Annotated in this window: 44 protein-coding genes; 27 read left to right on the plus strand and 17 right to left on the minus strand. The window is 37.6% G+C overall.

Annotated elements, in window-relative coordinates; translation table 11 throughout:
* Positions 1-178 precede the first annotated feature (178 nt).
* Positions 179-478, minus strand: a complete 300-nt coding sequence (locus tag OM074_RS16230; protein WP_301201346.1) for a hypothetical protein — start codon at positions 476-478, stop codon at positions 179-181.
* Positions 479-866: 388 nt separating this feature from the next.
* Between OM074_RS16230 and OM074_RS16235 the strand changes: the two genes are divergently transcribed.
* The 4 genes from OM074_RS16235 to OM074_RS16250 all read left to right on the plus strand — a co-directional run bounded on the left by OM074_RS16235 (position 867) and on the right by OM074_RS16250 (position 4,286).
* Positions 867-1,658 (plus strand): DUF6261 family protein, encoded by a 792-nt coding sequence (locus OM074_RS16235; protein ID WP_301201348.1) that lies wholly within the window; start codon positions 867-869, stop codon positions 1,656-1,658.
* A 95-nt stretch (positions 1,659-1,753) separates the two neighbouring features.
* Positions 1,754-2,284, plus strand: coding sequence for a hypothetical protein (locus OM074_RS16240; protein ID WP_301201350.1), 531 nt, complete (start codon positions 1,754-1,756; stop codon positions 2,282-2,284).
* Positions 2,285-2,595: 311 nt separating this feature from the next.
* Positions 2,596-3,429 carry a hypothetical protein gene (locus tag OM074_RS16245; protein ID WP_301201352.1) on the plus strand — a complete coding sequence of 278 codons (834 nt, stop codon included), beginning with the start codon at positions 2,596-2,598 and terminating at the stop codon, positions 3,427-3,429.
* 29 nt (positions 3,430-3,458) lie between these two features.
* Positions 3,459-4,286 (plus strand): hypothetical protein, encoded by an 828-nt coding sequence (locus OM074_RS16250; RefSeq protein WP_301201354.1) that lies wholly within the window; start codon positions 3,459-3,461, stop codon positions 4,284-4,286.
* 218 nt (positions 4,287-4,504) lie between these two features.
* Here the strand turns inward: OM074_RS16250 and OM074_RS16255 are convergent, their stop codons facing one another.
* The 6 genes from OM074_RS16255 to rsgA all read right to left on the minus strand — a co-directional run bounded on the left by OM074_RS16255 (position 4,505) and on the right by rsgA (position 10,374).
* Positions 4,505-5,173 (minus strand): thiamine phosphate synthase, encoded by a 669-nt coding sequence (locus OM074_RS16255; RefSeq protein WP_301201356.1) that lies wholly within the window; start codon positions 5,171-5,173, stop codon positions 4,505-4,507.
* Positions 5,174-5,205: 32 nt separating this feature from the next.
* Entirely contained in the window at positions 5,206-5,817 is a 612-nt protein-coding gene (locus tag OM074_RS16260; RefSeq protein WP_301201358.1) for a thiamine phosphate synthase, read from the minus strand.
* A 71-nt stretch (positions 5,818-5,888) separates the two neighbouring features.
* Positions 5,889-6,356 (minus strand): thioredoxin, encoded by a 468-nt coding sequence (trxA, locus tag OM074_RS16265; RefSeq protein ID WP_301201360.1) that lies wholly within the window; start codon positions 6,354-6,356, stop codon positions 5,889-5,891.
* An 11-nt stretch (positions 6,357-6,367) separates the two neighbouring features.
* Positions 6,368-6,730 (minus strand): thioredoxin, encoded by a 363-nt coding sequence (gene trxA / locus OM074_RS16270; protein ID WP_301201362.1) that lies wholly within the window; start codon positions 6,728-6,730, stop codon positions 6,368-6,370.
* A gap of 116 nt (positions 6,731-6,846) precedes the next feature.
* Entirely contained in the window at positions 6,847-8,163 is a 1,317-nt protein-coding gene (locus tag OM074_RS16275; RefSeq protein WP_301201364.1) for a sensor histidine kinase, read from the minus strand.
* 1,131 nt (positions 8,164-9,294) lie between these two features.
* Positions 9,295-10,374: a ribosome small subunit-dependent GTPase A gene (rsgA, locus tag OM074_RS16280; protein ID WP_301201365.1), complete on the minus strand. Its 1,080-nt coding sequence runs from the start codon at positions 10,372-10,374 to the stop codon at positions 9,295-9,297.
* A 595-nt stretch (positions 10,375-10,969) separates the two neighbouring features.
* On the opposite strand from rsgA, the gene OM074_RS16285 reads away from it, so the two are divergent.
* The 12 genes from OM074_RS16285 (at position 10,970) to OM074_RS16340 (ending at position 23,682) form a co-directional block, all read left to right on the plus strand.
* Entirely contained in the window at positions 10,970-12,109 is a 1,140-nt protein-coding gene (locus OM074_RS16285; RefSeq protein ID WP_301201367.1) for a WD40 repeat domain-containing protein, read from the plus strand.
* Between the two features lie 356 nt (positions 12,110-12,465).
* On the plus strand, positions 12,466-14,007 hold the full coding sequence (locus OM074_RS16290; protein ID WP_301201369.1) for an acyl-CoA carboxylase subunit beta: 1,542 nt from the start codon (positions 12,466-12,468) through the stop codon (positions 14,005-14,007).
* Positions 14,008-14,084: 77 nt separating this feature from the next.
* Complete coding sequence (locus OM074_RS16295) at positions 14,085-15,575, plus strand: acetyl-CoA carboxylase biotin carboxylase subunit (RefSeq protein WP_301201371.1); 1,491 nt, start codon at positions 14,085-14,087, stop codon at positions 15,573-15,575.
* 306 nt (positions 15,576-15,881) lie between these two features.
* Positions 15,882-16,403, plus strand: coding sequence for an acyl-CoA carboxylase biotin carboxyl carrier protein subunit (locus tag OM074_RS16300; protein WP_301201373.1), 522 nt, complete (start codon positions 15,882-15,884; stop codon positions 16,401-16,403).
* A 142-nt stretch (positions 16,404-16,545) separates the two neighbouring features.
* Positions 16,546-16,965 (plus strand): hypothetical protein, encoded by a 420-nt coding sequence (locus OM074_RS16305; RefSeq protein ID WP_301201375.1) that lies wholly within the window; start codon positions 16,546-16,548, stop codon positions 16,963-16,965.
* Between the two features lie 427 nt (positions 16,966-17,392).
* The gene (locus OM074_RS16310) at positions 17,393-17,824 is read left to right on the plus strand and encodes a thioredoxin family protein (RefSeq protein WP_301201377.1); all 432 of its coding nucleotides are present in this window, start codon (positions 17,393-17,395) and stop codon (positions 17,822-17,824) included.
* Between the two features lie 5 nt (positions 17,825-17,829).
* Positions 17,830-18,852 carry an FAD:protein FMN transferase gene (locus tag OM074_RS16315; protein WP_301201379.1) on the plus strand — a complete coding sequence of 341 codons (1,023 nt, stop codon included), beginning with the start codon at positions 17,830-17,832 and terminating at the stop codon, positions 18,850-18,852.
* Positions 18,830-19,042, plus strand: coding sequence for a DUF4266 domain-containing protein (locus tag OM074_RS16320; protein WP_301201381.1), 213 nt, complete (start codon positions 18,830-18,832; stop codon positions 19,040-19,042). The genes OM074_RS16315 and OM074_RS16320 overlap by 23 nt, the downstream gene beginning before the upstream one ends.
* Before the next feature lie 232 nt (positions 19,043-19,274).
* Positions 19,275-20,672: a DUF3570 domain-containing protein gene (locus OM074_RS16325; protein WP_301201383.1), complete on the plus strand. Its 1,398-nt coding sequence runs from the start codon at positions 19,275-19,277 to the stop codon at positions 20,670-20,672.
* Positions 20,673-20,988: 316 nt separating this feature from the next.
* Complete coding sequence (gene mdh / locus OM074_RS16330; protein ID WP_301201385.1) at positions 20,989-21,912, plus strand: malate dehydrogenase; 924 nt, start codon at positions 20,989-20,991, stop codon at positions 21,910-21,912.
* A 184-nt stretch (positions 21,913-22,096) separates the two neighbouring features.
* The gene (locus OM074_RS16335) at positions 22,097-22,708 is read left to right on the plus strand and encodes a tRNA (guanine-N1)-methyltransferase (protein WP_301201387.1); all 612 of its coding nucleotides are present in this window, start codon (positions 22,097-22,099) and stop codon (positions 22,706-22,708) included.
* 212 nt (positions 22,709-22,920) lie between these two features.
* A complete protein-coding gene (locus OM074_RS16340) occupies positions 22,921-23,682 on the plus strand; it encodes a hypothetical protein (protein WP_301201389.1) in 762 nt (253 codons plus the stop codon).
* A gap of 144 nt (positions 23,683-23,826) precedes the next feature.
* Here OM074_RS16340 and OM074_RS16345 read toward each other — a convergent pair whose 3' ends face one another.
* Positions 23,827-24,945: an AI-2E family transporter gene (locus tag OM074_RS16345; protein WP_301201391.1), complete on the minus strand. Its 1,119-nt coding sequence runs from the start codon at positions 24,943-24,945 to the stop codon at positions 23,827-23,829.
* A 278-nt stretch (positions 24,946-25,223) separates the two neighbouring features.
* Here OM074_RS16345 and OM074_RS16350 point away from each other — a divergent pair, with 278 nt between their 5' ends.
* Complete coding sequence (locus OM074_RS16350; protein ID WP_301201393.1) at positions 25,224-26,654, plus strand: hypothetical protein; 1,431 nt, start codon at positions 25,224-25,226, stop codon at positions 26,652-26,654.
* Complete coding sequence (locus OM074_RS16355) at positions 26,647-27,660, plus strand: endonuclease/exonuclease/phosphatase family protein (protein ID WP_301201395.1); 1,014 nt, start codon at positions 26,647-26,649, stop codon at positions 27,658-27,660. Before OM074_RS16350 ends, OM074_RS16355 begins: the two co-directional genes overlap by 8 nt.
* Position 27,661: 1 nt before the next feature.
* Here OM074_RS16355 and OM074_RS16360 read toward each other — a convergent pair whose 3' ends face one another.
* The 9 genes from OM074_RS16360 to OM074_RS16400 form a co-directional block, all read right to left on the minus strand.
* Positions 27,662-28,177 carry a TrmH family RNA methyltransferase gene (locus tag OM074_RS16360; protein ID WP_301201397.1) on the minus strand — a complete coding sequence of 172 codons (516 nt, stop codon included), beginning with the start codon at positions 28,175-28,177 and terminating at the stop codon, positions 27,662-27,664.
* A 1-nt stretch (position 28,178) separates the two neighbouring features.
* Positions 28,179-29,597 carry a CCA tRNA nucleotidyltransferase gene (locus OM074_RS16365; RefSeq protein ID WP_301201399.1) on the minus strand — a complete coding sequence of 473 codons (1,419 nt, stop codon included), beginning with the start codon at positions 29,595-29,597 and terminating at the stop codon, positions 28,179-28,181.
* A 129-nt stretch (positions 29,598-29,726) separates the two neighbouring features.
* Positions 29,727-33,257 carry a DEAD/DEAH box helicase gene (locus OM074_RS16370; RefSeq protein ID WP_301201401.1) on the minus strand — a complete coding sequence of 1,177 codons (3,531 nt, stop codon included), beginning with the start codon at positions 33,255-33,257 and terminating at the stop codon, positions 29,727-29,729.
* 103 nt (positions 33,258-33,360) lie between these two features.
* The gene (locus OM074_RS16375; protein WP_301201403.1) at positions 33,361-34,176 is read right to left on the minus strand and encodes a KilA-N domain-containing protein; all 816 of its coding nucleotides are present in this window, start codon (positions 34,174-34,176) and stop codon (positions 33,361-33,363) included.
* A 27-nt stretch (positions 34,177-34,203) separates the two neighbouring features.
* Positions 34,204-34,548 (minus strand): N-6 DNA methylase, encoded by a 345-nt coding sequence (locus OM074_RS16380; RefSeq protein WP_301201425.1) that lies wholly within the window; start codon positions 34,546-34,548, stop codon positions 34,204-34,206.
* Positions 34,517-34,630, minus strand: coding sequence for a type I restriction-modification system subunit M N-terminal domain-containing protein (locus OM074_RS16385; protein ID WP_301201404.1), 114 nt, complete (start codon positions 34,628-34,630; stop codon positions 34,517-34,519). The genes OM074_RS16380 and OM074_RS16385 overlap by 32 nt, the downstream gene beginning before the upstream one ends.
* Before the next feature lie 174 nt (positions 34,631-34,804).
* Complete coding sequence (locus OM074_RS16390; RefSeq protein WP_435873444.1) at positions 34,805-35,104, minus strand: HU family DNA-binding protein; 300 nt, start codon at positions 35,102-35,104, stop codon at positions 34,805-34,807.
* A 71-nt stretch (positions 35,105-35,175) separates the two neighbouring features.
* Positions 35,176-35,376: an exodeoxyribonuclease VII small subunit gene (xseB, locus tag OM074_RS16395; protein WP_301201405.1), complete on the minus strand. Its 201-nt coding sequence runs from the start codon at positions 35,374-35,376 to the stop codon at positions 35,176-35,178.
* A gap of 10 nt (positions 35,377-35,386) precedes the next feature.
* Entirely contained in the window at positions 35,387-37,567 is a 2,181-nt protein-coding gene (locus OM074_RS16400; protein ID WP_301201407.1) for a tetratricopeptide repeat-containing sensor histidine kinase, read from the minus strand.
* 484 nt (positions 37,568-38,051) lie between these two features.
* Here OM074_RS16400 and nifH point away from each other — a divergent pair, with 484 nt between their 5' ends.
* The 9 genes from nifH to OM074_RS16445 all read left to right on the plus strand — a co-directional run bounded on the left by nifH (position 38,052) and on the right by OM074_RS16445 (position 48,317).
* Positions 38,052-38,876, plus strand: a complete 825-nt coding sequence (gene nifH, locus OM074_RS16405; protein WP_301201408.1) for a nitrogenase iron protein — start codon at positions 38,052-38,054, stop codon at positions 38,874-38,876.
* Between the two features lie 129 nt (positions 38,877-39,005).
* Positions 39,006-39,326: a P-II family nitrogen regulator gene (locus tag OM074_RS16410; RefSeq protein WP_301201410.1), complete on the plus strand. Its 321-nt coding sequence runs from the start codon at positions 39,006-39,008 to the stop codon at positions 39,324-39,326.
* 105 nt (positions 39,327-39,431) lie between these two features.
* Positions 39,432-39,809, plus strand: coding sequence for a P-II family nitrogen regulator (locus tag OM074_RS16415; protein WP_301201412.1), 378 nt, complete (start codon positions 39,432-39,434; stop codon positions 39,807-39,809).
* Between the two features lie 37 nt (positions 39,810-39,846).
* Positions 39,847-41,487 (plus strand): nitrogenase molybdenum-iron protein alpha chain, encoded by a 1,641-nt coding sequence (nifD, locus tag OM074_RS16420; protein WP_301201414.1) that lies wholly within the window; start codon positions 39,847-39,849, stop codon positions 41,485-41,487.
* Between the two features lie 19 nt (positions 41,488-41,506).
* Positions 41,507-42,889 (plus strand): nitrogenase molybdenum-iron protein subunit beta, encoded by a 1,383-nt coding sequence (gene nifK, locus OM074_RS16425; RefSeq protein WP_301201416.1) that lies wholly within the window; start codon positions 41,507-41,509, stop codon positions 42,887-42,889.
* Positions 42,890-43,216: 327 nt separating this feature from the next.
* Positions 43,217-44,548: a nitrogenase iron-molybdenum cofactor biosynthesis protein NifE gene (gene nifE / locus OM074_RS16430; RefSeq protein WP_301201418.1), complete on the plus strand. Its 1,332-nt coding sequence runs from the start codon at positions 43,217-43,219 to the stop codon at positions 44,546-44,548.
* A 220-nt stretch (positions 44,549-44,768) separates the two neighbouring features.
* Positions 44,769-46,181, plus strand: coding sequence for a nitrogenase component 1 (locus OM074_RS16435; protein ID WP_301201420.1), 1,413 nt, complete (start codon positions 44,769-44,771; stop codon positions 46,179-46,181).
* Between the two features lie 256 nt (positions 46,182-46,437).
* Positions 46,438-47,703 (plus strand): radical SAM protein, encoded by a 1,266-nt coding sequence (locus OM074_RS16440; protein WP_301201422.1) that lies wholly within the window; start codon positions 46,438-46,440, stop codon positions 47,701-47,703.
* Positions 47,704-48,011: 308 nt separating this feature from the next.
* Positions 48,012-48,317, plus strand: a complete 306-nt coding sequence (locus OM074_RS16445; protein WP_301201424.1) for a (2Fe-2S) ferredoxin domain-containing protein — start codon at positions 48,012-48,014, stop codon at positions 48,315-48,317.
* The last annotated feature ends 192 nt before the right edge of the window (positions 48,318-48,509 follow it).

Raw genomic sequence — 48,509 nt, forward strand, 5'->3', positions numbered from 1 at the left:
ATGTGCTTAATCAGGTGCAGCTCTTTGATTCGGACAATTTCCTCAAACTTGGCTATGTCACTTGATTTAGGTTTACGGAATTTACTATTAAGGCAGATGCCTCCAATAATTCCAATGGTTAAGGCCAAGGTTGGCAACAATAATTTACTCTTCATAGTAAAAGTGGTTTTAATTTTTGTTATTTGATATATTCACTATCTGTTTTATTATAAATACAATATTTTACAAAAATACGTAACTCACTGATATAGGCATTGCTGCAACTTGCAGTAAGGTTTCCCCAACCAGGGAAAGTCTCCTGCAACTTGCAGCAAGGTTTCCCCAGCTGGGGAAAGTCTCCTGCAATCTGCAGCAAGGTTTCCCCAACCAGGGAAAGTCCCCTGCAATCTGCAGCAAGGTTTCCCCAACCGGGGAAAGTCCCCTGCAATCTGCAGCAAAGATTCCCCAACCTGAAAAACCAACTGCCAATCTGAAACAATTTTTCTGATAATTGTAATCAGCATTCGTTAACGCACTCTGTATATTTTGTATAAAAAAAACGACTATAATATTTCTACTCACAATTATACTAAAGTATTTTATTAAACAGAAAAATTACATCTTGCTCCCAATCCCCCAAAATACGTTGTTTAATTAATACAGAAATAACACACACACCTTATTGCACACAAAATCACCTCCCAAAACAACGCATTATCACCCAAAACACTCTTATCAAAACAATTAATCTTTTCGTCAGTGTTATTTTATCGTTAATCACAAGTAAAGAACCTTTCGTCATTCAAGTAAATTATTTACTTTTTTTGTTATTTGCAGCATCATATATTTGCAATGCATTTTAATTAAATCTACACAACATCATTTTTATGTTTACAAACATCAAACTGCGACATTTGCGAAACCATGAGTTTTACACTTTCAGTTACAACCTTTGCAAAGTCGTTGAAGACCATGACCCGGTAAAGCTACAAATCGAAGCACCTTACCAACAATTTAAACAAACTCAAACCGTCCTTTCAGCTATATACAAACCTGAAAAAGGAAGTGAAATAACTGCACTTCTACAGAAAAAAGATGAAAAAAGGGACAATTCAATTACAGGTATCACACATTACGTAACCGCATTCACCTATCATTATGATGAAGAAAAGCGTAGTGCTGCAAATACCTTGAAACATCACCTGGATTCATATGGTAGTGGCATTGCCCGTTTAAATTACAGTGCAGAAACCGGGGTGCTTACAGACATTATTGAAAAATGGAAACACACAGAGAAGTATGTCAATGCCGTTAATGTTTTAGGCATACAAAATTGGATTGACGTTTTAGAAAATGAAAACATTGATTTTGATAACACTTTCTTAAGCCGTGTTAAAGAATCTTCTGAAGCATCTGAGTTAAAAGTAAAAGAAATCAGGGATGAACTAGTAGTTAAACAACAAACTCTTCTTGATCACATCAGCGCTTTTGTTACAATCAAAGGCAAAGATGATTACGAGGCACTTATTAAGATGATTAACAAATTATTTGACCACTACAACAAATTACTTAGCTCTCGCAAACATACTTCTGACGACAATGAGAATACTGATACTGAAAACATCAACAACCAGGAATCTAACGTTATAGAAGATATTAAAATAGAAAATTTAAATTAACAAAGACTATTAACCCGTAGATTAAAAATAAAATGCACCGGCTGCCCTTGGGCAGCCAATTTCTTATAAAAAATTAAGATCTATAGAAAGGCAAAATGTACCGCACCTTAATGTCGCAGGTTACTGCTGGCAAAAAGCACGGTGGCATAAACGAAGTTCAGGGCGTTAGGTTTGACCTGAAAAAAAGCGAGATAGCAAACCTGGAAAAGATGGGTCTGATACCCATGGTGAACGAATACGGAAAAGTAATGGCTTTTTCGGCCAAAACGCTGTTTAATGGCGACAACATGGGACTTCAAACCTATTCGGTGGTGAGGGTTTTTGATTATGTTACAAAAGTTATGATGGACTTTTTAAACAGGCGGGCATTTGAAAACTTTAATGCCAAAACCAGAAAAGAACTATTAGGGCAGATCATCAGGTTTTTAGACACCATTTCAGGCCCCGAAAAACTAATAGAGAGCTTTACAATTAAACGGTTTGAGCAAGATCCGGTTCAAAAAGACAAAGTGCACCTTGATATTCATATGAGACCATTTTTTCCGGCCAAAAATTTTATGATAAAAATGGAAGGACAAAAAGGTGATGATGGAACAGACTGGGATAGCGAGTACCAACAAGCTTAAGCAATAAACATAAAGAAAATTTGGATTTAAGCACAAAGGGTAGCATTTAAAATTATTCAGGACAGCTTTGGAGGTCTGCATATTTTGTAGTTCGTTTTTCCTGCAGGCCTCCATTCTTCCTGTTTTTACAATACTTTTTGCTCACAAAAAACTTAAAACCTATTCAAAACAATTCTGAATTCTTTAAAAAACCCATCAATGCCTTTCATCGAAATTGCCTGATGGAACAACATCAATATTCATTAATTAAATGGATACCCGGCATTCCTTTGCCTGTATCCTTGTATTAACTAATAAAACATTTAAAAAAAATGAGATTTTTTAGATTGGCAACTTATGCCTCAGCCCTAACTATGTTTCTAATATTTTCATCGTGTGGCGATGATATAGAAAGCACAAAACTTGAAATGGAAGATTTTAATCGTGCAACCGTAAAGCTATATGCTTACGCAGACTTAAACCTGATTACAAGTGGATACGAAACAGCTCCTGAAAAAACGCCTATACTCATTAGTGCTCCTTATTCAGATTTCAACCCGGGTGCCCCGGGCGTTTGGACAGACACTGCATTTATTGATTCAAATGGCAGTATTGAAGTTAGCGTACCTGTTTCGAGCAGAGGCGCAACCTATACCATTACCCCTTTTGATTTTGAAGCAATTCAAACACAAGAAATAAACTCAAACAATGCTCAGATTCAGAAAATCTATTCATCAACAGCAACAACAATCAACCTTCTTCCTATGTCGTACGAAATTGTAGAACTCAATTACACCAGCAAATTCTACAACAACTACAGCGAAACCGTTAGTATTAATTTATTTATAAATGGAGAATTTAACCAACTGACTACAGGATATGAATATTTACCCAGCGGAATAGCCTTAACCATCCAAGGTTCTTCACTATGGAGTTTAACCGTTTCAAACTTTGAATCCACTATGATTGGTACCGAATCTTACAGCAAAACATCAATCATTGTAAAAAAAGGGGAAGATTTAAAAATTCTGGGTTTTGATTACAAAAAACTATTAAGCAACGGCACCTCTGATAGTTATACATATTTCAAAAACTACATAGGATCATTCAGCACCCAAGATCAGGATATCATTATCCACCTGGATGACAGGAAAAATTTTGAATAACATCAGAAACTGTATAAAACGAAAAAACAATGCATAAAAGTACAATTGTTGCAGCTTTGGCACTGCTATTCACGTGCAGCATTATGGCACAAAACAATACCATACAAAACAAACACGGCATTGCATACCTCCCCCAGGCCTACGACTGGGCAATAGGTGCCGATGCCAGCCCATATTTAGAATATCTTGGAAACTTATTTAATGGCACAGAGAATAACGAACTCGATTTAGGTAATCAAAACCTGTATTTCAGGTATTACATCACCAACAAATCGGCCATTAGGATAAACCTTAGTATTGGAAATAGTACTAACAAGGAATTCTATTACATAAATAATGAGGCCAATATTGACCCGTTAAATATGTACAATATGGTAGAAGATATGAAAAAGACCCAAAAAAACAGCTACAGCGTGTTAATAGGTCTTCAAAAATCAAGAGGGTATGGAAGACTAAAGGGATTTTACGGTTTACAAGTGGGCTACCAATATAGCAAAGAGAGTATTTTTTACGAATATGGAAATGCTTTTAGTGCAGCAAATCAAACACCCGGTAACTACTGGGATTTTGAAACAAGCAGACCAACAGAAATAAACAAGGGAAAATCAAATGGAATTACTGGCGGAGGCTTTGTTGGTGTTGAGTTCTATATACTCCCCAAAATATGTATTGGAGGGGAATGTAGTTTAATGTATACCAAAACCTGGCAATCGCAAAGTTATAGCACCTTTGAACAATGGAGCAACGACCGTGTAATTTCGGTTGACATACCTGAAACACCCGGCAATAAAACCTCTAACCTTGAAACAGCCCGTCCGGCAACTTATAGTGGCCTGTACCTGATGTTTCATTTTTAAAAACTTGTGTAGTGTTGTTTAGCATCGCCACTGCCAGGCAGGGCGGTGCTTTTTTTATATTAATCATGAACAAATGAGCCCCACAAATAAGTAATGATAAATCGTTCGGCGTATGCCTCTGGCTACGTCGCAGTACATAAGGCCTCTGGCCTGTATAATAAAACAACAAAGCCTCTAGTAGGCGCAGATCTGCGATCCGCGCTAGCAGAACTAAAAGGTTATTTTTTCTTTTTTGTAAAGTTTACGGACTGACCCTTACCTATTTCGCTGAGTATATCTATAGTTGTCAGCCCTATGTTTTTGCTTTTGGCAATATACGAAGATAGCGCTATCCCATAAATTCCGGTATTATATAAAGGCATTATATCTTCAGTAGTAATACCTCCAATGGCAATAATTGGGATGTCAGTTTTGTTAGTATAACATTTTGAAACAATGTCCATATAACCTTTAAAATCCAATACAGGACTTAAGTTTTCTTTGGTTTGCGTAAAACGAAATGGTCCAAGCCCAATATAATCAACCCCTTCAGAAACGTGTTGCTGAATATGTTCAAATGTATTGGCCGTGGCACCAATTATTTTATGTTCGCCAAGTTGTTTCCTGGCTTCAGAAACTGAACAATCATTTAATCCCAGGTGAACACCGTCTGCATCAATTTTTTTTGCAATATCCACATAATCGTTAATTATAAAGGTGGCATTGTGCTCCATACAAATGCGCTGGCATTTTAGGGCAATGGATATTATTTCTTCCTCCGTTTTATTTTTCAACCTTAGCTGTACCCAGTTGCCTCCTCCGGCACAATACTCCTGAACCTGTTGTTCAATAGGGATTTCAGTATTTTGGAAAGTAACAAAGTGTAAGCGGCCTATATATTTGTTCATTGATATATTTTTTATGCAATAATATTAAATCCTTATAAAAGAACAGAATTCATCTGATGAAAAAAAACACTGACATCATCCATTTTTTCTGAAATGCTACAAAAATCCCAAAAGCCCCCCAGGATAGCAGCTCCATAAAACCCGGCCTGTTTCACTTTATAAATGTTTTTATGGGTTATACCGCTAAGGGCAACCAGTTTCCTGTCTGGATTTTGCTTTGCGAATTTCAATATATCCTTCATTAAAAAAGAATTGCCTCCATAGCCAGGCTTTGAGGTGCTTGCAAATATCGGACTCAGAAAATAATAATCAAACACAGATGGTAAATCTGTTATTTCATTTAACCCATGTGTGGAGATACTCTTTGATCCGGGAAAGGATTCATAGTTTTTAATTAAATGTTGGGTGTGCCTGTTAAAATGCAATCCTTTAATATCAAACTCGTTGCTTAGTTCTAAATGATTGTGCACAACTATCTTGTTGTGAAGCGAGGCGGGAATGGCTTTAAGTAATTTCCTCACATTATCTACTGAAGAATCCGGTTTTCGTAAATGTACAGTTGCCAGCTCATTGCTTAATAAATAACTGATAATATCAGCCTCATTGGGTACCGTAGCGGGATGTGTTATGATATAAAACTGCATAATAAAAAAAAGCTGCCCAAAGATAATTCTTTTCGGACAGCCCTATAATTTATCAAATAATATTTCAAGTGTTATTTAGTAACCTGCAGCACTTCGGATATCATCTTTTCCATATCCTCTTTTGGCCTAAAACCCATTACAGCCTTGGGCTCCCCGTTTACCGGGATAAACACAATGGTAGGTAAACTTCTGATCCCAAACATTGCAGCCAATTCTTTCTCATTGTCAGTATTTATTTTAAACACCTGGAGTTTGCCCTTATATTCCTTTTGAAGATCATCCAGAACCGGAGCCAACATCCTGCATGGCCCACACCAATCAGCATAAAAATCTAAAATAGCAGGAATTTTACCTTCGTATTTCCATTCCTTGTTTGCATCAAAATCGTAAATATGGTGTTTAAACGATTGTTTGCTAAGGTATATCACGCCACTGTCATTATTGCCAGTTCCTGTTTCCTTTGCCTTTACTTCGCCAGAGCAAGAAAAACCCGTTAAAAGAAAAAGGGCAGTTAATGTTGAAATCAGAAAATTATTCATAATTGCAAGTATTAGTCCATATTTACTTTCAATACATCTTTAAAGGCCTTTTTCAATGTGTCTTTTGGCAATGCGCCCTGTGCCATTTGCGGCTGACCTTCACTAGGAATAAAAAGCAATGACGGGATGCTTTGTATCCCAAACATTCCCGACAATTCTCTTTCCGCTTCTGTATCTACCTTGTAAATATCAATTTTGCCATCGTATTCTTTCGAAAGCTCTTCTAAAACCGGGGCTATTGCCTTACATGGCCCACACCAATCAGCATAAAAGTCAATTAAGCAAGGTTTGTTGCCTTCAAATTTCCAGTCTTTGTTGGTTTCAAAATCAAACACTTTTGTTTTGAACGTTTCTTTAGTTAAGTGCTCTAACATGATTATAATATTTTTAATTAATACTCAAATATCGACTTTACAAATATATGTATAAATGTCGATATATCCATATCAAAGTGTGTGCCAATAATTATTTACTGACAAAATTGGAGTATTTATTGATTTACCGGAAGTCCAAAACTAAAAACAGAGCCCCTACCCGATTGGCTTTCCACATCAAAGCTTCCCTGGTTGTGCTTAATCATTTCCATTACAATTTTAACACCCAATCCCTGGCCTTTTTCTTTTTGGGTTCCTTTGGAAGTGTAGTAGTCAAACGGATTTTTAAGGCGTTTTATCTGTTCACTGCTCATACCCATACCCGTATCCGTAACCCGGGTTACCACAAAGCCGTTTTCTTTTTTTAGCGAAATATTAATCTCATCTTCCGGGTATGAGTATTTAACGGCATTAACCAACAGGTTTCTGAAAATGATTTCCACCATCAACGGATCAGCCCAAACACTTGCACTATCGCAGCCTTTTAGCACACACTTAATCTTTTTTTCATCGAGCACATGGGTTAGTTCTGTTACTACATTGGCATATACATGGCACAAATCAGTTATTTCGGGGTTATAGGTTATGGAGCCCAACTGAGCCTTCGACCAGGTTAGCAACCTGTTCATCATATTCGACAGGTTCATGGCCGAATCGAATATTTTATTATTATACATCTGGCGGGTTTGGCAATCAATATCCTCACATTGCAACTTCATCAACTCCGAAAAACCCAGTATGGTATTCATTGGCTCCTTTAAGTCGTGGGCCACTATCGAAAACAGCTTATCTTTAGTAGCATTTAGCTGCTCAACCTTTTCTTTTTGCTCACTAATTTTTGCATTGGCACCCAACAAGTGCTGTGTTTGCTGGTTTAAGCGTTCATTTTTTTCCCTTATCTGAAAAACCATTGATTTTTGGCTGGCGAGCGAATGGTCAAAAACCTTTTTTATTTTATAAATGGCGATACAATATATTGATATAACAACTGCATTTACCACAAAATGATCGGACAAAAACGAGTTATTGGAAAGCATTGTTACGTAGAACAGGTGCAGATTGATCAACAGCCCAAAAATTAAAACATGGATTTTCCCACCTAAAATACCTATCAGGGGCAAAAGCATAAACATATATATTATATCGAGGATAAGCGTTTCGAGCATTGAGTCGTGAAGATATCCCATGCCCAACACCATATTAAGGAAAGCCGTGTATGCCACAATAACAAAACCCGTTTCAATGGACATTTTTTTACGGTATACCAAAACTGACAATATGGCAAGAATCAATATACTTGCCACTTGCAAAAGCTGTATCTGCCAAATATCGTATGCTACCAGATAATATAATTCAACAAATAAAACCGCAGTGGTAACAACAAGTGTTGCTGCCACCTTTATCCTGGCAAAGGTGTCTTCTACATTAACCATCACATATCACATTTTCCAATATAATGTTAGCAAGAAAAATCCAACGTCTTCCCTCCACACACCCTCTGACTCTCCCGAATAAAAGTTCGGAACAGGCTCTAAAGGGAGAACCATCAACTCGCATAGAGCGAGGGATTTCCCATTTAGGGGTTAGGGGTGAGCGGTTGGAGCTTTAACTATTTCAGGAGTTTTCTTGCTGATACTAAATAACAATACAGTGTAAAAACGAAATTGTTTCAGAAAAAATGTATTAAAACAAAAAAAAGGAGCAATTGAATATTGTATTCACATACTCAAATATTCGCAATAAAAAGTTCGTGGATTTATATAGTTTATAAAGTTCGTAAAGTTTTTAAAGTTTATAAAGTCACAAGGTTCTTAAAGTTATAAGATTGAATAGCTGGAAATATTTTACTATACAGAGAAACTTACAGATTACAAGTGATAGGACTAACTAATCCCCATCCCACCACCTTTGGCGGTGTACTTCCCCTTAACTTCAATGTTAAAGGGAAGAGTGATTCCCGCCAAGCTTACTATTTGTAAGTTGAGAAAAAACAGATAAGCTAAAGCGAAGCGTCCTATCAGCTAAAGGCGCAGCCGTCCTACTAGCAATTTACCACCAGCTATATTCCATTTCGCTCATTAACCTTTACTCGTTTTAATAAATTTAAAACATATTTCACTCAGTAATTATAGTTTATAAAGTTCGTAAAGTTTATAAAGTTACAAGGTTCTTAAAGTTATAAGATTGAATAGCTGGAAATATTTTACTATACAGAGAAACTTACAGATTACAAGTGATGGGACTAACTAATCCCCATCCCACCACCTTTGGCGGCGTACTTCCCCTTAACTTCAATGTTAAGGGGAAGAGTGATTCCCGCCAAGCTTACTATTTGTAAGTTGAGCAAAACAGATAAGCTAAAGCGAAGCGTCCTATCAGCTAAAGGCGCAGCCGTCCTACTAGCTATTTACCACCAACTATATTCCATTTCGCTCATTAACCCTTACTCGTTTAAATAAATTTAAAACATATTTCACTCTGCAATAAATGCTTTGAGTAAAACAGATAAGCTAAAGCGAAGCGTCCTATCAGCTAAAGGCGCAGCCGTCCTACTAGCTATTTCCCTAATACTTCCAAGGCTTACGCTTTTTTACTTGTTTCACCATTTTTGCAAAATCCTTCCCTTTTTGCCGTTTCTCAGCTTCGGTATAACTGTAATGTTGCGCTTCGCGCTGCATTTTCAGAAAGTTGTTATAGCTGTCACGATCAATTTCACCATTTTCGAGTGCCTCTAACACGGCGCAACCATCTTCGTGCTGATGGGTACAATCAGTATACTTACATTGTTTGGCAAGGGAAGTGATGTCTACAAAAGTGGTTCCTAATCCGGATTCGGCATTAGTAATGCCCACTTCACGCATACCAGGGTTGTCGATTAAAACACCACCCCTGAGCAATATAATTAACTCGCGATGCGAAGTAACATGCTTCCCTCTTTGCGTTCCAGAACCAATAACACCTGTTTCCATTACTTCGCTACCCGACAAGAGGTTGATTAAACTCGACTTGCCTACTCCGGAAGAACCCAGGAAACAATATGTTTTGCCTGATAGTATCAATTCCTGCAAATCGGATATACCACTTTGGCTTAAACAGGAAGTTGTGATAACAGGAACATCGGGAATCCTATTGTTTACTTCTTCAACTAATTCACGCAAGATGTCTGTATCAATCAAATCCGCCTTGTTTAAAACCAATATGGGAGATATCCGGGCTTCGAAACACAGAGTAATATAACGTTGGAAACGGTTGATGCTGAAATCACGGTTAACTGATTCTACAACAAAAGCATAATCCACATTGGCTGCAATGGGCTGTGCTGTTGCAGCTTTACCCACAGCTTGACGCTTTAAAATATTTGTCCGCTTTAAAATATGATGGATAAATACTTTGGCATCGTCATATTTTGTAATGGTAACCCAATCGCCTACAACGGGAAAATCCTCCCTGTTTTGAGCAGTAAACCTGAGGGTTCCGATTACTTCGCCCTCAAACTCGCCATTGTGGTTTACCAAACGGTAACGCTCTTTATGTTCTGATGTTATACGGGCAATTTCCCAATCGTGTAGTTGCTTTTCTTTTAGGTAATTTTCGAATGATGAACTAAAACCCAACTGGATTAAGATATTATTATGAGTTGTCATGATATTTTTGTTTGATATAAAAAATGAGCTAATTGTTTTATAGCGATATACAATCTCACTGACAGGTGCTTTTAAGCACTTCAAAATAAATATGATGAAGGAATATAGGGTAAAAACACCTGTCGCTTATACCAGCTCCGGATACCCGATTATAGGAATATGTAATGAAGTTTTAATCATCCGTTACAAAGATAAGGAATATTAGTGAATTGCCAATAGTGGAGGGTGAAGGGCTGAGGGCGGAGAGCTGAGAGCGAAGGGCGAAGGGCAGAGAGTGAAGCGAAGTGCGGAGAGCGAAGGGCAAAGGGTGGAGAGTTTGTTGCTTAGAGCGGATACCAATAGCAAAGGGCTCATTATTGACGGCTTTGTTTGCGTTAAGGATTGAAGCGGATACCCCACAGCGTTATTTTGCAAAGTAGTTTTTTTAGATAAAGTTGAAATCGGGCATAAACAGGATTTGCAGATAGCACAGGGAGCGAGGAGTATGAGCGGAAAGCCTGACCCGAGCAATGGTTTTTGTGCTTAAGAAAATGTTTATACCGAGGGGAACGCCCAACTAATTTTTATATGTTTACGGTTGAAAAAATATTTTGCCATGAGAAAATATACTGTTGTTTGCTTGTTGTTTATATGTTCTGCTCTATTTGCCCAAAAGCATGAATACCTTAAAAATGAAATTACAAGGGTTGCGTTTCAGCCTAATTGTATTGATGTGAATAAGGATAACACCAAATTGCTGATTGGCGGGGAGAATAAAATGGTGGCGGTATTTGATCTGGAAAAGATGAAAATGGAACAGGAATTTGAGGCACACTACCAGGCCGTAATGGATGTGAGGTTTTCGGATGTTTATGATGGGTTTTATTCGTTGGGAGATAAGAGTTTTAAGTTGTGGCTTTGGGGTGCCGGGGAGCCTGAAAAACTTTATAAAGGGAGCCATACCTTTATTACTGATATGGGCATGACTGCCAAAGAGGATTTTTTTGTGGGTGGATCATACGAAAAGCGTTTCAGATGCTGGAACAATACCCAACCGGAGGAACCTGTGGTTATTGATACAGACCAGAAAAAGAGTGTGGTTTCGGTTGCAGTAAGCAACAACCACTTGATTGCTGCCGGATCGCTGGATTCGACCATTGAACTATGGGATGGGAATTCGGCTACAAGGACAGGTAAAATCCTGGCGCATTCAGGCCCCGTGTGTTGCTTGCAATTTATTGATGAGGGTAAAAAACTATTGTCGGCCTCGCACGATGGCTATGCCAAATTATGGGATATTGAAACCACCGAAGCACTGAAGGTTTACGGGGGACACACCCAGCCCATTAGCAATATTGACATAAGGAATGATGAAAAATTTTTGCTTACAGCAGCCTATGATAATACTATTGGCTTATATAATATAGCTAGCGGTGATTGCATCTACAGATATCGTTTTCATAAAACACATGTGCTGGATGTGAAATGGAATGCCAGTGGAACAGGCTTTTACTCGTGCGACAAGGATGGAAACATTGTGGAATGGGAAGTTCCGAAAAAGGTGTTTGTAGATTTTTATTTTGCCAAAGAGCTTCAAAAGGAAATGACAGATAGTAAACTGTTTTTACCCAAGCAAAAGGGTGAGTCGAAAGATGATTATAAAATACGGGAACAAAAGGCTGAGGAATTTAAGCAGGGCCTGATTGACAAGTATTATCAGTTAACAGTGAGCAATATCAATGACAATGAACAATGAACAATGAACAATGACCAATGAACAATGACCAATGAACAATGACCAATGAACAATGACCAATGACTCTAATAACTAAACCAGAAACCAGAAACCAGAAACTAAGCCTGCACTTACCTCCCCCCCTTTCGTCAAACATTTTCTTTGCTTAACTGTTTGGATATTTGTTATGAGTTATAAAATGCATGACGGCATAAATGCCAGATAAAAAGGGCTATGTAGAGATTTTGTTTAAGTATTTAAAATGTGGAATTAATTATTCGAAACGTTGTTTTTATGCTTTACAACATATTTTCTGCTCTTTGGAAACAAATAATTTCCTTTTTTTGTCGTGCTCTTATTTCTGAAAAACGACAAGTATGAAAGATAATAGAATACCGTTTAAAAGGTTTCATGAAAGAAACGAAAGCCTGATTTCGCAATACGACGAAAACTATTATAACAGGCAGCATTCAAAGGGAAAGTTGACTGCCCGTGAGCGCATTGACTTTTTAATGGACAATGGCAGTTTTCGTGAAATTGATGCTTTTGTAAAGCCTCTTGGCAAAGAAGATGAAAAGCAATACGGGGATGGTGTGATTGTAGGATATGGTACAGTTAATGGCAGAAAGGTTTTTGTGTTTGCACAAGACTTTAACTACATGGGTGGATCATTAGGCGTTGTACATGCCCAAAAAATTATAAAAGTACAGGAGATGGCTCTAAAAATGGGACATCCGATTATAGGTTTGATAGATTCCGGCGGCGCAAGAATTCAGGAAGGTGTGGCCAGCTTAGCCGGGTACGCAGGGATTTTTTCGCAAAACGTAAAGAGTTCTGGTGTTATACCTCAAATTTCTGTAATCCTTGGGCCTGCGGCAGGTGGGGCTGTATATTCCCCTGCCCTTACCGATTTCAGGTTTATGACCAGGGACACTTCGTATATGTTTGTTACCGGTCCTGAAGTGGTTAAGGAAGTACTGAACGAAGACACTACTTTTGAAGAATTGGGTGGTGCTGAGGTACATGCAACGCAAAGCGGTGTGGCCGATATGATTTTTAGCGATGAGGAACACACCTTGATGGGAGTTAAAAAGCTGTTGAGCTACCTGCCTTCAAATAATGTAGAACACCCCCCGGTGCTGTCGGTTGAAGATGTGGCTCCAGGGAAAAATGAAAAGTTATCGCTACTTCTTCCTGACGATCCCAACAAACCCTATGATGTGGTGGATGTGATCAAACTGATTGTGGATACAAATTCATTTTTTGAGATAGCCGAAAACCACGCCCAGAATATTGTGATAGGTTTGGCCAGGTTAAACAACCAGGTAATTGGTGTAGTGGCCAACCAGCCTAAAGTAATGGCAGGTTGTTTAGATATTGATGCTTCTAAAAAAGCTGCCCGCTTTGTGCGTTTCTGCGATTCGTTTAACATTCCGCTTTTGGTACTCGAAGACGTACCTGGTTTTATGCCTGGAATCAGCCAGGAACACAATGCCATTATCATGCATGGAGCTAAGTTGCTGTATGCTTTTGCCGAGGCTACTGTTCCAAAAATTACGGTAATACTACGCAAGGCATATGGAGGAGCCTATATTGTTATGAATAGTAAAAATATGGGAGGCGATTTTAATTTTGCATGGCCAACTGCGGAAGTGGCCGTAATGGGACCCGAAGGGGCCATTAAAATACTGAACCGCAAGGAGCTGCTTAACGCCGATGATCCTGAGGAATTGAAACGGAGGCTGATTGCCGATTATAAAGAGAATGTGGCCAACCCATACGTAGCCGATGAAAAAGGTTATATCGATGAGGTGATAGATCCTTCGGAAACACGTGAAGTGATTATCAATGCCTTTGCTTTGCTCGAAAATAAAGTGGAGCACAATCCAACAAAGAAACACGGGAATATTCCATTGTAAAAAACTTTAGTATCAGGTATTAAGTCGCAAGTTTTAAAATATTGTGCCTTTATACTTGAATTTTGATACTGTTACTTATGAAAATAAATTCGATTTTAATAGCGAACCGTGGTGAAATTGCCATCCGAATTGCACGAACTGCAAAAAGGATGGGTATTAAAACTTATATGTTCCTTTCGCACCACGAACCCAATGCATTGCACCTTGCCCATGCCGATGAGGTGATTGATGTATCTGAAAACACCTATATAAATATATATACCAATATCGATAAGCTTATCGAGACTGCTTTAGAATATAAAATAGATGCCATTCACCCTGGATATGGATTCTTGTCCGAAAACCCTTTTTTACCGCGCGAATGCGAGCATAACAATATTGTGTTTATCGGACCTTCTTCTAAAGCTATAGACCAGATGGGCAACAAGGGCATGGCCCGCGACATGGCTCTTAAAAACGACATCCCCGTGCTACAAGGAAGCAAGGGTGTGATCACAACTCTTGAAAAGGCAGAAGAAACAGCCAACGAAATTGGATATCCTATTATTTTAAAAGCGGTTGCCGGCGGGGGTGGAAAAGGGATGCGCGTGGTACGCAAAAAGAGTGAGCTGGCATTGATGTTTAAGCTGGCCACCAACGAGGCAAAATCCCTGTTTGACAACGACTCCATGCTGATTGAAAAGTATGTTGAGAACCCAAGGCATGTAGAGTTTCAGGTGTTGGCAGACAAGCACGGAAACATAATACACCTGTACGAAAGGGAGTGCAGCATTCAGCGTAAGCACCAAAAGTTACTTGAAGAGGCTCCTTCGGCTGCGCTTAACGATGAGCTACGGGCAAAAATTGGAGCTGATGCGGTTAAAATATGTAAAGCAACAAAATATTATAGTGCCGGAACTGTTGAGTTTTTGCTGGATGATGATTTGAACCATTACTTTATGGAAATGAACACCAGGGTTCAGGTTGAACACCCCATTACAGAAGAAATTACCGGGGTAGATATTATTGAACAGCAAATCAGGGTAGCCCAGGATGAAGAGCTGACCCTGAAACAGGAGGATATAACCAAGAGTGGATGGGCCATTGAACTGCGTGTAAATGCCGAGGATGTTCAATCGGGTTTTGCTCCGTCGACCGGATTGATAGAGCAAATGGATATTCCCAATAAAAAATATCTGCGCTGCGATTCGGGATACCAGGCTGGTAAAGTAGTGGTTTCAAGTTTCGACTCGCTGGTGGCAAAACTAATTGTTACAGGAAAAACAAGGGGCGAGGCCATAAAAAATTGTCGTAAGGTTTTAAACGACACCACTATTAAGGGTGTAAAAACCACTCTCCCGTTTTTTAAGCAGGTGATGCAAACGCCTTCTTTTGTAAAGGGAAAATATACTACATCTTTTATTGAAAAAGACCTGGAGCAAAGTTATTATCAGGAGGATAATGAATTATTTGCAGCCGCTGCGCTTGCCATGGAAGCTTATTTAAAGGAACAGGATAAGATCAATTCCGGAGAGTTGAGTTCTAAACCTGTTTCGGCCTGGGCCATGAGCAAGAAGATTAAGGGGTAGGTAGCGGATAGCAAATAGCGGATAGCGGATAGCGGATAGCGGATAGCACGGCTGCGCCTTTAGCAGTTAGGACGCTTCGCTTTAGCTCATCGGTTTTCAATTAATGCTTTCAGGAAAACTCGATGTTATCCCCCACACAGAGCCAGTAGCCGCCCCTTTAAGGGGTGAGCGATGGGATCCGCAACAAAACTGAAGTTTTAATGCAGAGACTACTTAAACGTTGTTTTGCTTAGCATTTAAGCTTGAAATTCAGTAGAACCCGGAGTATAGCAAATAGCTAACAACCATTACAAAAACAAACAAAAGATGAAACTTTTACATCATACCAAAAATTACACACTAACAGGAGAAAAGAAGGTGAATGTGACTGTTAGGGACAATAAGATTTATAAGATTAACAACCGTAAAACACCCATTGACGTTGAGCCTTTGGATAATGGGGAGTTTGTGATTAAATGTGCCGAAAATTCGCATATTGGCGAAGTGGTTGACCTGAAGCAGAATGAGGTTACGGTGATGATTAATGGAAATACCTATCATTTTACTATTGACACCGAGCTAGCAAGCAAACGCAAAGAAAAACTCTCGAAGTCTGACAAAAAGAAAGTGGAAAAAACAAAGGCTCCGCTACCCGGCGAAATTGTGGCGGTACTGATGTCGGAAGGGCAAGAAGTACACAAGGGAGAACCGGTTATGATTCTGGAGGCCATGAAAATGCAAAATGAAATCGTGAGTCCGGTAAGTGGCAAGATCAAGAGTATACATGTAAAAGCTGAAGAATCCGTGATGAAAGATCAGTTGTTGTTTGAAATTGATCCGGGGAAATAGAGTAATGTTTATGAGTATTTTTTATCATTTGCATGATTATAATATTATTGAGGTAAACTTTTTTGCCACATAATGGTTTAGTTATTAATCTGAATTCTAAAATATTAATTAAATACAGGTTAGAAATTTAAACCTCATATCTATGCGAGAATTAATGCTTATCATCCATATCATATCTGTAGCCCTGTTTTTAGGGGCTGCATTTTCAGGGTATATCATCAATCTGGTGGCCAAAAAAAAGGAAGATGAAGGGCTGTTGAACATTTATACGGCCTTACTTTCGCTCAATTATCTTGGTAAAACAGGCTTGACCCTGTTAATTATTACAGGGGGATATTTAATGACTCCCTACTGGCAGGCATTGGGCGCCATGCCAATGCTTATTGCCAAGCTGGCACTGGTAATTGTACTTTTAATTTTACTGGTGGTAATTAGTATAAAAGCCAAACAGGCACGCCATAACCCATCTGTAACAAACTTTATGAAATTGAAACCATTTCAAAACATCAGTCTGGTTGTTAGCATTGTAGTGGTAATATTGGCAGTTATGGTATTTGGATAGATGAATAGTCCTGGTGCAACAATTGCAATAAAGATGCTGTCCGTTGTAATGCTCGCTATTCTGGGCTGTTAAACTCTTGAATACATCAGACTGGTGCTCAAAAGAGAGGTTTCAACCAAATATTTTACCAATTCACAAGCCAAAATCTCAAACTAACACATCTACACTTCTAGATATTTGCAGAAAATATTAACTTTAACCTTGCATTGCTGCAACCTTTATTAATTTTTTTTGTTTTTGAAACAACCAACATAAAACAAAAACAACAAAAGCAAAAAAATCAGTGTTCCATAATTAATAATAATACACTACATATGAAACGACCCATGATAAATTCTACTCACACAGGAGAGGCATTATTAGGGAGTTCCCCGTCTGTACAAACGGACAGGCATCGAATACCTTTGGAAATATAAATTATAATGAGATGAAAACAATAGCACTTCTTCTGTCAGTACTTGCCATTAGCATGGCATCCCATGCCCAAAGCAATGAATTAAATTTTACGGAAGCACAGTCTCTGGCTCAAAAAGAAGGGAAACATATCATAGTAATCTTTAAAGGATCAGACTGGTGTGCCCCTTGCATAAAACTGGAAAAGGAAATTCTGAATACTGAAGAATTCAAACAACTCACAAAAAAACATTTCATAACTGTAACTGCTGATTTTCCTCGAAAAAAGAGCAATCAACTCCCCGAAGAAAGACAAAAACACAACGCTGCCCTGGCAGAGAAATATAACAGTAATGGATATTTCCCATTAGTAGCAGTGGTTGATGCAAAAGGAAAACTATTGGGTGCACTAGGGTATGAAAAAAAGAGTGTTTCACAGTATGTTGAAAAACTAAAAGCATTTTAAACTCTATGAAATCGTTAATTACACTTGTCTTTTTATTGCAGCTAGGTTTAGTGCCTGCCCTGTCGCAAAGCACCTATAAAAAAGTAACAAAATTAATGGGGTGTAAATTTGAAATTAGCGTTGTAGCCAATTCTCAAACGGAGGCAGACTCATATATTACTGCGGCAACTGAGGAAATCAAGCGCATTGAAAAAATGATTTCATCATGGAATAATGATTCCGAGACCTCCCTGATTAATAAAAATGCGGGGATACAACCTGTTAGGGTAAGTAAAGAGTTGCTCCTGCTTATTGAACGGGCTCTGAAAATATCGAAATTAACCGATGGAGCATTTGATATAACTTATGCATCTGTCGACAAAATATGGAAATTTGATGGGAGCATGACTCAAATGCCCAATCCTGAAACCATTAAACATTCGGTAAGGAATATTGACTACAAAAACATTGTTATCGACCATGAAAAAAGCACCGTTTATTTAAAAAACAAAGGCATGAAGATTGGTTTTGGAGCCATTGGTAAAGGGTACGCCGCCGACAAAGCCAAAGCACTATTGATTTCAATAGGGGCTAAAGCGGGAATTATAAACGCCTCAGGAGACCTATGTACCTGGGGAACCCAACCCAATGGCAAAAATTGGATGGTAGCTATTGTCAATCCCCTGAACAAGCAAAAAGTATTTTCATGGATGCCCGTTGTAAACAGCGCTGTGGTAACATCCGGGAATTACGAGAACTTTGTAACCTTTAATGATGAAACCTATTCTCATATCATCGACCCCAGAACAGGCTATCCGGCAAAAGGAATTCTGAGCGTTAGCATATTTACCCCCAATGCTGAAATTGCTGATGCTTTGGCCACATCGGTTTTTGTTATGGGCACGGAGGCTGGCCTTAATTTGATTAATCAACTAAATGGTATTGAATGCATCATTATTGATTCTGACAACAACATATTAAAATCAAATCATATTCAATTCGACACGGTAAAAAATGAAAAAACAAATGAAGAAAATATTTCCAATTAGCGCCCTGATCCTGGTTCTGTCTACTTCATGTTCTGTTTTAAAAGAATATGAAAAAGTAAACATCAACGATCCGGATATGGCTTTAAGTGATAAGAAGTTTAAAAAATTTGAAACCAGCTATCAAGTATACCGCGAAGGGGCATCCGGCGCCAATGGAGGTAAATCTGGCGGTGGGTGCGGCTGTAACTAACTGCAATATTTTATTCTGATTTCAGTAGATAGGCTCTGCAAGGAAACCCCGGTTTTATAGTGAACCCCACCCCTCCACCTCTCGAACTACGTACCTATTAAGCAGTTGAAGGATACAAGTAGGGATAAAATCGAGTTTTCCAACAAGCTCTAATTAATACAAATTGATCATCGTTAATTATTTATTGATCATTGTTAATTGAAATAATCTTATGTGTAAAACAACAATATTAATGATACTGATGTTCCTTATGGGCTCCTTAGCTTATGCCCAAAAGGATTCAACAACCATATACAAAAAAAGGGTTTTAGAAAGCACCGAAATAGACATACTATCCAGTTACTACAAACAAACAGGCGACAATGCATCGGTTACCGGAGGGATTGGGAATGAAGAACTAACCGATTTTACTCCAACCATCATTGTAAGTATGCCTTTAAATGCAGATGATGTTTTAACTATTGATGCGGGTTTTTCTACTTACACCTCAGCTTCATCCAGTAACGTAAATCCCTTTGATAAATCAGGAGCTTCTTCTAACACCAATAACACTATGGAGGGAAGTCCCTGGGTAGCCTCATCCGGAGCCTCACAAAAAGACACCTGGACCAATTTGTCGGTGAGTTATGCCCACAGCTCTGATGACCGCAACAAGAAGTGGAGTACGAACATATCATTCTCAAACGAATACGACTATAGCTCAATTGGTATTGGAGGAGCATATACGCTGCAATTCAACCAAAAAAACACGGAAATGGGTTTAAGCTCCAATTTATTTTTCGACACCTGGAAAGCGGTCTACCCTACTGAGTTAAAAGCTTATATTGATGAAGAAGGCGATCTTGATGATGGATTTTTTTCAAATGCTGATATCCTCGATATTAATGGCAATATTACGCCCAAATCAGGAAACACCTGGAATCCGGATGCATTTGAAAAAATTAAGGACAAAGGCAGAAACACTTATGCGGTATCCCTGTCTTTTTCACAAATCTTAGGAAAAAATGCACAATTCTCGCTGTTTGCAGATATTGTGATGCAAAAAGGATATTTGGCTAATCCGATGCAAAGGGTATATTTTGCCGACAAGGCCAACTATTTTATAGGTAATGCCAGTAGCATCCCAATATATACAAGCAGTGAAAACCGCGATGTATTCATGCTTGCCGACGACATTGAAAGGCTGCCCGACACAAGGTTTAAAATCCCGGTGGGCGCACGGTTTAACTACTATTTCAACGAGTTTTTAACCCTCAGAACATATTACCGCTATTATAAGGACGACTGGGGTATCCAATCAAATACCATTTCTGTTGAATTACCCATAAAAATATTAGGTAAACTGACTTTATATCCCGGCTACCGGTTTTATAATCAATCGACAGCAGATTATTTTGCTCCTTTTGACGCACACCTGTCTACTGACGAATATTATACTTCTGATTATGACTTGTCGAAGTTTGATGCTAACCAATGGAGCATTGGGTTAACTTATACCGATATATTTACCTCTTTTCACATTGGCAAATTTGGATTAAAAAGTATTGACTTAAAATACAACAACTATGAACGTAACAGCGGTTTAAAAGCCAACTACTTTGCCTTTGGGTTAAAGTTTGTTATGGATTAAAGAGCACTTATGGAGATTTACTTACAGCTTGTATTACCCCAAACCCCAAAGGGGCTTCTGATTTACAGCTGTGTTATCATGTAGTATTTGCCGGCTTTATTATGACTCCCCATTGGTAGCAAAAACAAAAGTCTAAAAACACCCGGCAAGTCAACAAAAAAGCTCTTTAGTTTGTTAAAATATTTTGATGTTGTTAAACATTGTTTATAATTGAAGAAAAATATCTTTAATTTAAATCAACTTAATATATTTGTCATTCATTATTATACAAGAATAATCACGAAACAAAATATAGCAAAATTAAAAGTTTACAATTATGAAAGTAACCGTAGTGGGAGCAGGAAATGTTGGAGCTACCTGTGCAGATGTGTTAGCTTACAGAGAAATTGCTAACGAAGTTGTATTACTTGATATTAAAGAAGGAGTAGCCGAAGGAAAAGCACTTGATATTTGGCAAAAATCTCCAATCAATTTATATGATACTCGTACTATTGGGTCAACAAATGACTATGAAAAAACTGCGGGATCAGATGTGGTTGTAATCACATCCGGATTGCCTCGTAAACCAGGAATGTCAAGAGATGACTTGATTGAAACCAATGCCGGAATTGTAAAAATTGTTACTGAAAATATCGTAAAGCATTCTCCTGATGCCATTATCATTATCGTTTCAAATCCATTGGACGTAATGACATATCAGGCGCACCTTTCTTCTAAATTCCCCAGAAACAAAGTTATGGGTATGGCAGGAATCCTTGATACAGCACGTTACCGCGCTTTCCTTGCTGAAGAATTAAATGTTTCTCCAAAAGATATCCAGGCAGTGTTAATGGGTGGACATGGCGACACAATGGTTCCACTTCCACGTTATACAACAGTTGGTGGAATTCCTGTTACGGAATTAATTGATGAAGAAAAATTAAACGCTATTATTGAAAGAACCAAGTTTGGTGGCGGCGAGTTAGTAAAACTAATGGGAACTTCGGCATGGTATGCTCCAGGTTCAGCTGCAGCACAAATGGTTGAAGCAATTGTGAAAGACCAAAAAAGGGTATTCCCTGTTTGTATTAAACTTGAAGGGGAGTACGGAATTGATGATTGCTACCTGGGAGTACCTGTTGTTCTTGGTAAAAACGGTGTTGAAAAAGTTATTGAGCTTAAATTGAATGACGACGAAAAAGCTTTATTGGAAACCAGCCGCGAACACGTTCTTGAAGTAATGAATGTATTGAACAAATAATATTTCACTTATTATACATCAAGCCTGCTAAGTTTTTAGCAGGCTTTTTTTATGCCCCACAACAAATTCCCTGAAAATATAATAGCTTAATTGAAGTTTTATTGCAGACTGCTCTTACTTTTTTCCGAATTTTTGCGTTATTTTGATATTACAATTCACAACACAACATTAAAAAATCAATATCGTGAAAACATTTCTTTTTAAACCGCTATTATTAAGCACATTCCTACTTCTACAGATTTCCTGGGGTTTTGCTCAAGACGAAGATCAAAATCAAGACCTGGATAATGGTCCTTTAGTTGGGCAGTTCGACTATATTATGAAAAAGTCGGAAACTTACGAAGCTTATAAAGTTGTTAAGATTACATCTTTAAGAAAAATAAAATCAAACGTTCTTGATTCTGTAAAGAATCTTAAAAGCACAATTTCAGAACTCGAAACACAAAGCGAAACACAAAAGAATGAAATCAACAGCTTAAAATCAGATCTGAAAGACACGAATGACAAACTCAACCAAATAACAAAAGAAAAGGAAAGTTTCTCCTTCCTGGGATTTTTAATGAAGAAAAGTTCATATAATTTAATGGTATGGACTATCGTTTTGGTTTTAACAGTTGCATTTGTAGTCATGTTCTTTTTATTTAAGCAACGCCATTCAGTTACAGCAAAAACAAAACAAGCACTAATTGAAAAGCAGGAAGAGTTTGATGCCCATAGAAAGTGGGCTCTGGAAAGAGAGCAAACACTTGCAAGGGATTTAAATAAATTAAAACAAAAATACAAGGGGCTTGATTAAAGTCCCTTTTTCTTTAACCGGAAAACCGATCTTTACTATCTGCTTCTGCCTACGTCCGCAATCGTACACCTTTCCGTGCCATAACGTTCATTTTTCCCAACCCTCTTTCACCAAAAAATCCACCCATTTACCTACATATCATTAACTTACAGTTTTCGGCACAAAATATGAAATTCAGTTAGCACAACAATTAATAACTGGAGGATAAAGCAATGAAAACACAAGTAAATCACCACAATCATCACTTGACAGCAGTTGGAGTATTAATTAGTTTATCAGTTGTTCTTTTAGCGTTTGGAATTTATAAAACAGTTGTTTTTCAACAAAATGAAATGTTCAATTCATACACATATACTTCAGAATCGGTAGCAGCCTCATATGATGTTAACAATTTAAATGCAGCAAATGAATTTGAATTTACTGCAAGCGAAGCTCCTATAGAAATGGAAGAATGGATGACAGATTATTCATCATGGCTTGTTGAGCCAGAACAATCAGCCACAACTTTTGGTCTTTCTGACTATGTTGAAGAAACATTACCTATTGAAAACTGGATGACAAACACATCGGAATGGCTCAATACAGTAGCAACAGACCAAGTATTTGAAGAAGAACTTGTTGTTGAAGACTGGATGCTTTCCACCTCTGAATGGGTTACACCAATAACGGCTATAGATTTTACTCACGATGAAAAAGAATTAGAAATTGAAAGCTGGATGGTTTCAATTGACCAATGGAATGTACCTTTGCTAACAACACAACAATGGAACGAAATCAACAACAATCAGGAAGAAACACTAGCGGTTGAAAACTGGATGATTCAATGTTGTACCTGGTTACTTCCTCATCAAATGAACTCCGAAGAGCTTTATGATTTTAGTCAGAATATTATGGAAGAAGCCCTTGTGCTTGAACCATGGATGACAAATGTTGAAAGTTGGTTAATTGAAGAAACTGAAACAGAAAGAGTTTAACTGACATATTCATTGCTTTTCATCCACGGAAATGATTTCTTATTAAACCATAAAATAACAAGTCCCAATCCTAAACAACAAAAAAGGATGTCTCTTTAGTACCAGACATCCTTTTTTATTTTTCATAAATCTGTTTTGTATATACTATTCACTTTGAGCTGAATTTTCCATTTTATTGTTTCCCTCTGCTTTATTTAAAACAAACCTGTTGTAATAAGAAAACAAAAGTGTAGTAATTGGTAATGCAATCAGCATACCAAGCAATCCCAGCAAGCTTCCCCAAATTGATAAGGAAAGTAAAATAATAGCCGGGTGCAATCCATATACTCTCCCCATTATCTTTGGAACCAAAATAGTTTCCTGAATTAACTGAACTACAGCAATTACAATTAATGAGAGCCCTATCACATGCCAAAAACTTTGATTTGTTTCCATAGCCTTGAGCAAGGACAATAAGGCAACCGGTATTAGTCCCACAACCTGCAAATATGGTACAATGTTCATCGCTCCAATAAACAATCCTATAATAATTGCCATTGGCAAACCAACTATTTTAAATCCTATTGCCAATAGTACACCTACAATCAATGCAATAAGTCCCTGGGCTCTAAAATATATCTGCATTCCGGATGTAAGATCCTCAAAAACATGCAAAACCGGTTCCCGATATTGAGGAGGCACCAGAGTAATCCAGCCATCAGAAATTCGTTTAAAATCGATAAGCAAGAATACCAAATACACAATAACGATTAGCAGGCTAATCAATCCAATTAAAAAATTCACTGATCCGGAAAATACAACCCAGGCCTGCCCTAAAACTTTCCTTAATGTATCCGCTACACTCTGCGGATTAAGAATTTCAGTCAAGTCAGTTTGCTGAACATACTCATTGATCCACGTAATGGTCTCTTGGGGCAATATTTCTGCAAACGAAGAACTTTCAATATGTTTGCGTAACAGCTGAACCATCTTAGTCATTTCACCAACAAACTGCGGAATCAGCCATATTGACAACAGATATAAACTCCCAAAAACTACTATCAAACCAGTAAAAACAGCCAAAGCCCTGTATTTGAAACGAAGTCTAAATTGAATAAAATCGATTAGAGGATTAATTAAATAGGCAAATAGAACTGCTATTAAAAAGGGTATTAACGCCCCGCTTAACCTACGCAGTAAAAAATATACCCCAAGTAAGAATCCTATAGATAATAACATCCGGACAACCCTGTCAAAAGTATAGGGTTTCGACTGATAATTCATAACATTATAATTTTGAGCCAAGATAGAAAAATAATTTAAGCACCATAAATAATTTAAATTATCGCCTGATATTATGAATTATTATAAGAAATTATTTTCTTCGTGTTCAATTATCGACTATTCCGTGTGAATTTTTGTTAATTTATGTATTTATTTATAAATAATCTAAGCCACAAATTGTTGGAGTATGGATATTTATTTAGTATTTTACAACCATTATTTAATATGATGCACGCAACAGCACTTTATTAAAAACAAGCTAACACACAACATCTTAAATGAAACAAAACATTTTATATCTACTACTGTTTCTTTTATCTTTTGGCATATTTTCTTGCGAAAGGGAATTTGAGTATGCCAATGGACTAAATGGATTAAGTTTTTCGGTAGATACATTGATGTTTGATACCATTTTTTCATCGGTTGGTTCTGTTACCCGGAACTTTAGAATATACAATCCTTACGATGAAGATCTCATTATAAATTCCATTGAACTTGCCAATGCGGATGCCAGTAACTTTAGACTGAATATTAATGGCTATGCCGAGAATTACATGGAGGATGTTAAAATAAATTCTCACGATAGTCTGTATGTATTTGTTGACATTACAATAACCCCGGGAGATGAAAATTCGCCTTTTGTTGTAAGCGATTCGGTACTTGTATATACTGGCGACAAAACTCAGAGCGTAACCCTTGTTGCCTATGGCCAGGATGTGGTATTGCTAAAAGAGGAAAAGGTTAAAACCACCACTTTTACTGCCGACAAGCCTTATTTGATATATGATTATTTAATTGTTGACAGCCTTGAAACGCTGACCATTGAACCCGGAGCCCGATTGCATTTTTATAACGACGCTGAGTTAATTGTTTTTGGGAGCATGCAGGTTGACGGGACTTACGAAGAACCTGTTCAGTTTTTAGGTCACCGTTTGGAAGAGTGGTACGAAGATAAACCCGGACAATGGGGACAGATCCATTTTATGCCCGGAAGCTCAGATAGCTACATCAAACATGCAGAAATAAAAAATAGTCTCACCGGATTATTTGTTGATTCTGTTGGTTTGGGAAAAGATTCCCCATTACTTATTGAAAACTCTATTATTAACCATATAACTGATTTTGGTATTATTGCCCAAAATTCCAATATAAAAATAAGCAACTCCGTAATTGGAGATTGTGGTTATCATTCAGTAGCCCTTACCCTGGGAGGAATATATAATTTTTATCACTGCACTATAGCCAACTACTTTAATTGGACATACAGAAGTACTCCAGCTTTATTTTTAAACAATTATTACATTGATGAAGATGGGAACGAAGTTATAAATCCTCTTATTGAGGCCAACTTTTACAATAGCATCATCTATGGAAGAAACCATACCGAGCTAGGTTTTGATTTTATCGAAACTGAAGAAACAGAAGATTTGCCCGATAATGGTTTTAATTATTTGTTTAAAAACTGTTTGATCAAATCAGGAGAGATAGATATTAGCGATCCAAACAAATTTAAGTTTATTACGGCTAATGAAGACCCCAACTTTATAGATCCTTACGGCTTTGAATATCAACTAGACACCCTATCCCCCTGCAAAGACATTGGAAACTTTGACATTGCCAGCGATTTTCCTTTTGACTTGTTAAATACCAACCGAACAAAAGATTCTGGTCCTGACCTGGGGGCTTACGAACGAATTGAAGATGAATAAAAAAAACTTTACATCAAACCTTCTTATTTTCTTTCTATCCATACTCTCTCAAAACATTTATGGTCAACACAAAGATGAAATAGGAGTCCTGTTCTATAATGTAGAAAACCTATTTGACACTTATGATGATACCATAAAAACAGATGAAGAGTTTTTACCTGAAGGCGCCAGGAAATGGAATTATAAAAAATACAACCAAAAGATAAATCACATTGGACGTGTTATATTTGAATCAGGCCAATGGAACCTCCCGGTTATTATTGGGCTTTGTGAAATTGAGAACTCCGGGGTTCTAAAAGATTTAATCTTTTCCACAGGATTATCTAAACTATCGTACAACTATATCCATTATGAATCAAGCGACAAAAGAGGCATCGATGTAGCCTTACTCTATAAATCAAAGCAGTTTACACCTCTGGAATCCAGACCTGTTAAAATAAACTTTAGTTCAGACAGCAGGCCAACCCGGGATATCCTGTATACATACGGACTTTATAATGAATCCATTCCCTTGCATATTTTTGTTTGTCATTTTCCTTCGAGGTACGGTGGCGTAATGGAAAGCCAGCACAAAAGGGTATTAGCAGCACAGACTTTGTGCGACACGATCAATCAGATCAATAAACTTGACAAATTGGCTAATATTATAGTAATGGGTGATTTTAACGACAATCCCAACGATATAAGCATATGTCAAATTATTAAAGAAACAAACCTTGTTAACCTGTCGACAAATATGAAGTCGCTCAACAATTCGCAGGGAACCTTGAAGCATAAATTTGAATGGAATATATTTGACCAAATGCTGGTATCTGAGAATTTAAACGACAGTACCAACGATATGTCAATTTCAGATAACCTTATGTTACAGGATTTCGAATTCCTGCTTGAAGACGATCTCAGTTACACCGGAAAGAAACCCTACAGAACCTATATCGGATACAAGTACAATAACGGATATAGTGATCACCTACCTATTTTACTAAAATTAAATCCCAATCGATAACTTATATTAAGTTTTGCCTTACCCACTCATACATAGCAACGCCACAGGCATGAGAAACATTCATGGATTTAATGGCTCCCACCATTGGTATATGAACCGCCTGCGAACACTTTTGCACCAATTCATCCGCAAGCCCATAAATTTCATTCCCCAGCAAAAACGCCACCTTTCCTTTCAAGTTTGACAGGAAGATGTTATTGGAATTATCAGCTGTTTCTATTGCTACCAGTTCATATCCGGCATCAATACTATCCATCCAGCAATCTTCAGAAACAAAGGACCACTCCACCTGACCTTGAGCTGCGCCTGCCACTTTTTTAATCTTGCTTGCCCTAACAGATAGTTCATCCCCAACGAAAATTACTTTTCTGCATCCGAAGTTTGATGCCAGTCGAATAATATGCCCCATATTTTCAGGAGATTTTAATTGATAGGCAACAATAATTGGGCCTTCGTTGCCTAAGGAGTATTCTCTGGTTTCAAATAATAAGGAAGACTTTGTTGATTTATTTTTCATCTTACTTTAATACTAACCCCTTTTCTTTTCCCAGTTTTAGCATAAGCCCGTAGGCTTGTTCTCTTTCGTTTTCAATATCCCCATCCAAAATGGCATCCTTAATGGCAGTTTTAATATCTCCAATTTCTCTGCAAGGCCCAATTCCAAATGCCTCCATAATATCTTCACCAGAAACCGGGGGTTGAAAATTTCTGACCCGATCTTTTTCCTCAATCTCTTTAAGTTTCCTTCTAACAATTTTGAAGTTTTTCATAAAGCGTTTTACTTTATCTTCATTTTTAGAAGTAATATCAGCTTCGCACAAGGTCATTAACGAATCAATATCATCTCCTGCATCAAAAAGCAAACGTCTTACCGCAGAATCCGTAACTATATCCTCCGACAAAACGATAGGGCGCATGTGCAGATATACCATTTTCTGTACAAACTTCATCTTTTCGTTCAAAGGAAACTTCATGCGCTTAAAAATCCTGGGAATCATTTTTTGTCCCAAATGATTGTGCCCATGAAAAGTCCAACCCAGTTTTTCGTCATATCTCTTTGTTGCCGGTTTTGCAATATCATGAAAAATAGCAGCCCACCTTAACCAAACATCATCAGTATTAGGCACTATCCTATCCAAAACTGCTAAAGTATGGTAAAAATTATCTTTATGTTTCCTGCCCCCTTTTTCCTCAACTCCTTTGAGTTGCTGCAACTCGGGCATAATAATATTCAACAATCCGGTTATCTCCAGTAGCTTAAATCCAACGGAAGGGCGTTCGGCCATCATCATTTTGTTTAACTCGTCAACAATGCGTTCGCCTGAAACAATGCCAATACGCTCTTTATTATTCTTTATTCCCTCAAGGGTTTGATCCTCAATCCTAAAGTTAAACCTGGTTGCAAAACGAATGGCCCTCATCATACGCAATGGGTCATCCGAGAATGTAATATCCGGATCCAATGGTGTACGTATAACCCCATTATCCAAATCTTCTTCCCCGTTAAAGGGGTCAACCAACTGACCAAAAGTGTTTTTATTCAAACTTATTGCCAGGGCATTAATGGTAAAATCCCTTCTATTCTGATCATCCTCAATAGTGCCATCCTCAACAATTGGCTTTCTTGAATTTCTTTGATAGGATTCTTTTCTGGCTCCAACAAACTCAACTTCTTCATCCCGGAACTTGAACATCGCTGTGCCAAAATTTCTAAATACAGACACCTTTAGTTTTCCCAGTTTTGCTGCAACTTTCTCAGCCATATCAATACCACTCCCTCTGACTACAATGTCAATATCCTTTGAAGGCTTGCCCAAAAGAATATCCCTAACATATCCTCCAATAACATATGTTTCAACACCCTCCTGATCTGCAACAGCCCTAACTGCCTTAAAAACTGTACTATCAAGGTGTTTATTTACGTTTATCTCTGCCATATTCTGTATTTAGGATGACAAAATTACAATATATTTATTGGATAATAACATAAAATGATCGTTCATAGTTTAATAACAGTAGTGAACTTTTTCAATTCTATTACAAAGGCCCTCAATAGACATATTACCTTAGCCTTTCATTCTGACTAGGTCTTTAAGCTCTGCATTAGATAAATCTCCAATCCACTTTTCTCCAGTTGATACAGCTAAATCAGCCAAATGCTTTTTATCAAGAAGCATTTCGTTAATCTTTTCTTCAAAAGTTCCCTTGGAAATCATGCGGTGAACCAATACATTTTTTTGCTGACCGATACGAAAAGCCCGGTCGGTCGCCTGTGCTTCAACAGCCGGATTCCACCATAAATCGTAATGAACAACATGATTGGCTGCGGTTAAGTTTAATCCTGTACCTCCTGCTTTTATGGAAAGGATGAAGATTTTTTTATGCTTTTTAGTCTGGAAGGCTTCAACCATTTCATCCCTTTTTTGACGAGAGACACCACCATGTAAGAACAATGGCTTATTGTCAAAAACATTTTCTAATATACGTACAAGAATTTGTCCCATTTCTTTATATTGAGTGAATATCAGTACTTTTTCATCACTTTCGCATATAGAGCGAAGTAACTGAATAAGCATCTCGGTTTTTCCTGATAATTCTACACGGTCATCTTCTTTTTTTAGAAACTGTGACGGGTGGTTACATACTTGCTTTAATGCAGTCATCATTTTTAGTACCAGTCCTTTTCTTTCGATAGAGTCTTCTTCCGTATTTTCAAGCGTTTCCATCATTGAATCAACTACATTCTGGTACAGTGCGGTTTGTTCTTTGGCTAGTTCAATAAAACAATCATGTTCAATTTTTTCCGGCAAATCAGATATGATTGATTTATCGGTTTTTAACCTTCTGAGGATAAACGGTTCGGTTATCTTCCTGAACCTTTCAAGTTGTTCCCCATTATTGTCATTCTCGATAGGAGAGGCAAAAGCTTTCTTGAAAAATTTTGCAGAACCCAAGTAGCCTTTATTAACAAAATCGAATAAACTCCAATATTCACTAAGCCTGTTTTCAACCGGAGTTCCACTCATAGCGATTTTAACATCAGCTTTTAATTTTTTAACTGCTTTTGTCTGTTCTGTTCCCGGATTTTTTATGTTCTGAGCTTCGTCAATGGCAACGAGTTCCCATTTTACCTTTTGAAATTTTGATGCATCGCTACGTAACATTCCATAGGACGTAATTACCAAATCACATCCATCGGTTTTAAACTCCCGTTTTGCTCCATGATATATATGAGGTAACAATTGTGGTGCAAATCTTTCAATCTCCTTCTGCCAGTTAGTAATCAACGTTGTAGGAACAACAATCAATGCTTTTTTCTTTTCAAAACGACCTTCATTTTTGAATTGTAGTAATAAACTGATGACTTGCAATGTTTTTCCAAGTCCCATATCATCAGCAATAATGCTTCCAAAGCCTACTTTACTATTGTTGTATAACCATTGATATCCACGTTCCTGATATGGACGCAATGTTGCATTCAATTCGGCAGGAGATGCAATTCGGTCACTTTGTAGTAATTCATTAATGAGCTCCTTTGCTGTATCTGAAATGGATATTTTTGCTTCCTGATATTCTTCTGTTAAGGCTGATTGAAGCAATTCTGCATGGGAGAGCTGTTTTTCTGCATCCAGGTTAGCAAGCATGGTTGATACTTCTTTTTGGTCAACCAGCACATATTCTCCCTTAATATTTACAACTCCTGATGTACCGTCAACCATTTTTTTAAATTCACCTACTGGAATGGTTTTGTCACCAATGGCTATTTGCCATTCAAATTGCAGCATTTCATTAAGGTTAAAGTAGCTTTTGCCTGTAGAACCTGAGCTATTGCTTTCTAGTTTTAGAGAAGCTTTTGGTCGTGCCAGGCTTTTAAGTGAATTAGGCAATAAAATACGAATGCCTAATAATTTAACTATTGGCAAAATATTTAACAGAACTTCGGCAAAGGTATCTGAATCAAAGAAAAGTTGTTCTTTACCTGAGGATGAAATTAATGGTTTTATTGCCGAAAAATCATGCGATAAACTTGCCAGTGATTGAAATAATGATGTTTTAAATTTATTGTATGCCTTGTTGTTAATAAAATCATTAAGCGATATCGGTTTCTGCAAGGAATCCTTACGATCTTCGACCCATATCTGAAACTCAAAGCTGTTTTCTTCCGGTTTATCATCAATTTTAATCAACGGAACGTAAGGTTTTTCACCTATAAAAAACCGTTGCAAGTATTGATGAATGGCTTCCGGCATTTGTTTTTCGCCAAGTTGATTAAATGAATAACATTTGTTCCTGAAAAATAACTGTTCAATTTTTGTTTCTAAATACTGAGTTGTCCTAGCCTGAACTGAGTTATTCTCCTTTATATAATGGGTTAAAAAAAGAGACACAAGTGTTATGCACTGTTCCCGTATCGACAGATATTTATGTTTTTTTGCATTAATATATACTTTAACCAATTCAAGAGAGATGCCTTGTTCAAGCATATTAAGTAGTGCATTAACTTCTTCGTTTATGATAGCCGGAATCCATCGAATGACATTCTCATTTTTCTTTAATGCCAGTATTTGCGGCAAGAAGGCTCCATTTTCGGCAAGTTTAACGCTTAAATGCCAGGCCCTGTACAAAGCTTTTAAATCAGATGATAATCGTTGCTCATATTTTTTGGGCAATCTTGCCAGGAAATTAATCATAGAATCAATTCCATAATCATCGACTGTATCAAAAACCAAATCCCCATTATCTGAATGGAAAATTGCTTTTTGAAAAGAAGAATCATCATTTATGAATAATTCAACCGTTTCAATGGATTCAAAAGCCTTAAGTTCCAATCCTTCCTCTTCTTTACCCAATAATGTTTTCGAATAACGCGATACGGCTTTAAAGTTTTTGCGCAACAACGGAACAAAAGGTTTATCGTAAAAGATGCTCCTGGGTTCGAGCAATGATAACAGCTTGTCAGTTTGAGGCGTTATTTTCGACAAATCAAAGTGTGCACTATCTTCTTTTATTTCGTTAACATGCTCGGGTGCACCATCCAATAGTTGTTGCTGAAAATCCGGGATATCCATCTCTTTTTCAAGAGTCATACCAGTTTTTGTCAGTTCCTTAAGAATATCCAAACCATGTAACTGAAAAATCAAAAAGGGGTTTCTGTCAATTTCAGCCGAAATCATATAAATAACCGATGCCAGATGTTTACACGGGACTGCCCAATCCGGACACGAACATTGCATGTCAAAATCAGACCACTTATTGGGGAATACTGCAATATGATGCTCTTTTGCTATTTCGTTTAACTCGTGGGGCAACTCCCTGTTAAGCAAATGAGAGAGCAACAAAGGGTCTTGGCTAATGGCTTGTAATAACTTCTTTTTCTCTGCATCGGTAAACAATGGCACTGTAACCAAAACCTTGTATGGTGTGCGACGGCTTCCTTTAACCTTGGCTTCTATTCTGTTATTAATAATATTAATGGACGCCACATAACCATTCCGGGCATAACTTCTACCTCTGGGTAATCGGTTTGAATAGTCAATATCAGTTAGGGCTTTTAGAAAGTGTTCACCCCACCAGGTTTTTCCAAATTGTTGTGCCATTGTTTAAATAAGATGTGCGATTTATTTTGTTGTTTTTTTTTAACTCCGTGCTATTCCACTAATAAATGTATCAACAAAGTCAATATTTTATTTTCTTTCTTCATTATTCTTCGAGTTTGTTAGGTAGGTTATCGGAGAGCAAAATTTTCATTTGCTGAATAGCAATCTGGTTTAGTTTTCCTAAGCGTTCAGATTGCGAGATGCCTTCGTTAATAAAAACAGCGTTTAAATTTTCAAGGTTAGCCAAACACACCAACTGACTAACATTAGCAAAATCTCTTATATTTCCTTTTTCGTCAGGGTTTTCGTCACGCCATTGTTTTGCAGTTTTTCCAAACAATGCCATATTTAACACATCGGCTTCGTTGGCATAAATATGACTTATTTGTACAGGAGTTAAATCTTTTGGAATCAAATTCTCTTTTATGGCATCGGTATGTATGCGGTAATTTATTTTGGTTAGGTTGCGCCTAATATCCCATCCAAGTTGTTTTAATTCCTCATCTTTAAGTCTTTGAAACTCTTTGATTAGGTAAATTTTAAATTGTGGAGAAACCCATGATGCAAATTCAAAAGCAATATCCTTATGTGCATATGTTCCTCCATATCTGCCAGCTTTTGCAATAATTCCAATGGAATTGGTTTTTGTTACCCATTGTTTTACTGAGAGTACAAAACGGTTTAAGCCTGCTTGGTTTTTAATTCCCTCGAATTCGGGGGAATTAAAATCGGGGTTATAAATCTCTTCCCAGATACCTAAAAATTCAATGGTATTTTTGTTACGTAACCATTTTTCAATCAAAGCCAAACCATTTTCGATATCTCTTACCATATCAGTTAAAGAAATATAATCCTGTTCCTTGTTGTGCAGCACGGCTATTTCACTACCTTGAACAACTATCTTTTTGTTTTTCTTCATTTTAAAATGCTTTGAGATAAAGTAAGATTAACTAAATACAAGTCCCAATTCCTGAAAATAGCCGTTGATTTCAGTGTCCAGTTCTGAGCGTTTGGCTTCCAGTGTTTTTATTTCTTGCATTACAGCATTAATATCCACAGATTCTTCTTCTTCAAAAGTATCTACATAACGAGGGATATTCAGGTTATAATCGTTTTCAGCAATTTCTTTTAACGAAGCGAGATATGAGTACTTCTCTTTTTCTTCCCTGTTTCGGTAGGTGTTTATTATTTCCTCTACATCACTATCTCTTAATTCGTTTTGATTACCAACTTTAATAAAGTGGTCGTCTCCACTTGCATCAATAAAAACCGAGAATGTAATCCCGGTAATCGTCTGCGCTAATCTTTCCTCGTAACAAATTTGCAATCCCCCAAAGTTGGGCTTCGAGTTGTTTCTTCTGGTCTTCTGACATATATTTTGTGATTTAAAATCCTAAATGAAAAGCGCTAAAGATATTGCTTTTAGATAAGAAAACCACAAACAAAGCACAATGAACTATCTCACAAAGCTATACAAAAGGACAAAAAAACTCCCGATTAAAATAACCGGGAGTTTTTATATGTTTTATAGCCTTGTAGGCTGTACCTTAATTAATAGTTTCGTCTAAAGCCTTACCTGGTTTAAACTTAGCTACTTTTTTAGCTGCAATTTGAATTTCTTTTCCTGTTTGAGGGTTTCTGCCGGTACGTGCTGCACGTTCGCTGATAGAGAATGTTCCAAATCCAATTAACTGAACGCTTTCTCCTTTAGCTAATGCATTTTTGATTGCTTCTGTTGTTGCGTTTAAAGCTTTTTCTGAATCTGCTTTTGATAATCCACTTTCTGATGCTATTGCATTTACAAATTCTTGTTTATTCATCTCTTTATAGTATTTGATTGAGTTAATTAATCAGTGCAATATAGCTGTTAATTTGGTTTTTTTCATTGAAATATTCTAAAAATTATAAAAAAGGAAAATCAATCCTCTATTTCTTTTAAAATATTTTCAACCTCCGTTTCTGTTTTATGGAGTTTTTCTTTACAAAGCTTTAATAAAACAGAAACTCGCTTTACTTTTTCCGAAAGTTCATCAACATCTAATTCATCTGCTTCTATTTTAGCCAGAATATCTTCAATTTCATCAATAGCTTCTACGTACCCAATTTTTTTCTTCGTCATACTCCAAGTCTTAAGATTTCACCAAAGGTAAGGTAAATTTAAATGTACTCCCCTTTTCCAGTTTACTTTCTGCCCAAATTTGCCCCCGGTTAATTTCCACAAATTCCTTACACAGCACAAGCCCCAACCCGGTCCCTTTTTCGTTGAAGGTTCCCTGGGTAGACACATTGCTATCCACACTGAAAATTTTCTTAAGGTTCTCTTTTGTAATCCCGACACCTGTATCCGTAACAGCTACTTCAACAAACTGCCTGTATATTTTAGCCGAAACCGTTATCACACTCCCTACTCTTGAAAACTTAATTGCATTCCCAATCAGGTTTCTTAATACTGCACTATACAAATCCTTATCTGCCCAGGCAATTGTATTTTCAGGAATATCAATTGAAATAACAATATCCTTTTCTTCTGCATTGATTTTTAAAATAGAAACTATATTGCTGGTTACAATCCCTACTTCAAGCCGTTCGGGTTTATAGTCTGTGGTTCCCAACTGGGTTCTTGACCATTGTAGCAAGGTATCTACTAACGAAAAAAGTTTCCTTGTGGAATTATGTATAATCTTGCTATACTCCATAATATCTTTATGGCTCTTGGATTCTGCATGTAACGACAGCATTTCGGAGAATCCCATCAGGGAGTTAAACGGACTTTTTAAGTCGTGGGCAATTATAGAAAAGAACTTATCCTTTGTTGCATTCAGTTTTTCGAGCTCTGTGTTTTTTGTTTTCAACTTTTTTTCAACTTTAGCCTTTGCCTTAAACAGGCCAAACAACACAATAGTAAATACAAACAATAAAATTGTGGCTCCCCAAAGCAGGTACGATTTATTCTTTTCTTTAAGCCAATAATTATTCAATGATATATTCTCCTGCTCAAGTTCTTCTATCACTCGTTTATCCTTGGTACTCGTACTTAAACCTGAAATCTTTCTGAGAGCAACAACCGCCTCTTTATTCAATAAGGAATCAGTGATAATACCCCTTCTATTTTGATAATAATATGCCGAGCGATAATCTCCCTGTAATTCATACAGGTCGGCAAAAACTTTATAACAATCGGCCTTCATCCCCATCTCATCCAGTGTAGATGCAATTACCAAAGCCTTTTGCGCATAGGATTTTGCCTGGTATAAATCATCTGTTTTTACATAAACCTGAGACATGAGCAACATGAGCTGACCTTCTTCAGACACATCAGGATACTTATTTAAGAGCTCAGCAGCCTCATGAAGCACAATGATAGCCCTGGGAAAATTCCTTTCCTCAGCATAATAGGCACCCAAAGCTATTTTTGATTTAATAATGCCCAAAGTATCAGATGCATTTATACAAACGTCCTTATACTTATCAAGATAATCCAGGGCATCTTCCATTTGCTGCTTAAACATATATATTTTACCTATTTTTAAATAGCAGCTTGCCAAAAATCCATACAAATCAGAGCTTTGACAATTATCCATTGCTTTATAATACAAGGTCAATGCATGGTTATAGTCTCCTAAAACCATCGAAATATCTGCCATTTCCACTATAGTTTGGCAGATCCCCCTTTCCATATTTAACTTTGCGTAGGCCTTTTGTGCCGTAACCAGCGATGCTATTGACATATCATAGTCTCCCCTTTTTCGATAAGCCTTACCTTTGTAATAATTTGCATCCGCCACGGTCAACTCTGAACCACTATCTTTGGCCAGCCTTATTGCCGAATTAAATATTTTAATTGCTTCCTTATAATTCTTCGATTTAATATTGAGTATCCCCTGCTGTATATTTACTTCAGGCAAATAATTCTTGGTTTTTTTAGCATTTAATAAAAAGCTACTGGCATCAAACGCCTCTTCTGCCTTTATAACATTCCCTGTTTCATAACAAACTTTGCCTAACCAGAAATAAGCCTGTCCCAGTAAGTTATCAACATTTCTAATGTTGACTCCAATATCTACTGCCTTAAATAAATAAGATGCGGCATTGGAAACATCACCACTTTCAGCTAATATAATTCCACCTACGGCACAAACATAAAAGAGCTCCCGTTTACTTCCTTTGGATTCAATATCTTCCACATACATCTTTAGCAGATCACCCGGTTTTTTACTGGTCTGTATTTGACGCAATCCTGAAACCACATCGTCTGAACCAGCAAATAAAAAAGGATTTTGTAAAGAATTATCTGTTGCTTTAATAGGCATACAAAACAACAATAGAGCTAAAAGGAATATATATTGTACCAGAGTCTTCATAAAGGTTCTAAATGTATCTATGCATGGCTATAAAGATAGAAAAAGAATCCTATTAAGAAATTGTTAAGTAACAGATGATTTGAGCAACACCATAATTCCCTTGATTAATGGATTTTTCTACACTTATGTAATCAAGTATTTTACTACCCGTTTATTATCCACTGAATCACTGCTTCTTACGTAATTTTCTACAATTAAAGTAACAACCTGGGGTAATTCTACATTTTTGTAGGATAAAATCTGGCGTGCCAAACTCTAAAATAAAAATACAAATTTTATTCACCCCTGTTTTTCAACCTATTACAAGCACAAACCAACATCACCCCTGCTCTTTAATAATGTTTTTGGCACATCGTGTGAATTAAGGAAATCAGAAGACAATATGAAATATAAACATAGACAATTAGTATAAACCTATTAAAATTTTTTAGAGATGAGAAAAGTAGCAATTTACGGAAAAGGCGGTATCGGTAAAAGTACAACTACTCAAAACACAGTAGCAGGATTAGCTGAAATGGGAAAAAACATCATGGTAGTAGGATGTGACCCAAAAGCAGATTCAACTCGTTTATTACTTGGTGGATTAGCACAAAAAACTGTACTTGACACTTTACGTGAAGAGGGTGAAGATGTTGAATTAGATGATGTAGTAAAAGAAGGATACTCTGGTGTTCGTTGTGTTGAGTCAGGTGGTCCGGAGCCAGGTGTTGGTTGTGCTGGTCGTGGTATCATTACTTCTATTAACCTGTTAGAACAATTAGGTGCTTGGGATCCAAAATTTGCAATTGACTATACCTTCTATGATGTATTGGGTGATGTAGTATGTGGTGGTTTTGCCATGCCAATACGTGATGGTAAAGCAGAAGAGATTTACATTGTAGTATCAGGTGAGATGATGGCAATGTATGCTGCAAACAACATCTGTAAAGGTATTCAAAAATACGCTCAGGCAGGTACTGTTCGTTTAGGAGGACTTATCTGTAACTCTCGTAAAGTAGACAACGAAAGGGAAATGATTGAGCAATTAGCTAAACAACTAGGAACTCAAATGATTCACTTCGTACCTCGTGACAACATGGTTCAGCATGCTGAAATTAACAGAAAAACTGTAATTGAGCACGCTCCTGAACATGCACAAGCTGATGAATACAGAGCTCTTGCAAAAGCCATGGATGAGAACGAATTGAAAGTAATTCCTACTCCTCTTGAAATTGAAGAGTTAGAGAAATTATTAATGGACTTCGGTATCATGAACTAATGTTCAGTACCCAGATAAAAGCTAAAAGTTAAAAGTCCAAATACTTAATAATAAACAATTTGATTTTGAGATGCAGATTCTCTCATCTCAAAATCACTAATTAAAAAATAGGAGACCCATAAAATGTTAATGATAAAAGCAATTGTTCGTCCAGAAAAATCAAGCATAGTATTAAAGGCATTATTTGAAGCCGGTTATGTTGCAGTTACAAAATCACCTGTAGTAGGTAGGGGTAAACAACGTGGTATCAAAATCGGTGATGTTACTTACGATGAGTTACCAAAGGAACAGTTAATCATGGTGGTAAAAGATGAAGATAAGGATTTTGCAGTAAGCACAATCATGGAAGCTGCCCGTTCAGGTGAATCAGGAGCTTTTGGTGATGGTAAAATATTTATCTCTCCGGTAGAGGAAGCATACACTATCTCAAGAGGTGTAAAAGAGTTGTAAAAAGAGATAATAGACATTAGATAAGAGATAATAGATTTTCTATCTCTTATCAATATTACAACAAGTCTATTATCTAATATCTATCATCTAATAATCTAAGAGAACATGAAAAAAGTAATGGCAATAATAAACATCGACAAGATGAACGCTACAAAGAAAGCCCTTTTAGATGCCAATATCACTTCGATGACTGCATCGGGTAAAGTATTTGGACGAGGAAAAGGACTTTGGGAAGCAAAAATTCTTGAAGGTGTTAAAAACAATCAACCTGAGGCTTTAGAGCACTTAGGGAAAGAACCTCGACTTCGCGCACAAAGAGTATTAGAAATCGTAGTTAACGATTCTTTTGTTCAGCCTGCTGTTGATGCAATAATTGAAGCCAATCAGGATGCACCACATGGATGTGGAAAGATATTCGTAATGCCAATTATGGATGTGATTCAGGTAAGAACAGGCGTTACTGGCAGCAAAGCAGTGGATTAAGAAAGTAAGTTTTTATCACATTTTAAAAACAAAACTCATGGTTAAAAAGAAAGATTTTTCAGCAGGATTACCGGATCCTACTCCATTAATAGAAGATATTATTAGCAAATACCCTAGAAAAGTAGCTAAGAAACGTGCTAAGGCGATGATTGCTAATACCCCTGATGAAGATCAGGAAATCCAGGCTAACGTTAGAACAATTCCAGGAATCATTACCCAGCGAGGATGTACTTATGCAGGATGTAAGGGGGTGGTTTTAGGACCAACAAGAGATATTATCAACCTGGTTCACGGCCCAATTGGTTGTAGCTTTTATGCCTGGTTAACACGTCGTAACCAAACCAGACCAGAAACTCCAACTGATGAAAACTATATGATGTATGCATTTTCAACTGATATGCAGGATGAAAACATCGTATTTGGTGGTGAGGTAAAATTGAAACAAGCAATTCGTGAAGCTTTCGAATTATTTAAACCTAAAGCTATTGGTGTATTCTCTACATGTCCGGTAGGTTTGATTGGTGATGATGTTCACGCTGTATCTCGCGAAATGAAAGAAGAGTTAGGCATCAACATATTTGGTTTTTCTTGTGAAGGTTACCGGGGTGTATCTCAGTCGGCTGGTCACCACATTGCAAACAACCAGGTATTTAAAAATGTTGTTGGTTTAAATGACCGCCCACGTAAATCGAAGTTCCAGCTGAACTTATTGGGTGAATATAATATTGGTGGTGATGCCTTTGAACTAGAGGCTTTATTTGAAGAAGTTGGAATTGAGTTGATTTCTACATTCTCAGGTAACTCTACTATCAAGAGTATGGAATATGCCCATACAGTTGACTTGAACATTGTAATGTGTCACCGTTCAATCAACTACATCGCAGAGATGATGGAAGAGAAATATGGTATTCCATGGATTAAAGCCAACTTTATCGGATCAGAAGCTACAGCTAAAACACTTCGTAAAATTGGTGAATTCTTTGATGATGCAGAACTAACAGCTAAGATAGAAGAAGTTATTGCCCGCGAATCTGCGAAAGTAAAAGAAGTAATGGACGCTATCAAACCTAAAACAGAAGGTAAATTAGCGATGATGTTTGTAGGAGGTTCTCGTGCTCACCATTACCAGGAGCTATTTAAAGAACTTGGTGTAACAACAGTATCAGCCGGTTACGAATTTGCTCACCGTGATGACTACGAAGGTCGTAAAGTGATTCCTAATATTAAAATTGATGCAGATACCCGTAACATTGAAGAAATCACTGTTACTAAAACAGAGAATCCTGAATTATGGAGGGAAGATCTTGTTGAAAAGAAAGCTGCGTTGGAGAAAAAAGGATATGAGTTTAGCGATTATGAAGGTATGATGCCTGAGATGACTAAAAACTCATTGGTTATTGATGATATTTCTCACCTTGAAACTGAAAAGTTAATTGAGTTCTACAAGCCAGACATTTTCTGTGCCGGTATCAAAGAGAAATATGTAGTGCAAAAATCTGGTGTGCCATTGAAACAGTTACACAGTTACGATTACGGTGGCCCTTATACTGCGTTCGGTGGAGCAATTAATTTCTTTAAAGAAATGGAACGTATGTTAGTTACCGATGTGTGGAAATTAGTTGACACACCTTGGAAATCGGAGCCAGAGATTGTAGGCAGCATGACTATTAACGCTTAATCATTAGGAGGATTTTACTATGTTATTACGACATACAACAGAAAAAGAAATAGATAGAAAGGCACTAACCGTTAACCCGGCAAAAACCTGTCAGCCGGTAGGTGCCATGTACGCAGCTTTGGGGGTTCACGGATGCTTGCCCCATAGCCACGGATCACAAGGATGTTGTTCTTATCACAGATCAGCCCTTACCCGCCACTATAAAGAGCCTGTAATGGCAGCCACTTCATCATTTACCGAAGGTTCTTCTGTATTTGGTGGTCAGGCCAACTTACTACAGGCAATCGGAACCATATTTTCAGTATACGATCCTGAAATCATTGCTGTTCACTCTACTTGTTTATCAGAAACAATTGGTGATGACCTTGGTCAGATCGTTGCAAAAGCTAAAACAGATGGTAAGATTCCTGAAGGAAAACATGTTATCCAGGCTCCAACCCCAAGTTATGTTGGTTCGCACGTAACCGGATACCACAATATGCTGGAAGCTATCGTTAAGTATTTTGCAATGAAAACTGACGAGGCTAAACGTCAGGTCAACCTGTTGGCAGGTTGGGTTGAGCCTTCAGATATGCGTGAGTTAAAAAGAATTACAGGAATGATGGGTATTAAAACAGTATTGGTTCCTGATACTTCTGATGTTTTAGATACTCCTATGACTGGAAAGTTCGAAATGTACCCTAAAGGGGGAACTACCATTCCTGAATTAGTAAGCATGGGCGACAGCATGAAAACTGTAGCTTTAGGTGAATGGGGTACTAAAGGTGCTGCTGTAGCATTGGATAACCAATGTAAGGTTCCTTTTGATCTGATTGATCTTCCAATCGGAGTAAAAGCTACAGACCGTTTCATCATGGCTTTATCAAAAGCAGGAGCAGTTTCTGTACCTGAGGCCATTAATGATGAAAGAGGTCGTTTAGTAGACTTAATCACCGACATGCACCAATATTTCTACGGAAAACGTGTTGCTTTATACGGAGATCCGGATCAGTTAATTCCAATGTGCGAGTTCTTATTAGATCTTGATATGATCCCTGCTTATGTTGTTTCAGGTACTCCTGGAAAATCTTTTGACAAAAAGATGAAAGCTGTATTTGGCGACAAAATTGACCAGGTTAAATTCAAGAATGGAGCAAATGCTGATATGTTCCAGTTGCATCAGTGGATCAAACAAGAAGGTGTTGATTTATTGATTGGTAACACATATGGAAAATATATCGCTCGTGATGAGAAGATTCCTTTCCTAAGAATGGGATTCCCAATTGTTGACCGTGTTGGACATTCATATTTCCCAACTTTAGGTTACATGGGAGGAATTAGAATCCTTGAAAAAATGCTTGACTTATTAATGCAGCATCAGGATGAAACCTGTGATGAAGAAAAGGTTGAGCTTGTAATGTAATATAAGATAAGAGATTATAGATAAGAGATCATAGACTTATGTTATTCGAGGACAAAGTATGTCTAATGTCTCTAATCTCTTATCTAAAAATCTTGAAGAATTTGTGTTTGCCAGAGGTTAAGACTAGCGGGGTGATTTCTCTTCGGAACGCCGAAGAATAATAGGTGGTATAAATTAATAAGTTACCCCGCCGGTCTTTATTTTTAAAAGTATCAAGTAGTAAGTATCAAGATCCAAGACTTACTTACAACTTGAGAATCATCTTGATACTTGATACTTGTGTCTTATGTCTAATGAGAAATCAATCTTCTATTAAAAAATAAGATTATGTCAAAATATATTAAAGATAGAACACCCCAGATTGTTACCATTGGCGAAGACCAACATGATTTAGCCTGCGAAAAGAAATCAGTAGCAGGATCTGTAAGTCAGAGAGCTTGTGTTTTTTGTGGTTCAAGGGTAGTGCTATACCCAATAGCAGATGCCCTGCATATTGTTCATGGCCCAATAGGATGTGCCGCCTATACATGGGATATCAGAGGAGCAATGTCGTCAGGACCTCAATTGCACCGACTTAGCTTTTCGACCGACTTACGCGAGAAAGATGTGGTTTTTGGAGGAGAAAAAAAATTATACAGTGCCCTAACCGAACTTATTGAAGCCTACAAACCCAAGGCTGTTTTTGTATACAGCACATGTATTGTAGGCGTTATTGGCGACGATGTGGAGGCTGTTGCAAGACAGTTAACCAAAGAAACAGGTGTAGAAGTAATACCTGTTATGAGCGAAGGTTTTAAAGGAACAAAGAAAGATGGATACAAAGCTGCCTGTGATGCATTAATGACTTTGGTGGGAACAGATGACGATTATGTTGCACCAAAATACAGCATTAACATTTTAGGTGATTTTAACCTGGCCGGAGAGCTTTGGATTTTATCTGAATACTATAAAAAAATTGGCGTGGAAATAATTGCATGCCTTACCGGCGACGGCCGTATAGAACAAGTCAGAAGATGTCATAAAGCATCTTTAAATGTTGTTCAATGTTCTGGTAGCATGATGCATGTTGCCAAAGAAATGAAAGACAAGTACGATATCCCTTTCAAAAAGGTATCATACTTTGGTATTGAGGATATGTCGGATGCCCTATACGAGGTTGCACAGCACTTCAACGATCCTGAGCTAATGGCCAATGCAAGAGCCCTTGTATCTGAAGAGCTGGCCAAATTAATCCCTGCACTTCAACCCTACCGCCAAAAACTGGAAGGTAAAAAGGCAGCAATTTATGTAGGGGGAGCCTTTAAAGCCATCAGCTTAGTAAAGGCCTTGCGATTACTGGGAATGCAAACTGTGGTTGTTGGATCTCAAACAGGTAATAAGGATGACTACAACCTATTGAGCAAAATCTGTGACAAAGGAACTGTAATTGTAGATGATTCTAACCCAAATGAATTATCTGACTTTGTTAAACAAACGGGAGCAGATTTGTTTATAGGCGGCGTTAAGGAAAGGCCTATTGCATATAAGCTGGGTCTAGGTTTCTGTGATCACAACCACGAACGCAAAGAAGCATTAGCCGGATATGTGGGTATGCTCAACTTCGCAAAAGAAGTGTACGCTTCGTGCATGAGCCCTGTGTGGAAGTTTATTGAAAAGTAGTATCAAGATGCAAGTATCAAGACACAAGACTATTTACTTGATGTAAATATATGTTACAACTTGATACTAATCATTAATCAGTCAAGTCTCAAAAGCAAGATAAAAATCATCTTGACACTTGATACTTGATACTTGATACTCATTATTTAATCCATCAAGTCTCATTTGCAAGATGTACTTCATCTTGATACTTGATACTTGATACTTGATACTAAAAATTATGGCCGACAAAATACCAGTATTAAAAGAACGTAAAAACTTCGTTGCCACAAGGAATGCCTGCAAGGTATGTTCCCCATTGGGCGGAAGTATAGCATATAAAGGAATCAAAGGATGTGTTCCTGTAATTCATGGCGGACAAGGATGTGCCACTTACATCCGCCGATATTTGATTAGTCACTACAAGGAACCTGTTGATATTGCCTCTTCAAACTTTAGTGAAGAATCTACAATTTTTGGTGGTGAAGCAAACCTCAGTGCAGCTATTCAAAATGTAATAACCCAATACAAGCCCGAAGTAGTTGGAGTTTGTACTACCTGTTTAGCTGAAACTATTGGTGACGATATTGGACAGGCTCTGAGAAATTACAAGGCAGCAAATGCCGATGACAAGAGTATTCCAGAATTTGTATACTCATCAACACCCAGCTACCAGGGATCGCATATGGATGGTTTTCATGAAACGGTAGCTGCCATCACCAAAACATTTGCCACAAAAGTAGAGCTCAACGAAAAAGTAAACATTTTTCCGGGATTTTTATCTACTGAGGATTTAAGGATGCTAAAGGATATTCTGGAAGATTTTGAAATAGACTATATCATGATCCCTGACTACTCTGAAACTTTGGATAATCCGGTTTGGGATACTTACCACCGGATTCCGGATGGAGGAACATCTGTTGAGGATTTAAAGATGATGGGAGGTGCCAAAGCCAGTATTGAATTTGGTCCGGTTTTAAACAGAGGAAACCTGGCCGGAAGAGTGAAAAACAAAGACCTGGCATTAACCGGAGCTGAATATCTTGAAAAAGAATTTGGAGTAAAAAAGTTTGGCATCAACATCCCGGTTGGCATTACCCAATCTGATGAGTTATTTGAAATATTGAGCGATATCAGCGGAAAGGATATTCCTAAAAAATACACCATGGAACGTGGCCGCTTAATAGATGCCTATGCTGATGGTCATAAATATGTTTTTGGGAAAAAAGCTGTTGTATACGGCGAAGAGGATCTGGTAATAGCCATGACAAGTTTTCTGGATGAAATTGGTGTGGAAGTTATTTTAGCCGCTTCGGGAGGAAACAGCGGTATCCTGAAAAACGAAATTGAAAAATGTGCACCTGTTCATGGCAAAACTACCGAGGTACTTGGTGATTTGGATTTTGAAAAAATCAATGAGCTGTGCATCGATATGAAACCTGATTTCATCATTGGAAATAGCAAGGGATATTACATAGCCCGTGAACTAAACATCCCAATTATAAGAGTAGGCTTCCCTATTCACGACAGGATTGGAGGTTCAAGGCTGAAACATATCGCATACAAAGGCGCTCAGGAAAACTTTGATAAGATATGCAATGCCATGATGGAATACAAACAAGAAAACTCAGAAGTTGGGTATAAGTATATATAAATAAAGTATCAAGTAGTAAGTATCAAAACACAAGATTATTTACATGATTTAGACATTTTGTTATTTACAGTTAATAAAAGATACAAATAAGAAAAACCATCAAGAAATATCAAACACTCATATGAAAGCTTTAAATCATCTTGATACTTGAGTCTTGATACAAATTAACAACCATCAAGCTAGTTCAAATATCTATAAGCAAGATATAAACATCTTGATACTTGATACTTGATACTTGATACTAAAACGAAAGCATATGATTGACTTCAAAAAACACCCCTGTTTCAATAAAGAAGCAAAAGGACAATATGCGAGAGTGCATTTGCCAGTAGCTCCTAAATGCAATATTAGTTGTAACTATTGTAACCGCAAATTCGACTGTGTAAACGAGAGTCGTCCAGGTGTTACATCAAATATACTTACACCGGAGCAGTCAATAGTATATTTAACATCGCTACGCGAAAAAATGCCCCATCTATCGGTAGTTGGAATTGCCGGCCCTGGTGATCCGTTTGCCAATCCGGATGAAACAATGGAAACCTTGCGCCAGGTAAGGGCAAATTTTGAAGATATGATTCTTTGCGTTTCATCAAATGGTTTAAACATTGCTCCTTACATTGAAGAACTGGCTGAATTAAAAGTAAGCCACGTAACCATAACTATCAATGCACTGGATGCTAAAATACTTGAAAAAGTATATCGCTGGGTAAGGTTTGAAAAGAAAGGATACTTTGGTTTGGCCGGAGCTGAACTGCTTTTAGAAAAACAATTAGAAGCTATTGATAAGCTAAAAGCTGCTGGTATTACGGTTAAAGCCAATGCGATTGTGATACCTGGAATTAACGACAAGCACCTTCCTGAGTTAGCAGAAGGATTGGCAGCCAAAGGGGTTGACCTGATGAATACCATCCCATTGATTCCGGTGGAAGATACTCCATTTGCTGATTTAGAAGAGCCTGCTTCGGCTTATATGAAAGAAATACGCAAGAAAATAGGCGAATTCCTTCCACCTATGACACACTGTAGCCGATGCAGAGCTGATGCTGCCGGGTTATTAGGAAAAGACAGTACTGAGGCCATGGAACTATTATCTGAAGCTGCTAAAGTACGTATCGACAAAGGCGATACTGCAGAAAGGCCTTATGTTGCCGTAGCCAGTAACGAAGGAATATTGGTGAACCAGCACCTTGGTGAAGCAGAAAGGCTTTATATATTTAAAGAAACGCCTAACGGATACAAATTAGTAAACCAAAGGGTTACTCCTCCAAGAGGAAATGGCGACAAACGTTGGGAAGAACTGGGTGATACATTAAGCGACTGCAGAGCCATATTGGTTGGCGGTGTTGGTCCTAAACCTTCAAAAATACTGGCCCAATCCGGAATTGAAGTCATCGAAATGTCCGGATTGATAGATCAGGGTATGGATGCTGTATACAAAGGAATGGAACTAAGAACCATTACCAAAGCCGAAAGCTTTAAATGCGGTGCAGGATGCTCAGGCACAGGTACTGGGTGCGGGTGATAAAGCGGATAGCTAATAGCTAATAGCTAATAGCTTATAGCCAATAGCGGATAGCGGATAGCGGATAGCTGGTAGCTAAGAGCTTATAGCTTAAAAACATTTAAGCATCATGTTTACCATGCTGTAAATAAAAGCCCATTCAGGGGTTTGGGGTAAATGCAAGCTGCAAACCAAAGCCCTGACAGCCAAGAAAACTGAGATTGCTACAAACAATCAACAATGAGCAATGAGCAATTAACTCTATTGATAATTGTTGATTGATAATTGATAACTGATAATTGTAAAATTAACCTATAATATTCAAAGCAATGAAAAAACCGGAATATCACATTTTAGTTTGCAACTCATACCGTGTTGCAGGAGATGCTCAAGGATTTTGTAACAAAAACGGAGCAACCGACTTTATTCCATACATTATTGAAGAATGTAACGACAGAGGATTAGACGTTGCAGTTTCAAGTACTGCATGTTTAAATGTTTGCAGCCAGGGGCCGATCATGGTAATCCATCCGAACAATCTTTGGTATGGCCAGATTACAGAAGAAAGAATTGATGAAATCCTTGACGCACTTGAAGAAGGCGAAGCTGTAGAAGAATATCTGATAACTGATTAACTTATTAGACAATTAGATAATAGATAAGAGATTTTGAGACTATTGTACTGCATTAACAACCTGAGTTCGATAATTATCGGGTCTATTATCTCTTATCTAGTCTCTGCAAGAAAACTCCTGTATTATAGTGGCCCCCTCCGCTCACCCCTCATCCCCTAAAGGGGAAGCCTCTCGCACCGTGTGGGTTGACAC

It is taken from the genome of Plebeiibacterium marinum, from assembly GCF_026013615.1.
In the GTDB taxonomy this organism is placed as follows: Bacteria; Bacteroidota; Bacteroidia; order Bacteroidales; family Marinilabiliaceae; genus Saccharicrinis; species Saccharicrinis marinus_A.

Bases quoted from the DNA above. Each gene is read 5' to 3' on its own strand.
- trxA (WP_301201360.1), bottom strand. From the start codon at position 6,356: ATGAATAATTTTCTGATTTCAACATTAACTGCCCTTTTTCTTTTAACG.
- OM074_RS16365 (WP_301201399.1), bottom strand. From the start codon at position 29,597: ATGGCAGAGATAAACGTAAATAAACACCTTGATAGTACAGTTTTTAAG.
- OM074_RS16410 (WP_301201410.1), top strand. From the start codon at position 39,006: ATGATAAAAGCAATTGTTCGTCCAGAAAAATCAAGCATAGTATTAAAG.
- OM074_RS16400 (WP_301201407.1), bottom strand. From the start codon at position 37,567: ATGCCTATTAAAGCAACAGATAATTCTTTACAAAATCCTTTTTTATTT.
- OM074_RS16235 (WP_301201348.1), top strand. From the start codon at position 867: ATGTTTACAAACATCAAACTGCGACATTTGCGAAACCATGAGTTTTAC.
- OM074_RS16350 (WP_301201393.1), top strand. From the start codon at position 25,224: ATGAAACAAAACATTTTATATCTACTACTGTTTCTTTTATCTTTTGGC.
- OM074_RS16360 (WP_301201397.1), bottom strand. From the start codon at position 28,177: ATGAAAAATAAATCAACAAAGTCTTCCTTATTATTTGAAACCAGAGAA.
- OM074_RS16300 (WP_301201373.1), top strand. From the start codon at position 15,882: ATGAAACTTTTACATCATACCAAAAATTACACACTAACAGGAGAAAAG.
- nifD (WP_301201414.1), top strand. From the start codon at position 39,847: ATGGTTAAAAAGAAAGATTTTTCAGCAGGATTACCGGATCCTACTCCA.
- OM074_RS16415 (WP_301201412.1), top strand. From the start codon at position 39,432: ATGAAAAAAGTAATGGCAATAATAAACATCGACAAGATGAACGCTACA.
- OM074_RS16435 (WP_301201420.1), top strand. From the start codon at position 44,769: ATGGCCGACAAAATACCAGTATTAAAAGAACGTAAAAACTTCGTTGCC.
- OM074_RS16355 (WP_301201395.1), top strand. From the start codon at position 26,647: ATGAATAAAAAAAACTTTACATCAAACCTTCTTATTTTCTTTCTATCC.
- OM074_RS16275 (WP_301201364.1), bottom strand. From the start codon at position 8,163: ATGGTTAATGTAGAAGACACCTTTGCCAGGATAAAGGTGGCAGCAACA.
- OM074_RS16385 (WP_301201404.1), bottom strand. From the start codon at position 34,630: ATGTCAGAAGACCAGAAGAAACAACTCGAAGCCCAACTTTGGGGGATT.
- OM074_RS16340 (WP_301201389.1), top strand. From the start codon at position 22,921: ATGAAAACACAAGTAAATCACCACAATCATCACTTGACAGCAGTTGGA.
- OM074_RS16345 (WP_301201391.1), bottom strand. From the start codon at position 24,945: ATGAATTATCAGTCGAAACCCTATACTTTTGACAGGGTTGTCCGGATG.
- OM074_RS16250 (WP_301201354.1), top strand. From the start codon at position 3,459: ATGCATAAAAGTACAATTGTTGCAGCTTTGGCACTGCTATTCACGTGC.
- nifH (WP_301201408.1), top strand. From the start codon at position 38,052: ATGAGAAAAGTAGCAATTTACGGAAAAGGCGGTATCGGTAAAAGTACA.
- xseB (WP_301201405.1), bottom strand. From the start codon at position 35,376: ATGACGAAGAAAAAAATTGGGTACGTAGAAGCTATTGATGAAATTGAA.
- OM074_RS16305 (WP_301201375.1), top strand. From the start codon at position 16,546: ATGCGAGAATTAATGCTTATCATCCATATCATATCTGTAGCCCTGTTT.
- OM074_RS16295 (WP_301201371.1), top strand. From the start codon at position 14,085: ATGAAAATAAATTCGATTTTAATAGCGAACCGTGGTGAAATTGCCATC.
- nifE (WP_301201418.1), top strand. From the start codon at position 43,217: ATGTCAAAATATATTAAAGATAGAACACCCCAGATTGTTACCATTGGC.
- OM074_RS16245 (WP_301201352.1), top strand. From the start codon at position 2,596: ATGAGATTTTTTAGATTGGCAACTTATGCCTCAGCCCTAACTATGTTT.
- OM074_RS16240 (WP_301201350.1), top strand. From the start codon at position 1,754: ATGTACCGCACCTTAATGTCGCAGGTTACTGCTGGCAAAAAGCACGGT.
- rsgA (WP_301201365.1), bottom strand. From the start codon at position 10,374: ATGACAACTCATAATAATATCTTAATCCAGTTGGGTTTTAGTTCATCA.
- OM074_RS16445 (WP_301201424.1), top strand. From the start codon at position 48,012: ATGAAAAAACCGGAATATCACATTTTAGTTTGCAACTCATACCGTGTT.
- OM074_RS16315 (WP_301201379.1), top strand. From the start codon at position 17,830: ATGAAATCGTTAATTACACTTGTCTTTTTATTGCAGCTAGGTTTAGTG.
- OM074_RS16320 (WP_301201381.1), top strand. From the start codon at position 18,830: ATGAAGAAAATATTTCCAATTAGCGCCCTGATCCTGGTTCTGTCTACT.
- trxA (WP_301201362.1), bottom strand. From the start codon at position 6,730: ATGTTAGAGCACTTAACTAAAGAAACGTTCAAAACAAAAGTGTTTGAT.
- OM074_RS16290 (WP_301201369.1), top strand. From the start codon at position 12,466: ATGAAAGATAATAGAATACCGTTTAAAAGGTTTCATGAAAGAAACGAA.
- mdh (WP_301201385.1), top strand. From the start codon at position 20,989: ATGAAAGTAACCGTAGTGGGAGCAGGAAATGTTGGAGCTACCTGTGCA.
- OM074_RS16310 (WP_301201377.1), top strand. From the start codon at position 17,393: ATGAAAACAATAGCACTTCTTCTGTCAGTACTTGCCATTAGCATGGCA.
- OM074_RS16285 (WP_301201367.1), top strand. From the start codon at position 10,970: ATGAGAAAATATACTGTTGTTTGCTTGTTGTTTATATGTTCTGCTCTA.
- OM074_RS16255 (WP_301201356.1), bottom strand. From the start codon at position 5,173: ATGAACAAATATATAGGCCGCTTACACTTTGTTACTTTCCAAAATACT.
- OM074_RS16325 (WP_301201383.1), top strand. From the start codon at position 19,275: ATGATACTGATGTTCCTTATGGGCTCCTTAGCTTATGCCCAAAAGGAT.
- OM074_RS16370 (WP_301201401.1), bottom strand. From the start codon at position 33,257: ATGGCACAACAATTTGGAAAAACCTGGTGGGGTGAACACTTTCTAAAA.
- nifK (WP_301201416.1), top strand. From the start codon at position 41,507: ATGTTATTACGACATACAACAGAAAAAGAAATAGATAGAAAGGCACTA.
- OM074_RS16375 (WP_301201403.1), bottom strand. From the start codon at position 34,176: ATGAAGAAAAACAAAAAGATAGTTGTTCAAGGTAGTGAAATAGCCGTG.
- OM074_RS16260 (WP_301201358.1), bottom strand. From the start codon at position 5,817: ATGCAGTTTTATATCATAACACATCCCGCTACGGTACCCAATGAGGCT.
- OM074_RS16440 (WP_301201422.1), top strand. From the start codon at position 46,438: ATGATTGACTTCAAAAAACACCCCTGTTTCAATAAAGAAGCAAAAGGA.